This is a genomic window from Acinetobacter zhairuonensis, from assembly GCF_022601715.1.
Taxonomy (GTDB): Bacteria; Pseudomonadota; Gammaproteobacteria; order Pseudomonadales; family Moraxellaceae; genus Acinetobacter.
In genome coordinates, this window is sequence record NZ_JAKVIM010000019.1 from 1 (window position 1) to 57,671 (window position 57,671).

The window sequence follows — 57,671 nt, forward strand, 5'->3', positions numbered from 1 at the left end:
TTTGAAATGCAGGCTCAGGGCGATGCTTTGGGTATTTTAGCCAAACAAAACATTCAGATTGTTTCTACAGAAGACCGTATTGAAATAACCAGTCCGAAAGAGATTGTGATTACCGCAGGTGGTTCGCAACTTAAAATTGATGGTTCGGGTATTTTTCCAACCACCAGTGGCAAGTTTGAAGTGAAGGCGGGGCAGCATGTGTTTACATCAGGGACGAATGCCGATAGCAATACACCACAGTTGCCACAACCGAAATCGCTTAAAGGTACATTAGAGTTATTGAGAAGTTATGGTGGTGATAACTTCTTTAAACAGAATAGCTATAAGGTCATTGATTCACTAGGTAAGCAGCTTACAGGTAAGCTGGATGCAAATGGTTTTGCCCAAGTGACAGGCATTGCCCCAGGTGCAGCTAAAGTTATTTTTGAGAAAGATGAGACCAGTGCATGGGCACTAAGTAGTGACTTTAAACGTGATTATATGTGGGCTGAGCCTGTAGAAAAAGTTGCAGCGTCATTAAGTAGTGCATTAGGACAGAACATGAAACAACAACTGACCAGCAGTTTATTTTCGATGGATAAAAATAATCTTAAAAACATAGGGAAAAATACCTTAAATGATCTAGCTGAGCAGACAGTTGGGCAAATTAAAGATCAAGTCAGTACTACCGCTTTAAGTGCTGTTTCAAAGCAGCTGAACCTTAATATTTCTCCAGATCAAATGAAAAGCTTGGCACAACTCGCCATGAATCCGAGCCAGTCGGTTGACATGATCAAAGCACAAGGTGTGGGTTTTGTAAAAGATCAGGCGGCTACAAAATTGGCGGAGGCCACCCAAATGGATTCGATTCTTCAACAAGGTATCGTTGATCGTTTTCATAGTCAGAACAATGGTTAGAACAGATTTTAATTCACGCGCAGCAATTTAAAAAATAGATGTATTGAAATAAATTAAGGGTTTGAGATTGATGGCTACGGAAAAAACACAACAAGCAACAGATCAAAAAGCGTCAAAGGTTGAACTTGCTGTTTTTAATTTAGATAGCGTAAACACGGTGACTGACCTGCAAGTGATTGCCAAGCAAATCCAGCTTTATTTACAGGTATGTGGGAATACCAGTTTAGAACAATTACAAGGTAGTGCGAATACTGCAACGGTAGCCAATATTTTTGCTTTAACAGGCAGTGTGCTGGATTTAATTTTATACGCGACCGACAGCAAGACAGAGGATGCTGCGGTACAACAGGGTGCATTGCTCGCTGCAAATTTAATAGGTCTATTTGCAGAGCCAAGCAATGAAGCACATGCGCGGATGGCATTACGTCCGATGTTTGGTCTAATGTCGCAATGTTTATATCCTGAAAACGGAAAAATTAAAGACGCTGATATTAAACGTTTGGGGCTGCATCTGAATGCGATGGTCGCAGGTGATTTAGAGAAATTCTTGCAAGAAACACAAGCCAAATTAACGGCTTTATTATCGCAAGCAACAGTTCTAGGAAGTAGCATACTTAAAAGCTTGTCAGTACCTGCTACACCAATAAGCACAAGTATGACTGCAATATCAGCAGGTGCGACAGCAGAGAAAAGAGATCCGACACTAAAATTTAGTAATTGGGCTGCACCACTTATTGATTTAATTGCTCAGCCGAGTCAGGCGGACTTAACATCTAAGCTTCAGCCAAATATTCAAACACGATTACAGCAAAAAGCAACCCAAGCAATTGCCACATTAAGCCAGACTTTACAGCAGCAAGCCAATGCAGGGCAAAAATACAGCTTGGCCTGGTTATTACAACAAACTTTAACTGCGATTCAGGCCAGCGAAAATAAAGGCAATGCTAGCGTGCCCATCAATCAGACTGGAGAATATGAGCGCCATACCAAAGGGGATACCTTAGAGTTTGTGAGCTTACAGGCGGATGCGTTGAATGCACCACCTTGTGAAGGTAGAGGTTCAGAGACGGGTCAGAGTATCAGTTATTCAATTGGTGCAGAGCGGGTTCAGCATGCTGATTTCTATTTACCGAAAATTGGTTTTGTATTTAGTCGTCAATATAACTCACAAATGGGTGAGTTTGATCGAGGCATGATTGGTGCTCGTTGGATGATGCCATTTTCCAATGTAATTCTACCAAAGCAACAAGGTTATATCTTTATTGATGCGAAAGGGCGTAAACATACATTACCGCCTACGATTTTGCAGCAGACATATACTGTTCCTTATGAAGGAATAACGGTTCATCCAATTGAAAATGGTGATTTGCTATTAAATTTTGGTGGTGACTGGAGTTTCCATTTTCATCAATTTAGTCTTGGTCAGCCCTATCATTTAATTCAACAATTCAACAAAAACACCAATGAAAAAATTAGCCTAAGTTACCTTTTGGCAGATGGTGTTGCTTATCTTCAAGCCATTGATTTCCAGTTTGAACAGGTTCAGCATCAACTAAAATTTGCCTTTAATGAGCAAGTTAAGATTATTGCTGTATTTGTGGATGATCAAGTTGAGCCTTGGGCACGTTATCAATATGATGCACAAGGCAACCTGATCACAGCTTTCGATCAAAATGGACATGCACGTCAATACGAATATAATCAGGCGCACCAGTTAACACGCTATACCGATCGTACAGGACGCGGGCAAAACATTCGCTATGAATCAATATTGCCAAATGCCAAAGCCATTGAAGAGTGGGCAGATGACCGCAGTTTCCATACCAAACTGAAGTGGCATCCACGTTTACGCCAAGTTGCGGTTTACGATGCTTATGATGTACCAACCTATTATTATTTCGATCTGGATGGTTTTACCTATCGGACTCGTTTAGCCGATGGCCGAGAGTCTTGGTATTCTCGTGATGGTGAAAAACGCATTACCCGACAAATTGATTTTGAAGGTCGAGAAACTCAACAAGAATATAATGATCAGGGCCAACTGGCGAAAATTGTACAGCCGAATGGTGGGGTGATTCGTTTTGCTTATGATGAACAAGGCAATTTAACCGAGACTAAAGATCCAGAAGGCAATATCTGGAAACGTGAATATGATGCACAAGGCAACGTCAGTAAAGAGATTAATCCTTTAGGTCATGTTACCCAATATAAATACAATAACAATAATCAAGTTGTGGAAGTGATTGATGCCAAAGGAGGTATCAAGAAAATCCAGTATAATGATCAAGGACAAATGCTGTCTTATACCGATTGTTCGGGCAAAAGCAGTATATGGGAATATGATGAAGAAGGTGACTTAAGTGCCCAGCAAGCGGCAAATGAGCAGAAAGTTCAATATCTGTATAGTATGCAAGGCAAAGATAAAGGTCAGCTTCAAGCGATTATTTATCCAGATGGATTAAAAGAGCTATTTGAGCATGATCAAGAAGGACGTTTGCTTAAACACACGGACACCAACGGCTTAACCACTCAATATCAATACAATACTGTCGGCTTACTAGAACAGCGCATTGATGCCAATCAGCACCGTGTGAGCTATCAATGGGATAAACAAGGACGTCTTCAAAAGCTTATGAACCAGAATCAGGCTGAATACTTGTTTGGCTATAACAAGTTGGGTCAGTTAGTTCGTGAACAAGCATTTGATGGTGAAGAAAAGCACTATAGTTATAGTGAAAATGGTCTATTGTTCCAGATTCGCCAACCCAATATTTTGACTGAATTTAGCTATTATGATGATGGGCTGATTGCATCTAAAAAGTATACTAACCTGCATACTCATCAAAGTCAGACAGAGCAATTTGAATATAATTTAAATCAACAACTCAGCTCAGCCAGTAATGCAGAAAGTCAGGTTCAATTATATCGTAATCAGCTTGGGCAATTGGTGCGTGAACACCAGCATTATAAAATGTTGAATCTAACGGCTGTACTACGTTATGAATATGATGAACTGGGTAATCTGGTTAAAACCATTCGCCCAGATGGGCAGCAACAGACGAATCTGAGCTATGGTTCAGGACATATCTACGGAATTGCGTTTAACCAGCAGGATGTTGTTTCTTTCCAACGTGATGATTTGCATCGTGAAACGGTACGCTTCTTGGCAAATGGTTTGGTACAAACTAAGCATTATAATGATGTCGGGTTACTGATTTCTCAACAGATTGGACCTGAGCAAGAAACCTCAGATCGGCTCCGGTATCAAGCGCATAGACATTATCAATATGATAAAAACTATTTGCTCACCCAAGTTGAAGACAGTCGTTTAGGACAGGTTAATTATCAATATGATCCGATTGGACGTTTGATTTCAACGCAGAGTCAGCATAAAAACGAAAGTTTTAAGTTTGATCCAGCGGGGAATCTGGTTGATCCAATGAATCAGACAACACATGCCAAAAATAATTTAATCAAACAGTATCAAGGCAAGCATTATCAATATGATGTACAAGGCAATGTGATTGAAACCACGCAAAATGGTAAAACTTTAAAACTGACGTGGGACAATCATAACCGTTTGATCCAAAGTAACTTGAATGGGCAAGTGACTCAGTATGGTTATGATGTCTTTGGACGTCGTTTATATAAGAAATCATCAAGCCAAGACTTCACCTTATTTGGTTGGGATGGTGATTTGATGATTTGGGAATCAAGTCAAAATACGGACAATCCCCAAAAGAGCTATACCAAACATTATGTCTATGAGCCTGATAGCTTTGTGCCGTTAATGCAGGCAGGTTATCAAGGTTTTATTGAACTAATTGAAACACCTGATTATAGCGAATACCTCAACAAGCCTTATTCTATTTATAAAGATCCAGTCTGGAACACAGATACACGTAAAAACCGCGTGGCTTTAGAGCAAACTGTTTTTTATCATTGTGATCAGGTGGGAACACCGCAAACACTGAGTAATGCTACAGGTGAATGTGTCTGGGAAATCACGCAAGATACATGGGGGACTGCACTCGAGATTCAAGTGGTAAATAAGGACAATCCATTTGAACAGAGCAATCTGAGATTCCAAGGTCAGTATTACGATAATGAAACAGGGTTGCATTATAACCGTTATCGTTATTATGAACCGTATAGTGCAAGGTATGTAAGTAAGGATCCGATAGGACTGGAAGGTGGAATTAATATTTTTGCATATGTTATGAATCCTTTGAAAAATATAGATGTTTTTGGGTTGAGTGAAAAAGAAAATTATAAGAGTAATGAATGGATTACAAAAAGTGAAAGAGAGCTATTAAATAAACCATTTGATTTGGCAGTGAAAAATATGACTTCAGCTGCTAGTGGTGCTGTATTAATAGGGGGGAAAATCAAGAAAACGAGTGATGAAATTTTAAATGGTGCTCAGATAGTGGGTACTAATATAAAAACAGGAGCTAAATATTTATACCCTTATGTAAAAGGTGGAGCTGAAATTCTATATGATGATGCAATATCAATAGGGAAAAGTGCATATAAAAGAGCTAGTTCCACTATATCTTTTACAGTACTATTATGTCAAACAGCGGGAGCCTGCAGAAGGCCTGATTACTTAGTTTGTTCTGGATCTGCTACAACTTTAACGGGCGCAGTTACGATAAACTTATATAATGGTCAGTCATATATAGGAAAAGGGTTGGATTCAGCGCCTTTTGTAGAGAATAAAAAATATACAGGTGTAAATAATAATTCAGTAAGTATAAAAAAACTATCAGACTCACTAGGTGGGAATTGTAGCTTAGGTTATATTTTTAATAAAACTAAAGGTTTATCTGTGGCAGATGCTACAGATTCATTCTTAGATGGTTTGGCTGGTGGAGCAGGTGTGACTCTTCGAAATGTAAGGGTTGGAGTATCTAATCCGGTAAATGAAGATTGGTTTGATATTACGACACCAAAGGCAATTGAAATTGGATTAAATTCACAAACTGTTGGTTGGGATGGTGGTATTTCTATAAACCAGAAATCAGTTAATATTAATAAAGAATATGATAAGGCAAAAGAAAGGTTGGGTAATTAATATGAATATTAAGAATGTTATTATATTATTTGTTTGTTTTTTTTCATTTGCATGTACGCATGTGAATGAAACTGAACAAAAAAGTGAAATGATTAATTTTGAAGATATCATATCTAAGTATTTTGAATCTTATGATCCTATTTTTGAGTCATCTATTAGACGCCCTGGAAATTATGCTGGAACAATTTTAATTGATAAGAAAAAATTATCAAATAAAGGAATGGATGAGATAAAAAATAAAATAAAATCAGATGGGTGGGTTGAAATGGAAAATTCGGAAAACTATACCTTGTATTGTCTTGGTAATTATCAGCTTATTGGGATTTTGTATCCTAATGATTTGATTGAGAGAAACAAGAAAGGTGAGGAAATTACTTATGAGGATATAAACTCTTGGAATATAGGGTTGTACTATAACAAAAATGGTGTGAATAGTTGTGAGAGATAATTTTGCTAGTTTATTTTGCCACCCCAAGAAAACCAGATGATATGAGTGTAGTAAAATAAATTTTTTATTAAATTGGGAGTTGAACTTTTATATCGTATGTAATTTTATTTTTTAATTGGATGTGGTGTTATTTCTTTAAAGGAAGTTTGTGAAGTGTTTATGTGTTTTGTAGGAGGTACAACTCTTTGCTATACGTTTATTAAATTAATTAATACTGGGTAAAAAATAATGAATGGATATGTTAATGAAAGACTAAGAGGTGTAGCCAAAAAAGTTGTTCGTACCAGTTTTTTTCTATAATAATACTTGCATTTTTTACTGTGATTGGTAGTGAGTTTGATCTCAATGTTTTAGTGTTCCTAGGTTTTTTTATTGTGGCTATATATAGTATGTATATATTAAAAATATTAATTTTTGATGAAAATATTTGCCCAAATTGTAATAAAAGTTTTTTTAAAAAAGAAGGTGGTTTATCTAATCTTGGGTTTAGTATTTATACTAAAAATTGTACGAATTGTGGGTGTAAGCTTAAAAAATAATTTTAGCTTATTTTTTAAATTTTACTCAGAGAAAATCGTATTTTGCATTCTTTTTAACTATTTTTTTGTAAATATTCAGGTAGACAGGAGAGTAATACTGTATGAAAAAAATTGTTATAATCCTCTCGTTTTTATTAATCGGATGTGATAGGGAAGTAGAACGAAAACCCTATATAGATAAAGTAAATCAGGACTTTGTAAATGAGGCTAGTGTCCTTTTTGATGGTAAAGCTGGCGATCTAAAAGGTTACTCATCTTATAGCTCGAATACGGTTTCGTATAAAATTAAAGCAGATGAATTTCATATCAATAATTTCTTAAACAAGAAAGATAAACAATTAAAAGAAATGGGGTGGGAATATTATCAAAAATATAATGAAAGTTATATATTTTGTAGGAATAAGAGTCAACTTGAAATTATTGCACCGCGAGTTGTTGTGGGTAATAAAGAATTGGCCGAAGGTTCTGTTGCAATGCAATTAAATGATGATTGGCATGTAATATTTTATAAAGCTAATAATACAACCTCATATATATGTCATAATTATAAATAGAGATGGGTATGTTGACTCTTTTGTTTTTAGGTTATTTAGTAAATGAAAAAAGTATTGAATAAAGCTAGTTTTTTATTTTTTATACTATATCTTTGTTCTTGCACTAGCGTTGAAGAAACTTAACAAGGTAAGTATTTTACACATGTCATTAATCAATACTTTGGGAAATATCAACCAAATGAGAAAATTTGGGTTGATAAGCCAGAAAGTAAATATTCAATTACTAAAATAAAAAAATCAAATCTTTCTTTAAATGATTTTTCTAATATTCGTAAGAAGTTGGAAGTTGGAAGTTTATGGTTGGAAACTTATTTCTGATCAAGATAGTTACTATGAGTATTGTTTGGGTAAGAAAATACATATAGGTATACTTTATCCAATACGACCGCATCATTACAACTCTGAAGGGCGTGAAGTTAAATATACAGATATTAATGACTGGTTAGTAGGGTTGTCTTATGGAGAAAGTGGAGTGAATCAATGTAGAAAAGATGAAATATCCGTAATAAAGTTGGATTAATTTAAAAAGATAATTTGAATAAGTTCTGAGGTGCTGTTTTAGGCGTGTTTTTAGTATTTTCTTGGAGATAATATCAGTATCTATAATACTATAGAAATAAATTTTGGCTGAGATATAGATACTGGTGCTTCGATTAGTATTTCACTTCTACAAGCGCCGATTAAATATTAAGAGAAAGTTTGTGAAATTTATTTTAATGTTATTTTTAACAGTTTGGTTGATGGCTTGTTCACGTGCTGATAAAAAACAGAAAGATCAATATTTTAATGTGGTAATTTATAATTACTTTGGAGAGTACAGCCCAAAAGAGAAAGTTTGGATTGATAAACCTTTTAATAAGTATGCAACAGCAGAGGTAAAAAATCAAAAATGTCATTTGGTGATTTTGAAAGTATACAAAAAAAATTCAAGATGATGTTTGGGTGCTAATATTAAGTCATGATAGTTTTCTTGAATATTGTTGGGATAAAAAATATATATGGGAGTGTTGTATCCAATAAATCTAAAACACTATGGTTATGATGGTGATGAAATAAAATATGAAAACATAAATGAATGGTCAATTGGATTGTCATATAGCGAAGCAGGGGTTAAGCATTGTATTAAAGACGAAATTCCAGTAATTAATTTGGATTAAATGTTTTTAGTATTTTAAAAATATATTTTACTTATTTTCTATATGATGATTGCTTGGATGAGAGAATTTTTTGAAATAAATCTTTTTTTTGGTTTTTGTTTTGTCTATTTTATCTTGTGCAAGCGAACGCGAGAAATTTGAAATGATGAGTTTTGAAGATATCATATCTAAATATTTTGAATATTATGATCCTGCTTTTGAATCATCTATTAGGCACCCTGGAAATAATGCTGGAATAATTTTAATTGATAAGAAAAAACTATCAAAGATAGAAATGAGTAAGATAGAAAATAAGTTAAAATCAGATGGGTGGGTTGAGATGGAGAGTTTTGAAAACTATTCCTTATTATGAGAATGAAACAGGACTGCATTATAACCGTTATCGTTATTATGAGCCGTATAGTGCAAGGTATGTAAGTAAAGATCCTATCGGGTTGTTCGGAGGGATTAATACTAGTAAATATGTTAATAATCCTAACCAGTGGATTGATGCAAAAGGGCTTCAAGTTGGGGCTGGATTTAACACAAAGTCGGGGAATATTGTCTTCACTGATATTGATTCAAAGGAGAAAATAGTCGTTAAAGGTTTTACTGGAGGGCATATTGATTCTAGTTCTGGCGCTATTATTCCTTATGGTAATAACTCAGAAAAACCTATTCCACCTGGTAAATATTATATAACAGAGCACCCAAACCCTAAACCAGGACAAGGTTGGTATGGGTTATTAGCAATTGATGATAAAATTGATGACTCTCATACTGATCAATATGGAAAAGTACGATCTGGCTTTCGCTTACATCCAGGTTCAGTAAGTTGGGGATGTGTAACAATAAATAGTACTACAGAACAAGGTGAAGCTGATTGGAATAAAGTAGATAATATTCTTAGAAAAACAAAATTAGGAACAGTTGAATATGTGGATAAATGGTATTATCGAAATAAAAAAATGAAGTTATATGGCATATTAGAGGTGAGATGATTAATTTTTATTTTTTTATTTTTTTATTTTTTTATTTTCTTATTTTTGATTGTTTGGGTGGTGGTTTATGGTTAAGTCTTTGAATATATTTTTTTTGGTTGCAATAGTTGTGTTATTTATTTATTTAAAAAAAGTAGCTTGGAACGGGTGGTGAGTGATGAGGAATATCATTACATTAATGAGCCTGAATCTATAGAAAGTAGAAGAAAATATCAAGAAAATTTAAATAATATTATAATTAATAAAGAACGTTATATGGATTTTAACTATCAAGTTAAAGATTTGGATAGTTTCGAAAAACTAAATGATTATTTGGAGAAGCTAAAAAATGAGGAGTCAAAAATAAACTTAAATAATATTAGTGATGTGGCAGATCATAGCCTTAAATATAAGATTCTTTTGGAAGTAAGTAAAGAAAAGTATGGTTCAATGGAAATAGATAATCCATATAGATATTGTACTATGATGGTTTCTCTCGCTAGTGAGCTTTGGGCGTTGGAGTATACAAAAAGAATAGTTTCAGAAAATTATTATAATTATTCTAAAAAATATTTTTTAAATTCCTATTTTGAGGCTAAAAAAAATGTGTTAATGCGATTGTTGAAAATAAGTAGTTTTTTGAAGTTGTTTTTAAATAGAGTTAAATGGCAGGTCATATTATAAATGACAATACAGCTAGACCATTAGCTTAACAAATAGACGATTTCTTAGTGGGGCTGGCTGTAAGTGGATCAACTTGTAAAATAATTAAAGCTGGAATTACAATTCCATCAAATGAAGCAACTTTAACCTCAAGTGGTACTTTTGCTATTGAAGGATGTGTTGGGGCAGGTTCTAATGGAATTGATTTCTCCTATGGTGAAAAGTCTGATAATTTCAGTCTGTTTGATTTTTTTAATCAAACTCGGAAATGATTTTGTTTAATGGAGGAATATTATGAATAAGGTAATTATCTTATTAACTATTATTTTTATGCAAGCTTGCGCAGGAATAAATAAAGATAAAGATGGTAGTAATGAAGTTGATGTAAAAAAGGAAGTTGAACGAATTTTTAAAAACTATAATTACAATTTAAAGGAAGGGATGAAAAGAGACTTTGTTAGTTATTATAATGTTTTTGTTTCAAAGCAAGATTTATCGTTAGGTGAATTTGAGAAAGTTAAGGGGGAAATAGAGAAGAAATGGAAGTTGGTTTATACATCAGAAGATCAATATGTATTTTGTTATGATAAATATAATCAAATGACTATTCTATATCCAAGAAAATTATATTATTACGATAAGTTTGGGCAAAAGCTTTATATTAAATCAAGTAGTCTTGATAAGTGGGGGGTAAGTTTGAAATATATTAAAGAAGGTACTGCATATTGTAAAAATGAAAAATTCAATTAATTTATAGATTTTAGTTGTTTATGTATCTATTTTTAGTTTATTTTTGTGATTAAAAAAAATGGTGAGTTTGTTAAAAATAAATTATTTTTTAATTTTTACTATGTGTCTTTATTCTTGTACGAGTATTTATCTCAAATATAATCTCAGAAGTTTTATTGAAGCAATTCTCTATAGAATTAGAACTGGCTGTCCTTGGAGAGATTTACCTGAATCCTTTGGTAAATCCAATACGATCTTTAAGCGGTTCGCCCGATGGTCTAAAGATAATAAGCTATTAAAAATATTTAAGTTATTGTCAAAACATGCTGATCTAGAGTGGGTATTTATTGATGCTAGCCATATCAGAGCACATCAACATGCTACAGGACTCAAGGATCAAGCTATTTCAAGAAGCATCGGTGGAAACAGTACTAAAATCCATTTAGCCGTAGATTCAAATGGGAACCCAATTCAATTTCTTATTCATGATGGCACAACTCATGATGTGAAAGTTGCTCCTGCATTGGTTGATAAAATAGACTTAACAGATACCGATATTCTTAGCGCTGATAAGGGATATGACTCGAAAGCTTTGAGAGAGCAGATAGAAAGAACATCCACAAAAGCAAATATTCCAAATAAATCCAACACACTTTCGAACAATCATTATATGGATTGGCACTTATATAAAATCAGGCACTTAGTTGAGAATACATTTGCAAGAATCAAGCAATTTAGAGGAATTGCAACACGCTATGACAAGCTAAAGCAGAACTACGAAAATTCAGTTGCTTTAGCTTGTATATTTATTTGGTTACCATTATGAAATGTCAACAGACCCTAGTGATGTGGAATTCGTACTGTTAAAGCGGTCCACAAAGCCCCGATCAACTGCAATGCTCCGATAACCAAAAAGCCAATACCGAAGCTCCCTGTTAACGCACTAAACTTACCAATCAAAACTGGGGCAAAAAAGCCGCCTAGATTGCCTACCGATGCAATGACTCCAATGCCTACCGCTGCCGCTACTGGGGTGAGCATTCGAGTAGGGATGGTCCAGCTTAATGGTGCTCCAGCTAAGATCCCGATGTGGGCAATACTAAAGCCAATCAGTAAGCCAACTACGCTATGTAACTGACTCACAATGACTAGATACCCAATAGCAATTAATGTAAAGCAAGCTGTTAAATGCCAGCGACGCTCTTGCGTTTTATCCGAATGACGGCAGATCAAGAGCATGGCAATCACACCAAGTAAATTGGGTACAGCGACCAATAAGCCAATTTTGGCATTTGACTCTATTCCTGCTTGACTGAATAGGGTTGGCATCCAAAACGATATACCATAGCCACCACAGACAATTAAGAAATAGATCCAAGCACTGCTCCACGTCCAGAAGTTTAACAAGGCGGCTTTGATTGAGGCTTTAGGCCGATCTTGATGACCTAAACTGTCTGTAAGAACCTGTTTCTCTCGTGGACTCAGCCAATTCGCCTGTTCAGGTCTATCGGTCAGTAAAAAATAAATGCCCGCTGCAATGATAAAACAGGGTAATCCTGTGGTAATCATTAACCATTGCCAACCCGCTAGACCTGCATAACCATCCAGATATTCAATGATGGCTCCACAAACAGGACCTCCAATCACCCCAGAAACAGCCAGTCCAGCCATAAATAGCGCCATAATTCGCCCACGATGAGAGGCGGGGAACCAGTAAGTCATAAAGAGTACGACGCCTGGAAAAAAGCCAGCTTCAGCAAAGCCAATAAAAAATCGAATTATGTAAAATTCGATTGGCGTGGTGACCAAGGCTAAACTTAATGTTGCACCGCCCCAAGCAACCATGATCATGGGAACCCAACGCCGTGCGCCAATGCGTTCAAGAATCATGTTACTTGGAACTTCAAAGAAGAAGTAACCAATGAAAAACATGCCAGCACCAATGCCATATGCAACATCATTTAGCCCAAGCGCTTGGCTCATCTGTAGCTTGGCAAAAGAAATATTGACGCGATCGATGAAGTTAATCAAATACGCTAAAAATAGAATAGGGATCAGTCGCCATGCAACTTTACGTACAATTTGATCAATCTCTGCGGATAATATTTCAGAGGTTGGTGATTCATCGATAGACTTCGTGGTAACGATTTCATTCATTTTATAATTCTCTTGAGTATTACTGATAGGAGTTCAATATTCCTAACGCAGTAACTCTTTCCATGTAGATAGACATAGCTTGATGTTTCTCAACTTCAAGCTATGTCAGACACTTACTCTGGTGTCATCATTTGAAATCAGGTTTTATAACTTGGATCTAAGCGATCTAGTTTACGCAGCAATGCTGGCCAAGCTATGTCAGAACCCATACCGCTAGTCGCAGCTTTAAAGACTTGCTCAAGCCCTTGGCGTATTGTTGAGCCAACCTCAATCAATTCACCCCCAGCCTGAGCATCAATCTGAATGCGACAGGTATTTTCGAAGGTATACATTTTTAAAAAAGCATCAGCCACACTACGCCCGACGACAAGTAGACCATGATTACGCAGCATCAGATAATCTGCATTGCCTAAGTTGGCTTGTAAGCGTTGCTTTTCATCTTCACGAATCGCAACTCCCTCATAATCGTGGTAAGCCAATGAATCAAGAACAAAAATGGACTGCTGGCTAATGGGTAGAACGCCGCATTTTTGCGCGCTAACGCCCACACCACTACGGGTATGCGTATGCAAGATACAATGGGCATCTTCGCGGACGGCATGAATCGCACTATGAATTGTGAAACCCGCTGGTGTGACTGGGAAAGGTGAGTCACTTAATTTGTTGCATTCAGCATCGACTCTAACCAAACTGGAAGCGGTAATTTCTTCAAATAACATGCCATAGGGATTCAGTAAGAACTGCTCTGGTTCTCCCAATGCGGTAGGTAAACGCACACTGATATGGGTAAAGACCAAGTCCGTCCAGCCATATAAAGCAGCGAGTCGATAGATTGCAGCGAGCTCTACCCGTAGGTTCCACTCGACTTCACTCACTTTACCTTTCAAAGATTCAATTTGCATGTCTTTCTCCAACCCGTACTTACTCTGTAGACTGCGCTGCCATATGCTCTAACGCAGCTTTATATAAAGAGTTCTTAGGCTTAGAAAAAACGTTGCGCAGCATTGGCTCGAAAAACTCAAGTGGAAGGATTTCACCCTTAGGGTCAAACGCTGGATTATCGTATAAATCTACAAATTCACGCGTACGCTCATAGTGCTCATGCTCTGCGAACATATCGCGCATATTTCGATCCATACCGATAAAATGGAAAAAGTTATTGCCCTGAAAAACGCCATGATTTTGAATCATCCAATGATTCGCTTCACTGACAAAAGGCTTCAGAATTGCAGCAGCGACTTCAGGATGGTTGAAAGAACCCAAAGTATCCCCAATGTCATGCAGTAACGCGCACACCACATATTCTTCATCACGACCATCGCGATAAGCTAAAGTTGCGGTTTGTAAGCAATGGCTGAGTCGATCAATCGGGAAGCCTGCATAATCACCATCTAATAGTCGGAGATGCGCCATAATGCGGTCAGGCAGCTCTTTGCTGAAAGGACGGAATTCGGCACCAATAATATCCCAATCTTCTTGGACACTTTGATCCATACGAGTAAAGCTAGCGTGTTTGTTCATGATTAGTTTCCTTACTAAGTCGTTTTGTTTTTAAACTTGCAGTGCGATAAGAACATATCTCTGTAATAGCCTTATCAGTTCAGCCTGTTGACAACACGCTATCAGGCTCATAAATTCATGTCTAATGCATTATTTACAGGAAACTTATGCATTGAAAGCATCAATCAACTTAAAACAATTGCGCCATTTAGAGTTACTTGCAGAGGAACTGAACTTTTCAAGGGCTGCCGAACGCGCAAATCTGTCGCAAACTGCATTTAGTCGAAGTATCCAAGCACTTGAAACTGAATTTGGTATACGAATATTTGATCGGGATACTCGCTCTGTACGCCCAACGCCAGCGGGTCGATATTTAATTGCCAGAGCCCTTACTTTGCTGGGGCGAGCGCGAGATTTAGCCGATGATATCTATTACTTATCCAATGCTGAACGTGGTGAGTTAAACTTTGGTGTCAGCTTACTTGCGACGGATGGACCACTGCGCCAAGCGTTGATAGAACTAAAACAACAGTGTCCGCAGTTAAAATTACATATCGAAGCGAGTCAAACCCCAAACTTGCAATCCCACCTAGAGCAGGAAAGAATTGAGTTCTTTGTTGCCTTTCCGGGTGATTTGCAAGAGGATGAACGCTTTGAAATTACTTGGCTCCCATCTGAACCTGTTTCGATGTACTGTAGAGCTGACCATCCGTTATTACTGCAAAATACGCCACCGTCACCCACACAAATTCCAGCTTATCCTTGGTCTGCTGTCGCGTTAGATAAATCGCTCTCGCCACGTCTACGTTCAATCTTAGGCATGAAGCCGAATCAGGCGCTGCCGATTGCATTGACGTGCGATAATTTACAATTACTCCATGACCTGACGTTGCATAGTGACAACATCCTTTTGACTTGGAAATCATGGGTAGATAGTAAGAATGAGTTGGTGAATCTTATGCCGCTTCTACAACCTCAGATACCTGAGACAGCAATGAATATTGAGTGTGGAATTGTTCAGCTGGCTGATCGTTCACTGTCGCCACCCGCCCAGCGCTTAGTTGATTTGATTTTGTTGCACGCTGATTCACAGTGAGGTTGATTAGGTGTGTCAGTGATCTACTTTTAGAGAGTTGATTTTGCCGACTTAATTTAAATCTATTTTGAAAACCACATTATGATTGCGAGAGGGGATGAATCAACCAATCGACACTAGGAGATAAAAGTAAACAGCTTTGGAGTTGCTGGAATACGGCTATGCTTTGTTTGAGCTTGGTTGATTTTTGCAGTGTGTTGCACACAAGTTCTGCGTAAGAATCTCAAGCTTAATTTTATGTAGAAGTTAAGTGTTAAATATGTAGTAGAGTGCGTGGGTTGCGAGTAGGGATGGCGGATTAGAATGAAAGATAACTTTTTATAAAGATAACGATAATTATTTAATTAAAACAATGAGTTTAACTTGTAAATAATTGATATTATTATATTTTTTAATGGCTTTCATTCTTCATACATGTTCAAGAAAAAGATATCACTCGTAATTTTCTGGTTGAATTTTAACTGGTCAAAGAAATACTTTACTTGTATATTGATGATATTGATGATATTGAAATTTTAGTTTGATCATTAAACTAAAACATATAAAAGAACATAGATTTGAATTGCTTAACTAGAAAAACCGTTAAAACTGGAGAGGAAAATATGCAGAAGAATATCATCTCACGTTCACTGGCATTAATGGGGGGAGCATTATTAACCGCTGCGGCTTTTGCTAAACCACCCAATATTTTAATTATTTTTCCAGATGATGTCGGCTGGTCAAATGTCAGTGCATATGGTCAAGGTGTCATGGGTTATACCACACCTAATATTGACCGTATTGCAAATGAAGGCATTAAGTTTACTGAACACTATGCTCAACCCAGCTCAACAGCAGGACGTGCAGCACTAATTACAGGTCAGTATCCTATTCGTTCAGGTATGACCACAGTAGGGCGTCCTGGTTCTCCATTAGGTCTTAAAGCGGCATCACCAACATTGGCTGAAGTTTTAAAACCTTTAGGTTATATGAACGGTCAATTTGGTAAAAACCATTTGGGTGACCGTAATGAGAACCTACCAACCGTACATGGTTTTGATGAGTTCTTTGGTAACCTCTACCACCTCAATACAGAAGAAGAGCCTGAACAATACGATTATCCAAAAGATCCAGAATTTAAGAAAAAATTTGGTACTCGTGGTGTCCTGCATTGTTATGCATCTAGCAAATCAGACAGTACAGATGATCCACGTTTTGGGAAAATGGGCAAACAAACCTGTACTGATACTGGGGCTTTAACAACTAAGCGAATGGAAACAGTGGATGATGAATTCATTGCAGCCAGCTTAGATTTTATGAAAAAAAGCAAGGATGCAGACAAGCCATTCTTTGTTTGGTTAAACCCAAGTCGTATGCATATGTATACCCATTTACGTGATGCACATCGTTATCTTGCGGCAGATAAAACCACTGGTGCAGACATGTACGGTAGTGGTGTTCTTGAACACGATATGCAAATTGGTAAATTACTCGATGACATGAAAGCGATGGGTGTACTTGATGACACGATCGTGATTTATTCAACCGATAATGGACCTGAGCATAGTGCGCGTTTACATGGGGGGACTACACCTTTCCGTGGCGAAAAAATGACGACATATGAAGGTGGTGTTCGTGTGCCGATGATGGTTCGTTGGCCTGGACACATTCCTGCTGGACAGACCAGATCAGGCATTCAAGCACATATGGATATCTTCACGACCTTGGCAGCTGCGGCAGGTAATCCAAATGTTGTAGAGGAAATGAAAACCAAGCGTAAACAGTATATTGATGGGGTCAATAACTTAGATTACTGGACTGGAAAATCACCAGAAAGTAAGCGTAATAACTTTTTGTATTACCATGAGTCAACTTTACGTGCGATTCGCCTCAATCAGTGGAAGCTGCATTTTGAAACCAGCGAAAACTATTACGACCAGTATCAGAAACAAAAGTTCCCAGTTTTTTACAATATTCATTTAGATCCGTATGAGTCATTCGACAATAAGACAGATCGTTCTGACATTATTCAAAGTAAACAGTGGCTGAATGAGCCTGTTCAGGAAATCTTGAATGAGCATATTCAGTCCCTACAGAAGTATCCTCCTGTACAAAAAGCTGCGACGCTTGACTTCAGTGAAGTGATTAAGCAAATGCAGAATGGCAATGAATAATTTGTAGTTATTCACTGACAAAAAGGCACTTTAGAGTGCCTTTTTTATTGGTTAATAAGCGTAAACCCTATCTTTAGGCACATTTACTGCGGATTTAATAAAATAAACATAATTGATTGAAGTTTGATCTGGAATTTAAACTTACTTGGGAGTATTTTATATTCAGAACTTAACCTATTTATGGTCTTACTGGTTCTTAAAAGTAAAGATAAGAAAGATTAAAAATTAGGAAAATTGATTATGAAAAAGTTGAATATCTCCATTTTACGTTACTCTATTTTGGGCGTGATTTCAGCCTCGTCTATTTCAGCACTTATATTTACCAATGTCTTTGCTGTTACCACCTCCACAGGATCGCCTCAAGTAGAGTCAAAAACCAGTCAAAACCAAAAAGCAGAAGCTCAAGTCAAACAAAATCCGTATAAAGACGCTTATTTTGGTGAAACCCATGTACATACTGGGGTATCCATGGATGCCTTCATTGGTGGAAACCGATTAACCCCTGAAGATGCGTACCGATTTGCTCGGGGTGAGGCCGTAAATATGAATGGGCAAATGCATAAAATTAAGCGCCCACTGGATTTCTGTGCAGTGACAGATCATTCCGAATTTATGGGCGAAGCCTATAGCCTCATGAATCCAGGTGCGCCAGGATATAATGACCCAATAGCAAAAGCGTTCCGTGAAACCACAGATTTAAATGAGGCATTAGGTTTATATAAAAAATACGTACTTGATCCTTTAAGTGGCGGTGGTAGTCCGCATCCTTCTTTTTTCCAAGGTCCTGAATCCATAAAATCGACCTGGAAAAAGAATTTTGAAGCCACTGAAAAATATTACCAACCAGGTAAATTTACCACTATTCATGGTTATGAATGGACTTCGGCACCTGATGGCGGAAATTTACACCGCAATCTTTTATTCCGAGATACCAATCTTCCAGATATGCCATTCTCATCGAATGAAAGCCCAGATCCAGAAAAATTATGGCAATGGATGGGAACTCAGCGTGCCAAAGGTATGAAAGTCTTTGCAATGCCACATAACTCAAATGAAAGTAAGGGCATGCTATTTACCGAGTCGACTTTAGAAGGTAAACCAATTACCAAAGAATATGTACAAACTCGTGCCAGTATGGAACCTTTAATTGAGATGATGCAAATTAAAGGAAATTCGGAAGTTGTTCCACAGTTCTGGCCAAATGATGAATTTGCTGATTTTGAAAATGCTGCAACACTACAAAAATATAATGGTCGCGTATTCAAGAAAGAGAACTTCGTTCGTTATGGGCTCACCCGTGGACTCAAATATAAACAAGACTTAGGTACTAACCCATTTAAGTATGGATTCGTGGGCGGAACAGATAGTCACAATGGTACGCCGAGTAATGTGGAAGAAGACAATTATGCCTTAGGTAGTCATGGATTAACTGACCGTAAACCAGAAGCACGCGCTAATAATATCTTGGAAGGAGAAATGCGTATTGCTGATATGAGCCCTGGTGCATTAACAGGCGTTTGGGCAACCTCCAATACGCGTGGTGCAATTTGGGATGCGATGTTAGCCAAAGAAACCTTCGCAACCAGTGGTCCACGTATGAAAGTACGTGCATTTGCAGGTCAAGGTTTTGCTAAATCGTATACTTCTTATAACGCTTTAGTTCAAGATGGTTATAAAAAAGGTGTCCCAATGGGAGGGGACTATAAAGGAAAAACTGCCCCTCAAATTTTAGTCTGGGCGGTGAAAGACCCGATTGGACCAAATTTGGACCGGATTCAAATTGTGAAAGGTTGGGTCGAAAATGGTCAGATGAAAGACAAAATATATAACGTTGTCGCATCAGGCAATCGTTTACGTAAAGATGGTTCGGTTGAGCCAATTAATGCGCCAATTAATTTAAAAACAGGACAATTTAACACCCAAAAAGGTAGTGCAGAGTTAATGGGGGTTTGGACTGACCCTGATTTTGATGCAAAACAACAAGCTTACTACTATGTACGTGTATTACAACTACCAACTGCACGCTGGAATTTATATGACGAGTTACGTGCAAATGTAAAATATCCTGACGATGTGAAAAAACAAATTGTAGAACGCGCTTGGGGTTCACCTATTTGGCATGAAGTAAATTAAGAATATATGATTAAACGACTAGTAAAAGAACCATTCATACACTTTTTGATATTGGGCTTTCTGATTTTTGCGGTTTATTTCTGGGTAAACCGCAATCAGATAGAGAATAATCACATCGTGATTGATCAATCTGAATTTGAGCATTTAAAGAACTTATGGTCGATTCAATGGAAAAAAGAGCCAGAGAAAACGGATATTCAGGCATTGCTTGATCGTTATATTCGTCAAGAAGTGTTTTATCGTGAGGCTTTGGCACTGAACTTAGATCACAACGATGAGATTATTAAGAAGCGCTTGTCGCAAAAAATGGAAGCGGTTGCTACTGATTTAAACACTTTGACTCAGCCTCCTACAGATGAACAGTTAAAGAAATATTTGAGTCAACATGCAGCATTATTTATGCAACCTTCGTCTTATGCCTTTAAACAGATTGTATTTCCTGCTGGTGAAGCTGATTCAACACAAAAATTGAATACGTTGTTGGCGCAATTAAAGCAAGGTGGCAGTATTCCTGAAAATGACTTGAATCGTTTAGGAATTCCTTCTGAGTGGTCATTAACTCCAGTGACAGATTTGGATAATGCATTTGGAGGAGGCTTTGCACAGGCTTTAGACAAGTTGCCGTTACATCAATGGGTAGGACCTGTTTCTTCTGGGTTTGGCGAACATCTAGTTTTTATTGAAACTAAAGAAAAGACACAATTGCCTGAATTTGCAGAGATAAAGGATGAGGTAGAAAGAGAATATAAATATCAAACTGAGCTTGAGACTCAAGACCGTGTATATAAAGAGTTATTGGCAAAATATAACGTGAGTATTACTGCCAAGGACATTCCCTCGGATATTTCATTGTTATATACAAAAAAATGATCAAAAATTTTATACGCGTTTTTATTTTAGTTTGGACGGCCTGTTTAACTCAGGTTTGGGCACATGAAATTCGACCTGCTTATTTACAAATTAATCAGTCTGATCCTGAGCATTATCAAGTGCTTTGGAAAGTCCCAAGTCGCGGTGAAACGGTAAGTAATATTCAGCCTGAATTTGATCCAGCTTTCAAATTAGAGCAGAGTAGTCCTGAAACTGTTTTAGAAGGCTTTGTAATTTTTCACTATCAGTTAACTGGTAGTCACCCACTACAAGGCACAGCACTCAAAATTAATAATCTACCGCTCACAACGATTGATGTATTGGTGAATCTTCATTTGCAAGATGGACAAAAATATAGTTTTTTAATTCAACCTAGTACCAATGAAATTCTCATTCCGCAAACTCCGACCAAATGGAATGTAGTTAAAACCTATACCATACTGGGCATTGAGCATATTCTGTTAGGCTTTGATCACTTACTTTTTGTATTGGCACTGATTATTTTGACCAAAGGCGCAATGCGAATTGTAAAAACCATTACAGCATTTACGCTTGCACATAGTATTACTTTAGGCATGGCATCATTGGGCTATGTACATGTACCTGGACCACCTGTTGAAGCTGTGATTGCCTTAAGTATTATGTTTTTGGCATTGGAAATTCTAAGAGGATTGAATGGGCAAGTGACCTTAACCGGTAGTAAACCGTGGTTAGTTGCTTTTACCTTTGGCTTATTACATGGCTTTGGGTTTGCTGGTGCTTTGACAGAAATTGGTTTGCCACAAACAGAGATTCCATTAGCTTTGGCTTTTTTCAATATTGGTGTGGAACTTGGTCAATTGGCTTTTGTCGGGGTAATGTTGTTGCTCATTTATCTCTTAAATTTGAAGAAAGACTGGCCGCTGTGGCTACAGAAAGTTCCACCTTATGCCATTGGGACAATCAGTGCATTTTGGGTGATTGAACGGGTTTCGGGGTTTATGGTTTAAATCATTGCCTCTAAAGCATAAAGATTTATAAATGAAATACAAAAAAACCACAGAAGCAACTTATGTCGCTTCTGTGGTTTTTTAAAGACAGATTAAACAGAACAGCTTTCTTTAGTGCTGATCTGAGTAAAAGTCGGCAAATTTAAATCGTTACGATTGAGGGCAGCTAGGTATTCCTCTTTCAGGTTATCCACAAACTCTGCAACAGTTGGAATTTCATGAATAGTACCAATACCTTGACCGCAGCCCCAAATATCACGCCATGCTTTATTTGTCTTAATACCACCAGAGCCGAAATTCATGGCATCTGCATGAGATTGTTCTAAGCCTTCTGGGTCTAGGCCAGCAGCAGTAATTGAACCACGTAGATAATTACCATGTACGCCAGTGAATAGGTTGGAATAAACAATATCGTCTGCAGTGCTATTTACGATCATCTGTTTATAGTCATCAACAGCACCACATTCTTGAGTCGCAATAAAACCGGAACCGATATAGCCAAAATCAGCCCCTAAAGCTCTAGCAGCTAATAAGGCTTGACCTGTCGTGATGGATCCTGACAATGCCAATGGGCCTTTAAACCATTCACGCGTTTCTTGAATTAAGGCAAATGGAGATTGAGTTCCTGCATGTCCGCCTGCACCAGCAGCAACGGCAATTAGACCATCCGCACCTTTTTCAATGGCTTTACGCGCAAATTTCTGATTGATAATGTCGTGAAAAACCACACCACCATAACTATGAATGGCATCATTCACTTCTGTTTTGGCACCTAAAGACGTAATAATGATCGGCACTTTATATTTCACACATAGTGCGAGGTCATGTTCCAGACGATCATTTGATTTATGCACAATCAGATTTACTGCAAAAGGCGCAGCGGGGTGCTCAGGGTGTTCAATATCCCACTGTGTTAAAGCTTCCGTAATTTCTTTAAGCCAGTCTTCTAATAAGCTCGCAGGTCGAGCATTTAAAGATGGGAAAGAACCAACAACGCCAGCTTGGCATTGAGCAATTACCGATTTGGGGTTTGAGATAATGAATAAAGGTGCCGCAATGACTGGAATAGTTAATTGATTTTTTAATCTTTGCATAAGGCGGCTGACGTTTGGATTCATCATTTAAATTGTCCCTTTTAAAAATTATGCAGTGAGTGAGATCGTGCTGGCTGAGGTATCTAAAGATAAAATATTGATACGGCTAGCTACAGTAAAGCGTCCTAATACCTCATTCACGAGATGAACTTTGGATGAATTGGAAAGCTGTACTTCTATAATTAAGCCTTTTGTACCTTCATCAACAGAAGTTAACTGTATCAGACTAGATCCAGCAGCTTCTTGAATCAGCGGTGTAAGTACATAGAGTGCGGCATTGGCGCGTAACGCTGGTTTATAAATTTTACCAACGCCCGTGAGTGGTAACTCTTCAATAATATGGATCATGCTAGGCCAAGCGGGGCGTTCTGAAATCCCTTGTTGAGCAAAGCTTAAAAGTTCATCTGCATTGATCTGTTGATTTGCTTTCAGCGTGACATAACACACAGGGCGTTCGCCTGCATAAGCATCGGGTTGACCCACAGCTGCCGCAGCAGCAACAGCGGGATGTGAAGCAAGTACATCTTCAATCATGACAGGGTCAATATTATGACCACCACGAATAATTAGATCTTTAGAGCGCCCAGAGAGGTGGAGTCGACCTTCAGCATCGAGTCGACCTAAATCCCCACTATTTAATTGACCTTGATGGAATGTATCTGCACCTTGCGCCGTATTGAGATAACCTGAGCTCACAGTTGGACCTGAAACCACTAAAATTCCAGTTTCATTCACCGAGCACTCACCTCCAATTTTACCACCCTCTAAACGCTTATGAATGGAGAGTCGCGTATATGGCAAACGCAATCCAACACAGTTCATGGTCGCTTCTACACCTGCAGGGTCAATTGCAGTAGCACCACCAGATTCGGTCATGCCTAAGATTTCATGAACTGATAGTCCTGTTTTCGTTTTAAATTGTTCAGCGACAGCTTTTGGAGTGGCAGCTGAACCAGTAATCGCTAAACGCACAGTTGACAAATCAGCATTAACAGGTTGAGTGAGGATTGCAGCGAGTGCTGTCGGTACGGCACCTAATACAGTGACTTTATAGTGCTTAACAATACACCAAAACTGTTGAACCATTTGTGGGTTTCTAAATCCACTTGGCGACAAAATTAAAACTTCAGCACCTGATAAAAAGAAGGCTAGGCTACTGACAATGGCGCCGCCAACGTGAAACATGGGCATGCCATTGGTTAAAATATCGGTTGTGCGAATATCTAATAAAGCTGCTGTACCCAGTGCTGCTGCAAGTTGATTGGTGTGCGTATGTGAAACCAGTTTGGGTGCAGAAGTTGTACCGCCTGTATGGAAGTAGGCAACGACACGCTCTGAATCTTCTTGCTGTTCGAAGCTAAGGCTGTGTTGAGGTTGAATTGCAGTGGCTTGATGAAAATCAATGGCATCCGAATTCGGAGGTGCCACAATCGCAACAATTTTTAAGTGTGGACAACGCACTCGAATGGCCTCTACTTTTTCCCATATTTGAGGTGCGATGGCTGGACCAGGAACAACCAGTAGTTTTGCTTTGGAGTTTTCGATCAAATCTGCGAGATGTTCAGCATTTAATAGTGGATTTAAAGGAACTGCATAACCAGATGTTTCAGCCGCCCAAAGCGTAATTTGTGTTTCGAGCAAGGAGGGTAAAATATAAGCAACACCAGCACCTTGACCTACAATATCCACAAATAAATTTGCGGTTTGATTAATTTTATTCAGTAATTCTATATAGGTTAATTGAGCAGGTTGTTCATGTTCGTCGCCTGTCATAATCATCGTCAATGCAACTTTGTTGTCATATTTTGCTGCAGCTTCGACAAACAGTTGATAGACAGTTTTAGGGATACGCTCCTGAAGGGGCTTTTCACTTTCGAAGTGTTCGATTGCAGCTAAAGATGTTAAGCCACCATGCCAATCATGTTGAATATGTTCCATATATTTTCCATTGAATGCAGTTATTGTTTTTTCAACCAAGGTTTACTGTAGAGCACTTCAATATAAAAAACTTGTACTGAACAGCTACCTTTTTTTGATGAATATTTTATGAAATGCGACTACGTATTAATACTCGAGTTGATGTTCTAGGATTTAAAACCACCATCAGTAATTTTTAGAAGAACTCTAAAGATATATCTCTGAGAATAAAGCAAATATCTCATTGATTCCTTTATTGATATTGCTGATTTAAATGTAGTGCAATCGAGAAGGAGAGGCTGAAGAGCCTCTCTTTTATGCGGCTACAGTCAGTTCAGCATGTGCAGGACAGTGCTTCTTTAGGAAATCAATTTGTAGGGCAATATTTTGCTCAAAAAGTTCGCCATCACATAATTCAAAGTGATTACTGTTGAGCATATAGTATTCAGCATTTGGCATTTTATTCGCTGCAGAACGAATGGATTGTTCCGGAATAATGCTGTCGCGTTGACCCGAAATCACCACTACAGGCATTGATAGCTTATGTGCAAAAAGAGTTGGGTTGTAGTAGGCGATTTCTAAAAAGATACGTGCACGAGTTTTATTTTCCCATTTGGCATTCTCTGGCAATTGCGATAAATAACCATCCCATGCGTCTGCTGTGGTCATTGCGGCAATATCATTTTCACGACCAATAATTGGGCGATAAACTGGTTTATTGAGCAAACCTCCTAATAAATCCATAAAGCCAGCAGCACTCAGTTTTGCCAATTTAGACAGAGGTACACCTTTTAAGCTCGACAGACCATCTACATGGGGTGCTTGTAAGATAACGGCTTTAACTTGTCCATCACGCGCAGCAGTTTGAATCGCATGCCCACCAGAGAAGGAATAACCCCATAGAATAATCTGTTGTGTATCCACAGAATCTAGCGTTCTTACAAAGTTGAGCGCAGCTTTCCAATCTTCTAAATGGCGTTTTGGACTGACCCAGTGCCGAGGATGTCCCTCACTGTCACCAAAGCCACGATAATCGAAAGAAAATACGGCATAACCTTGTGCGACAAAGCGCTCAGCAAACTTTGGTAAGCCTGCATCTTTAATCATACCAAAGCCTTGCGCCATAATAATGACGGGTGGTTTACGGTTTTGTTTGGGGAGTTTTAAAGTCCCTGCGCAACGTGTACCTTGGCTAATAAATTGCAGTTGTGAAGTATTCATCTTAAATTCCTTTTTGCATTTTTAGCTCATATGACTGTTGCCATATGAGCTAATTATCCAGAGCAATTCCTATGCTGCTTTTACTTTACCTTTTGCTTTAGCTTGCTGTGCTTGAGCAGTCCAAACTAAGCTTGAACTTTCCACTGGTAGGGCATACATTTTTAAGTCTGAATAATAAATATGGCTCACACACCACTCTACTGACTTCCCTTGAAGTGGCATTTGCTTGCCACCACGCTGTACATAACCTGCACGCAATCCATCCACAATACTATGTCCCGTATTTTCACCAGCAGGAGCCACAGGTGTCACAGCAGCCATTTGACGAATATCTAACTCGTTAATGAGCTTACAAATATAGTCGTTGGCTAAATCGATTTTTAACGTCCATGGTGCGTTGGTATAACCGAACAAGGTCGCAAAGTTTGGAACATCTTCTAGTAACACGCCTTTATAGGTCATTTTTTGATTTGGGTGAATGCGTTCTTGATCAACCGAAATTTCGATCCCACCCATCATTTGCAACTCTAGGCCTGTCGCACTGACAATAATATCTGCTTCAAGTGTTTTGCCAGATTTCAGTAAAATCCCATTTTCAGTAAAGCGTTCGATATGGTCAGTGACAATAGATGCTTGACCATTACGAACGACTTTAAACAAGTCATTGTCTGGAACCGAACATAAACGCTCTTCCCAAGGCATATACTCAGGGGTGAAGTGCGACATATCACATTGACCAGCCAATTCTTTCTTGGTGCGAGAAAGCAAGAACGAACGCATGTGTTGCGGATATTTGTGCGATAGTATGAAAATACCGAGTTGTTTCAATACATTACGCTTACGGAAAGCTTTGTAAACCAATTCTTCAGAGAATACTTTGCGGGCTGCATTAAATAATTTATCTGTATTATTGACATTAATCATATAGCCTGGCGAGCGCTGCAACATGGTGATATGCGCAGTGTCTTCAGCCATGGCTGGAATTAATGTTACAGCAGTTGCACCACTACCAATTACCACAACACGTTTATTCTTGTAATCTAAGTTTTCTGGCCAGTGCTGAGGATGTACAAATTGACCTTTGAAGTTCTCTAAACCTTCAAACTTAGGTTGATAACCATGATCATGGTTATAGTAACCTGTTGCAGAGACAAGGAAATTACAGGTAAATACTTGAGCTTCGCCAGTCGTTTCATTGATTGCTGAAACTGTCCATTTGTTCGTTTCAGTTGAAAAATTCGCCGAGACAATTTTAATGCCATAACGAATATTTTTCTCAACACCATACTTCTGAGCAGTTTCTCTTAAATATGCTTTGATTTTCTCACCAGAGGCAAGGACAGTACCTGTTTTCCATGGATTATATTCATATCCAAAGCTAATGACATCCGAGTCAGAGCGAATACCTGGGTAGCGGAATAAATCCCAAGTCCCACCTAAGTCTTGTCGACGATCTAAAATTGTGTACGTTTTATTTGGATTTTTCTGCTCAAGCTGGCATCCCATGCCAATTCCAGAGATCCCTGCTCCGATGATTACTACATCATATTCCATTTGCATTTTTGCGGCTCCATGTCGCAGTTTTGTTATTCGATATTAATACTAGCAACTGATTAAATTTTAACTTGACTTGAGGAGACATTTATTTAACTCTAGAAGACATGACAATCATGGTACATGCAAGTGGAATTCGTGGTTACCTTGAGGTTATGCAAGACCTTAATTTCGATCCTCAACACATACTTGCGCAATACAACATAACGACAGACCAAATTAAACAAGATGATGCTTGGCTTGACCAAAAAAGCGTTATAAACCTCTATGAGTGTACAGCGGACCTGGCTCAATGCCCTGATTTGGGGTTGCGTATCTCAAAACATCAAGATATTAGTATCTTGGGGATTTTAGGCCTCATTATGCAAAGCGCCTCGTCCATGCGTGGTGTGATTGACTATACCTCTGACTTTTTATTTTTACATGGGCCTGGTTTAGCCATATCCCTGAATGAACAAAGCCAACTGTTCGAGGAGACTGCAGAAGTTATCTTTGAAATTAGAATTAATGGCTATGTACCACAACGGCAAACCATTGATAATTGCTTAGGTACAACACACCGAATTCTAAAATGGTTGGCGGCAGAAAATTATGAACTTAAAGCGGTCTCACTCCCGCATATGCCTTTAGTTTCAACCACGGAATATCAACGTTTTTTTGGCGCACCAATTTTAATTAATCAAGATCGTGCTGCCTTACATCTGAGTAGAAAAACTTTAGAGAGTCAACCTCATAGTACCAATCCAGCCTTAAGAGAAATTGCTGAAGATTATATTCATCGCTATTTCCGTAACCCTTCAGAGCAGGTCAGTGCTAGCGTCCGTAAGGCACTCCGTCTTCATTTATCTACACCACGCGCAAATAAAATACATGTAGCTACGATGCTCGCATTACATCCTCGGACATTACAGCGGAAACTCGCACAAGAAGGCACTTCATTTGATGCGATTAAAGATGGTATTCGTAAAGAGTTGGCATTGCAGTATCTGTGGCAAACCGAAATTTCAATGAGTCAACTCACCGATATTCTAGGTTTCTCTGAACAATCCGCTTTTAGTCGTGCCTGCAAACGTTGGTTTGGTTTTTCTCCAAAAGAGGTACGTGACTCTTCAGACCGAGATATCTTAAATAAGACTTTCAAAGAAGAATAAAAAGTAAGATCTTAAATACCTGAAATATGAATGAATTCTGGTTGTTTGAGGGTGGATGGTGAAAATCCAAATAGGTTTTGGAAAGTTCGGCTCATTTGGGCTTGATCATAGAAACCCACTTGATGGGCGACGGTAGAAAGTTTTTCTCCAGATTGTAATGCAAGAATAGCACGACGGTATCTACGCCATAGGATATAGGAGCGGATAGGCATTCCAATTTCAGCACTAAATAAATGAGATAGTCGATCTTTTGAAAGATGTAGCGTCTGCGCTAATGATGATAATTCAGGTGGCGTAGGGTGGTCGAGTAAAGGCAATAACCGATCTATTCTTTCATCTCTTTGGCGAAATTGAGCATGTTTGGGAAGTAGAGGGCTCATAATGTGCTGAGTAGTTTCTTCAATCTTTTTATTGTTTTCATCTTTTAAATGCCGCCGTAATTCTATTGAAAACTCCTTCAATTGATCTATTTTTAGTGGGCATAATCCGTGGTTATAAGTCAGCTGAGAAAGAGAGTGATAAGCTGCGTGACCAGGCTCAATATTGAGGCTGAAAATATTACTGTCTACTGTTTTAAGTTGACGTTCCACATCTGGCGCAACAAGTGCCGCTTTGCCTTCAAATAATAATTTCCCAGAAGCCGATGAAAAACTAAAGGTTCGATCCGTAGTTGACCAAATGAGTACATAAGTAGGTCTGCGTGTAGGACCAGAAATCACTGTCTCAGCATCTATTAAAAGCATATGGTCAGAAAGATGAACATGCATAGGACTGTTGGTGGTTAAAGTATCCATACTTTGGGGTAATTCCGTTTTACATATTTTGTGATTATTTAATACTAAATTCATTCTATAGGATTAATCAAAGTTCGGCTTGTATCAAACTGCTATTTGTAAGGGCTACGAGAATTTTGATGCATAGATGAGACATTATACTGATCAGGTCGCAATATTGATGGTTTGGAGCTGGATTCATTGCCTATAGCAAAAAGGGTTTGGCAGCTTACACTCCAACATGAAAGATGTAGCGAAAGTATCAAGCAGGATTGCAGAACAGAAATCTTTATATTAAGTTGTTGGCCATATGGAAAATGGCTATTCCTAGAGAGATTGGATTCACATGTTGGAGTGTGAATACGCTAATCGGTTGCAAATTTCAGGAAAGCAGTTGACAGGAAGTTGACAATAATACATGTGAGTAATTTGAAGTATGCTTATTTTACATTCCAAACTGAGTCCACCTATTGTTGATCATCAAAGTGCAATGGATAGGCATCAGTTAATGGATTCTATAGCACGTCACAGTACTAAGAGTATGTTGTTTATTCATGCCGCAGCTGGCTATGGAAAAACAACCTTAATGAGTCAAATTGCACTTGAGCAAAAACAGCACAATATATCTACACATTGGCTTACACTGGATGAAGATGACAATGATCCACCTCGTTTATACCAATATCTTTGGTACGTTCTGTATGAAGAACTCCCTCAAGTCAATTTTGTAGAGGGTAAAATCACGAAACAAGATGTTTATGTGCTTACTGAAAAATTAAATCAGAGTGAACAAAAAAGAACCTTGTTTATTGATGATCTGGAACTTTTGACAAATTTGAATAGTCTTCATTTGGTCTGGTGGTTGTATTTGAATTTACCACAGCATTGTAAGTTGGTAGTCGCATCACGAATACGTCCTGAATGTAGTTTGACGAAAGAATTATTAGATGGTCGAATGCATATCATTACTGAAGAGCAATTAAGTTTAAAACCTAGAGATGTTGATGAGTTAATCAATTTTTTTCACAGTAAAAATAATGATCTTGAGATCATAAATCGTGAAACAGCCCAACAATTGATTGCTAAAACAGAAGGGTGGATGACAGGTATTCAACTTGCAAAAATATATGTGCAAGATAATACGAACTTTGAAAATTTTATTCGGACTATTGCAGGCACGCATAATCAAATTGCTGATTACTTAAATGAGCAAGTTTTTTTACAGCAAACGGAAGAGATTCAGCACTTTTTAATGCAGATTAGCATCCTAAAAAAATTTAATTTAACCTTAATTCAAGAGTTGACGGGGAGTAATTCAGCTCAGAAAAACTTAGCTTTGATGAATCAAAAGGGATTGTTTATTCAAGCAATGGATGAACAAAGAGTTTGGTATCGAATGCATTCCTTATTCAGTGATTTTTTATCTTCGCGCTTTCAGTTGATGTATCCTGAAAAATATACACAACTGCATATTAAAGCAGCTCAATGGTATAAAAATAACCGAGATGTTATGCAGGCGATTTATCACGCCCAACACGTTGGTGATACGGCATTAATGGCGAGGTTGCTTGATGATTGTAGCCGAGAACTTGTACTTGAAGGTCGCTTATACACACTGTTGGAATGGGTAAAGCACTTACCTGAATCTATATTGGTACAGTATCCAAGCTTACTGTATGACGTCATTTGGTCTTTGTTACTGACTCATCAAATTGCGTTGGCAAATCATTATTTACAATTGTGGTATAGCATTGATCAACATGAAACACTTTCAAAACATAAGGATCAGCTGGGGTTAGCTCCTTTTATTGCTATCTTGGAAGATAAACTTTCTATTGCCTATGAATTAGCTTTAAATAATTTACAGAATTTGCCAGTGACATCGTACTTTACGCGAGGTCCTCTTATGGGGATTAGTGTCTTGTACCACATTTGTTGTAGTGAAATGACAGCGGCGAGAAGGTTAATCGTTGATACACGGATTATCAATGTTCAGGGTCGTAACTTGTATGGGCTCATTTTAATTGATTGTATTGATGCACTTTGTGATTATTTAGTCGGTGATTTGGACTTGGCTGAACAGAAATTCAGTCAAATTGGTCAGTGTGAAGAGTATAGAGCATTAGGATTGGATGATGATAATCAAGCTGCAATAGCTGCAATAGCTGCAATCTCAAGTAGTTTTAAAGCTGATCTTTATTATGAAATGAACAAATTAGCACTCGCTGAAGAGGCCTTAACTGAATTCAATGGCGGAATTCAATTGGTTATGCCAGATATGGTGATAGTCGGGTATATTTTAAAACTAAGGTTAGCGCAATTGAAAAAAGACCAAGTTGTTGCTCAACGCTGTATCAATGAGATTCAACTTAAAAGTAGTTTATGGTCTTTGCCTCGATTGGCTGAAACAATACAATGCTATCAGCAACCCGAATCCAAAGAATTACCGTTTTCAAAAGAACATCCTAACTTCGACACTCATCCCGTACCTCATTTATTCAATTTTACGAATTTGTTAAGGGGGGATGATCTTATTAGCTATCGCCTGCAAATTCTGAATGGAAATGCTGAGACGGCAGTTTTATATTTATTGCAGCAACAGCAAAGCTTTAAACAATATCCATTACGTCAAGCCAGATTAAAATTATTACTGACTATGGCATACCATCAACAGAAAAAGTTAGCACTTGCTTTTGCTCAGTTAGAGCAAGCGTTGTTATTGATTATGCCAACGCGTGCTTTGCGGTTGATTCTGGATGAGCATCCAATAATTTGGGGGTTAATGACTCAGCTGTATAAAGAGTTACAAGCACGTAAACAGAACAAAAATATTACTTTATTGAAATATATTCAGTACTTATTTGAGGTTCAGCAACCAAATTTGAATGATGAAGTACATCCAACAACGAATGAATCGAAGAGCCTTGCTCACTTAGATCAATTCTCAAAAAGAGAATTGCAAATTTTATCTCAAGTTGGAGAAGGTCTAACAGATGCTGAAATTGCAGAGAAGATTTTTTTGTCTGTAAATACTATTAAATGGCATTTACGCAATATTTATAGCAAATTAACGGTTCGTTCTCGGTTGGAAGCTGTGGCGGCTGCTAAAAATAAAGGGCTTATTGTATAAGCCCTTTATTTAAATTTGATGAGTTAGTTACTTGAATAACCACCATCAATATTAACCATTGTACCACTGATAAAGCTTGCTGCTTTTGAAGATAAGTAGACCACTAAGTCCGCAACTTCTTGCGGTTTGCCTAAACGTAGCATTGGTGTACGCTCAGCAATACGATTTTGAATGTCTGGCATATCTTTTAGTGGGTGGAGTAATGGGGTGTCAATCCAGCCTGGTACAATCGCATTGACCCGAATTTTATCTTTTGCAAAATAAAGTGCATGTGATTTCGTTAATTGATCAATTGCACCTTTTGATGCTGAATAGGCTGGTACCATTGGTGAACCAAAAATCGCATACATTGAAGATACATTGACAATCGAAGCATTATCTGACTTCGTCATAAGCTTCGCAGCACATTCACTAATGTAGAAAACAGAATTTAAATTCACATCCATAACACGCTTGAACGAATCAAATTCATGTTCATCTAAAGCTCCCATACCAGCACCATTAAAGAGTGAATCAATGTGGTCTAGCGTTGAGAAGAATTGATCAACAGCTTTTTTGTCGGTGACGTCAATTTCAACAGGATGAATGTCTAATCCTTCTGGATAAACAGCTTGATGTGCTTGTAAGCCGAGTGCCCATACTTTTGCGCCCTTTTCAGCAAAAGCAATCGCAACTGCATGACCAATACCAGATGTACCACCAGTCACAACTGCAACTTTGTTTTGGAACATATTTTTGTTGAAAGTTTCCATTTTTATAATCCTAGAAATATTGTTTTTCAATCTATCCCGATTGACAAAAATATAATTAGGCTCATGAGAGCGTGAAATCAAGAATGGAAATTTAAATTGTAATTACCATTCGTTAGAGTGGCGCTTTCAATTTTAAAGGTTTGCTAGGCTATTTTTTTCAGTTGTAATTGAGATTTCTAATCATATTTATGGTGATTGAAATTTGTACAATTAAATGGATTTAACGCACGTCTAATCATTGGAAATATTTCAATGTATTCAGGAAAAAATATGATTTATAAAGCTTTTAAATTATTGAAATATCCTCAAGGTACTATTTCACAAGATATTTTTGACTTAGTATCTTTACCGCGACCTACGCTTAAAGAAGGTGAGTTTTTAGTTAAGCAAACATATATGTCACTTGACCCAGCGATGCGTACTTGGCTGCAACAACGTGAAGACAGCTATCTACCTCCTGTACAAATTGGTGAAGTCATGCGCTCCTACGGTGTAGGAATGGTTGTTGAATCACTTAACCCAAAATTTCCAGTGGACTCGCAAGTTGTGGGCATTACTGGTTGGGCTGAGTATGTACTTGGTCATGAAGAAATGAATGTAGTAGATGCTTCATTATCTCCTGAAGCTATTTTATCTATTTTTTATTTTACGGGTCTTACAGCTTATGCGGGTTTGATGAAAATAGGTCAACCAAAGCAAGGTGAAACTTTGGTTGTGACTGGCGCAGCGGGCTCGGTTGGTTCATTGGTGGGTCAGTTGGCTAAAGCTCAAGGCATGCGTGTAGTTGGTATTGCAGGTTCTGATGCGAAATGTAAATGGTTAGTAGATGAGTTAGGTTTTGATGCAGCGATCAATTATAAGTCGCAAAATTTAGCAGAACAGTTAAAAGCAGCAGCGCCGAATGGGGTTGATATTTTTTATGAAAACACGGGTGGTCCAATCCAAGAGATTGTTTACAATCAGATGAATCGATACGGTCGCGTAGTCGTGTGTGGAGTGCTATCAGATTATGATAATGATGTTCCAACAAAAGGACCAAGTTGGGTTGATATCAATCTAAAAAGTTTACGCGTACAAGGTTTTATCGTGACAGATTATGCTCAGTACTCGGAAGAAGCAATGTCAACTCTTGGGCGCTATGTTGCTGAAGGGAAAATTAAATTTAAGTCACACTTGATTGAAGGATTTGATCGTTTACCTGAAGGTTTGATGATGCTTTTTAAAGGTGAAAATACGGGTAAATTCATCGTTAAGTTCTAATTGTATGATGGATTTAAGCTACTCCTCTGCACAAATTGCTAGGAGTAGCTTATCTTTACTGTAGACCTCAACGGTCTTGTAATTAGACTATTCAATTATCTTGCTTTTTCCATCTAAATTCATGGATAAGTGTTTATTTAAAAGAGCATATATTTTAGTGTCGCTAGTGCATTTTTTAAAAATACTTTATATAAAACAATAAGGTGAGAACGCACTGCTGAAATGTATGTGAATCAATATTGGCTATGATGTTCTGCAAGCTCATGTATATGAAACATTTAAGTGTTAATAATTTATAAATCAGAAAAATTTAATCTCCGAATTGGTCAAAATGATGTTGCACAGATAAAATCAAATCAGAAGGAAGTAACTCTTCTAGCATCCAGCATTGGCGAAATCGCATCAAAGAATAAGAAAACTGCAGTTTGAAAAAGACCTTAAATTTCCTTTGCCCACTGGCTTACAACTCAAAAAACTTAGAGACATCATTCTTTTGGGCTGCTATCCAGCAGTAAAATATTAAACAACCATAAATAAGATGCATTTCAGTGAAATTGATCTTTAATCCGGTCTTCAATTTTTGACGTACTCAATATAGAGCAAGGGATTATTTAAAGTTGAAATCTGATATCGCACTTATCACATGAGTTTCAGCTAGCAGGTTTATTGAATTAGATCTTAGCTATAAGGAGATCTCCTTATATATGGAATAACTAAAAGATGAATCACCGAGTCTTAAGTATAGAAAATAGAGAAACATTCTAATTTTGTTTAGAAAATATCAAGATTTGATAATTGAGAGTATAAATTGGTCTGAATTTTGCATAACTGTTAATAATGGTGCGTTTTGATAAAGCGATTTATTTTTTGAATCAATTTGGATCAAAAGCAGTGCTAAATAAAAGAGAAGCATGGAGAAAAAATGAAAATTTATACTCAACGATTAGAAGCAGTTACAGAAAATTGTGACTTTGATGTCATTGAGCTGAATTTTGATACACGTCAAAAGAGCCGTTTTCGTGCAACTTTAAAAAATGGGGTCGATATTGGTGCAGATTTGCCGCGTACAGGCATTTTGCGTAGTGGATCATATATTTCGACCGAGAGTGGAAATATTCTCAAAGTTGAAGCGAAACCAGAAAAACTGATGAAAGTTTCTGCTCAACTTGAGTTTGATTTATTAAAAGCTGCATATCATCTCGGGAATCGTCATGTTCCCTTAATGTTGACACCTACAGCTTTATATTTCGAGCCAGATCACGTTCTTGCTGAAATGGTGATTGGGCTGGGATTAAAAGTTGAAGAGGTAGATCATCCTTTTGAGCCTGAAAGTGGGGCATATGCACAACATCAACATGATCATCGCTTAAGCCCAATTAAGTCATTACATCATGTCCATCACTAATCCATCACAACTGTTAAGCCTATTGACGTTGTCATCAACTGCGTTACCGATAGGGGCATATTGCTATTCGCAAGGCGTGGAAAGTGCAATCGATCGAGGGCTGATTCATGATGAAGCCTCCAGTATTGCTTATTTTGAAGAAGTGCTGGAAATGCTCTTGGTGCGCTTTGAATTGCCTGTGCTGAAACGTTTAATGCAATACAGTGATGACGAAGAAAACTTCACCTACTGGGCAAATTTTTACCGTGCCAGTCGGGAAAGTAAAGAGTTACTGGCGGAATCGAAACAGTTGGCATTTTCTTTAAATGCCTGGATTAGAGATGTATTAAAGCAACCGGTTAAAGTCAAAAAACAGCTGGGCTTTGTTCCAGTGTATGGAAGTCTATGTGGAAGCTTAGGGCTCAATGAAACTGAGGTGCTGACGGCCTATACCTTTACCGTTTTAGAAAATCAGGTACTGGCAGCGGTGAAAACCGTTCCGCTGGGGCAAATGAGCGGTCAGCGTATTTTGTGGCATTTACATGCACTCATTCCAGCAGCAATAGATCGTGCACTGGAGTTGCAAGATACTGAAATCAGTAGTGCTTTACCGCAATATGCCATGCTGAGTATGCACCACGAGACTCAATATTCAAGACTATTCAGATCATAATTTTAAGAGGAAAAAAACATGTCACAACGTAGCCCATTACGTGTGGGAATTGGCGGACCAGTCGGGTCGGGTAAAACAGCGCTGACTTTGAATTTATGTCAGGCGTTGCGTGAAAAATATAATATGGCAGTCGTTACCAATGACATTTATACCAAAGAAGATTCAAACTTTTTAACCCGTAATGAAGCCATGTCTCCAGACCGTATTGTTGGCGTAGAAACAGGCGGTTGCCCGCATACTGCCATTCGTGAAGACGCTTCTATTAATCTCGCGGCAATTGATGATTTATGTGAAAAATTTGATGGGCTTGAGCTGATTATTATTGAAAGTGGTGGTGATAATTTGGCGGCAACGTTTAGTCCAGAGCTTTCAGACTTAACCCTCTATGTGATTGACGTTGCTGGGGGAGAAAAGATTCCACGTAAAGGTGGTCCAGGTATTACCAAGTCAGATTTGCTCATTATCAATAAAACCGACTTGGCACCGATGGTCGGTGCGAATTTAAGCGTGATGGACCAAGATGCTAAGCGTATGCGTGGTGAGAAGCCATTTTTGTTTAGCAATATGAAAACCAAAGAAGGTCTGGAACTCATTATTTCGTTTATTGAAAAACAAGGTCTATTCAAAGCTTAATTCGGGGAATCACAATGACTTATTTAAAAAGAACTTTCGCCACTTTAGTTGCAGCTTTTCCAATGTGGGCAATGGCACATCCCGGACATGAACAACAGAACAGTTTCTTGGCGGGCTTTATTCATCCCTTTACTGGAATTGACCACCTCACCATGGCAATCGCATTTGGTGTGCTGCTGTGGTCAGCGGCTAATCGTTGGAAAGTAGGTGGATTGTTAGGTTTAGTCGTTGCCATGATTGCTGGTTTTAGCCTAGGGCAGTTGCATATCGTTTCCGCAAATCTTGCAGAATACGGCATTGTTTTTTCCTTATCTGTTCTCGCGATTGCATTGTGGAGCAAAGCGAATCGACTATTTGCAGTGGCGAGCATGGTTTTAGCCAGTTTTCATGGCATGGCGCATGGTGCTGAATTGAGTCATTCAGGTCATGTGATCGGTCTGGTTTTAGGCATGGTTGTTGCTATGTCATGCATCTACGCAGGTGGATTGGGTTTAGGTGCTTTGGTACAAAAATATGTGCCGCACGGTAAAAAAATTGTCGGTGGAATTGCCGCAGTTGTTGCACTGATTGGTTTGGCTTAATGATTTTCTGGTCGTTTTGATGGACGAATTTCAGCACACCAGTTTATTGGTATTCATCACGCAGAGGAAGCATGCAGGATTTAACAGTCAGTCGAACGCATGATGCTCAATTATGGTTTGCCAAGTTGGAACTCGGTTTTCAGGCTCAAAAAGAGCCTGAATGTACGGTGTTACATCACCGCAAACATTATGGTCCTGTGCGAGTACAAAAAATGCTTTGGCCTGAAAAAACAGGGGTTTGCCATGCCATTATTGTGCATCCACCTGCGGGTATTGCGGGTGGGGATCACCTGACTTTTGATCTGTCTGTCGACGCGCAGGCACATGCTTTAGTCACTACCCCAGGTGCAGGAAAATGGTACAAAACCAATGCTAAAAAGGCCTATCAGCATATCAATATCAGTTTGAATGGTAATGCTATTTTTGAATGGCTACCCCAAGAAACCATGTTGTTTAATGGAGCGAATGCCCATTCAGAAACCATCATTCATTTGGATGAGGCAGCCAGTTTTATTGGTTGGGACATGTTGGTCATTGGTCGTCAAGCACGTGATGAGCAATTTACTGATGGTGCATATATCAACCAATTTAAACTGTTTCGTAATCAGACATTATTGGTTGCAGATACCTTAAGTTTTAAGGGCAATGACCGTTGGTTAAGCTCATGCTTAGGAATGAATGGTCAATCTGTTATGGGAAGTTTCTGGGCAGTTCCACCTTCGCAATATCGTGCCAGTCTTGATTTAGAACAGCATCTGGATTTAGTCCGTGAACTGATGATGCGTATGGATGTACCCGTCACCTTAACGGTATTAGATGATGTGATTTGTGCCCGTTTCTTAGGGAGCGATGTTCGGCAATGTCATGATGCCTTTGCCGCCATCAGAGCAAAACTCAGACGTTATTGGTACGGTTTGGATGAAGAATTTCCACGTATTTGGAGAACATAAGCTCATTTTCTCCAGTCATTAAAAGACAGAATGGCAAAACGTAATTCTGGTCATGCACAGCTCATGAGTGAAGTATCTCCACGTTTAGATAGGTAAAAGATATGGAATTAAATCCAACAGAAAAAGACAAACTTTTAATTTTTACCGCGGGCTTGGTCGCAGAGCGCCGTAAAGCACGTGGTTTAAAACTGAATTATCCTGAAGCCATAGCTTATATTTCCGCAGCCTTGCTTGAAGGCGCACGCGATGGCATGAGTGTAAGCGAGCTGATGCATTATGGAACCACATTATTGAGCCGTAATGATGTGATGGATGGCATCGCAGAAATGATTGTTGAAGTTCAGGTTGAAGCAACCTTTCCAGATGGCTCAAAACTGGTGACCGTACATCAACCAATTATGTAAATAACAATAAGGAATAAAGATGATTCCAGGTGAAGTAATTACGCCAGATCGCGATATTGATTTAAATGTTGGACGAGAAACCTTAAAAATAACGGTTGCGAATGCAGGCGATCGACCGATTCAAATTGGTTCACATTTTCATTTTTTTGAAGCTAACGATGCTTTGAAATTTGAGCGCGAGCGTACAAAAGGTTACCGCTTAAATATTGCAGCAGGCACCGCAGTACGTTTTGAGCCTGGTCAAAGCCGAGAGGTTGAATTGGTGGCTTTGGTTGGAAAACGTGAAGTGTATGGCTTTGCGGGTCGGGTGATGGGGAAACTTGACTAAGTTGGAATATGAAAATCTTTTAAGAATTTAGAGTAAACCATTATGAAAATGTCACGACGTGCATATGCGGAAATGTTCGGACCAACCGTAGGGGATCGTGTTCGCTTGGCGGATACAGAACTCTTTATTGAAGTCGAACAAGATCTGACGACTTACGGTGAAGAAGTAAAATTCGGTGGTGGTAAAGTTATCCGAGATGGTATGGGGCAATCCCAATTATTGGCAGATGATGTTGCGGATACCGTCATTACCAATGCTTTAATTGTGGATTGGTGGGGGATTGTCAAAGCCGATGTTGGTCTGAAAAATGGTCGTATCTGGAAAATTGGTAAGGCAGGAAATCCTGATATACAACCCAATATTACGATTCCGCTGGGAGCTGCCACGGAAGTGATTGCGGGGGAAGGTCAAATTCTAACTGCAGGTGGCATCGACACACATATTCACTGGATTTGCCCGCAACAAGTGGAAACTGCACTCATGTCAGGCACAACCACCATGATTGGTGGGGGAACAGGTCCAGCGGCGGGAACATCCGCAACAACAGTTACACCGGGACCATGGCATATTGCGACCATGTTGCAAGCCATAGATGATTTACCGATGAATATTGGGCTATTGGGCAAAGGTAATTTAAGTTTGCCTGATCCTGTCCGTGAGCAGATTGAAGCGGGAGTCGTGGGCTTAAAACTGCATGAAGATTGGGGTTCCACACCTGCTGCCATCGATAACTGTTTAACGGTTGCAGATGAATACGATGTTCAGGTTGCCATTCATACCGATACTTTAAATGAAAGTGGATTCTTGGAAGAAACACTTGCGGCGTTTAAGCAGCGCACCATTCACACGTACCATACCGAAGGCGCGGGTGGTGGACATGCGCCCGATATTTTAAAAGCTATTGGTCAAGCCAATGTGTTGCCATCTTCGACCAATCCAACCCGTCCTTATACTGTCAACACCATTGATGAGCATTTGGACATGCTCATGGTATGCCATCATTTAGATCCAGCAATTTCAGAAGATGTTGCATTTGCCGAAAGTCGAATTCGTCGTGAAACCATTGCAGCGGAAGATATTTTGCAAGATTTGGGCGCCATTTCCATGATGTCGTCCGATTCACAGGCAATGGGACGTGTGGGTGAAGTGATTATTCGTACATGGCAAACTGCCCATAAAATGAAAGTGCAACGTGGACCTCTGGAAGGTGATACGCCACATACCGATAATCAGCGGGTTAAACGTTATATTGCGAAATATACAATTAACCCTGCCATTACCCACGGTTTGAGTCATGAAGTCGGCTCGGTCGAAGAAGGCAAGCTGGCAGACTTGGTGCTGTGGAAACCTGCATTTTTTGGGGTTAAACCTGCCATGATTATTAAAGGCGGGATGATTGCGGCAGCACCAATGGGTGATATTAATGCTTCTATTCCAACGCCACAGCCTGTGCATTACCGTCCCATGTTTGGGGCAAATGCCCGCGGTGTGCATAACACCTGTATCACTTTCTTGTCTCAGGCAGGGATTGATAATGGTGTAGCGGAAAAATTAGGTCTGAAGAAAATCATTTCTGCATGTAAAAACACGCGCAATATTTCTAAAGCCGATATGAAGCACAACACCTATACGCCCGTGATGGAAGTTGATCCAGAAATTTACGAAGTTCGGGCAGATGGTGTACATTTAACCTGTGAGCCAGCAGAAGTATTGCCAATGGCACAGCGTTATTTCTTGTTTTAAAAATATTAGATTGTATTGATGGTTTAAAAAAGCCCACCTGAATTGGTGGGCTTTTTATCATGCCTCCTTAACTCAGGTTAAGGAGGCATTGAAAGTGAGTAGGGGGTAAACTTAGAAATGCACCACTGAGCGAATGGATTTGCCTTCATGCATCAAATCAAAAGCTTCATTAATTTTGTCTAAGCCCATGGTGTGCGTTACGAAAGGTTCTAATTGAATATCACCTTTCATGGCATCTTCGACCATGCCTGGAAGTTGAGAACGTCCTTTTACGCCACCAAAAGCAGTTCCCATCCATTTACGACCCGTCACCAATTGGAATGGGCGGGTTGAGATTTCTTGACCTGCACCCGCAACACCAATGATCACAGATTGTCCCCAACCACGGTGTGCACATTCTAAAGCAGAACGCATAACATTTACGTTGCCAATACATTCAAAAGAATGGTCGACACCCCAACCTGTCATTTCTACAATCACTTGTTGAATCGGCTTGTCATAATCTTTTGGATTTAAGAAATCTGTTGCACCAAACTCTTCAGCCAATTTGAATTTGTCTGGATTCATATCAACCACGATAATACGACTTGCTTTTGCCTGACGCGCACCTTGTACAACCGCAAGACCAATACCACCTAAACCAAATACAGCAACAGTATCGCCTTCCTGTACTTTAGCGGTGTTGTGTACTGCACCAATACCAGTTGTTACACCACAACCGAGTAAACATACATGTTCAGGGTTTGCATCTGGATTAATCTTGGCTAAAGAAACCTCGGCAACCACGGTATATTCACTAAAGGTTGAACAGCCCATATAGTGGTAAATCGGTTCACCGTTGTATGAGAAACGTGTGGTGCCATCTGGCATTACACCTTTACCTTGCGTTGCACGAACCGCGACACAAAGATTGGTTTTACCAGATTTACAGAATAAACATTCGCCACATTCTGCGGTATAGAGAGGAATCACGTGATCACCAGGTTGAACACTGGTTACACCTTCACCTACTTCAACCACAATGCCAGCACCTTCATGACCTAAAACGGCTGGGAAAACACCTTCAGGGTCATCACCTGATAAAGTAAAGGCATCTGTATGGCAAACCCCTGTATGGGTAATTTTAACTAGTACTTCACCCTTTTGTGGTGGAGCGACGTCAATTTCAACAATCTGGAGGGGTTGTCCTGCTGCGAAGGCTACCGCTGCACGTGATTTCATATGATTTTTCCTTATCGAACTATTTTAAATATGATTTGAGAATTTTGGCTATATCCACAAATTCATCTTTTCTTTCTTGTTCAGTTGAATCGCCTGTGACAAGAGTATCTTTTAAATGAACTTCTAACATTTCGTTCATTAAGCCATTGATTGCGCCACGCACAGAACAGATTTGTTGAAGTATGGCGCCGCAATCTGCATTTTCTTCCAATGCATTTTCAATGGCTTGGGTCTGACCTTTAATTCGTCTAACACGTAAAAGGATTCTTTTTTTATCTTCAATTTGATTGGGCATGGGCGCAGTCTTATATGTTTTATAGCATAGTACCCTATAGTATACTAGAGAGCAATAAACCTTAAGTTTTTGCCTGATCAGAAGATGAATTTCTTTATGGATCGCTTTTGCATCTGTTCAGTGGATGAACGAAAAAAACTATGAGTACTGTGAGGCTAGAGGTGGGGTAAATACCGATTGTTTTTTTAATTCTTGAAGAGTATTAAATAAAAATAGAAAAAAGATTCATTGAAACATATTTATCAAAAAGACGCTGAGATGTTTGGTTGGTTAAATTAAAACTATTATTTTCAATGGTTTAAATTTCTATACTGGCAATAGTGAGCAAAGCTAAATTCTCCAATTTTGATGGATCTATTCACATTATAAAAAGTACATTTGGAGTTGATTTTAGATGAAAAATGCCTAATTGGGGGCTTTTATTTATGAGGAGAAATCGCATTTTAATCACAATATTTTTAAATTTTGGAGCCATATTTCAGATAATTTCAGCTTTGTCTGCATATCCTTATTCTAATGGACACCAAATCTCACAAACAAAAGAACAGAGAGTCGTATCTCACTTGGACACTTTAAATGGGTTCTAACATTTTAATTTCGTATAATGGCCATTATGTTAATTTTAGGAATTCTTAATTGAAGTGAAATATATAGCTCAAATCATAGAATGTAATGAGGATCTCGAATTTATTCTAAAAATTAAGGTTCGTAATGAAATTCTAGAAGTATTTAGTTCTTCAATACCCTCATGTATTGATCTCAAAAAAAATTACCTTATAGCTTTAAAAGCTACTATTCTTGATGATTACATTGTTGAAAAAGTACATTGTCCCCATCAAATTAAGCAAATAGATAATAGTCTAAGATATGAAATTATTGGACATTTAAAAGAAGGAAAGCTAGACAGTAATGGCTTAATTTTTGAAGATGATATTTTAAATAGAGATTTTTTTTACTTAGATAACACTACAGTAAAATGGACTGTAGACAGAATTAATGCCACTTTTGATGACAGCAATTGAGTTCATTTAACATAATGGCCATTATGCGAAATGCGGACGTTGAAGTCTGCATTTTTTATTTTTTAAACTAGATTTTTTCGATATTGAATAAAGCCAGTATTTATCGCTACTTGATCATATAAAATTCTTGCTTGATAGTTTGTTTCTTGAGTTAACCAATAGACTCGAGAACAATTTTTCTTATGAGCTTCAGCATATACCGCTTCTATCAAACTTTTACCACAGCCTTTAGCACGATTATCTGTTTGTACAAATAGATCTTGAAGGTAGCAATAATTACCTTTTGTCCAGGTGCTACGATGAAAAATATAGTGCACTAGACCAATTAGTTTCTTATCTACTTCTAGTACAAAACACCCCATTTCTTCACTTTCATCAATTAGACGATCAAAAGTTAATTTAGAAAGTTCTGATGTTAAACTCACTTTATAGAAGTCCTGATATCCCTTCCAAAGATTTAACCAATTCTCATAATCTTGTTTTAAAAGTTTTCTTACTTGCATGACCCTCACTCTTTAAATTTCCTAAAATTAACATAATGCACCTTATACGAAATGCTCTTTTTATTCTAATTTAAATCAATTGTTTATCGTATTGCATTAAGCCCAATCCACCCTGATTGGGCTTTTTTATGGATTTATCACGTTCCACGATTGCTTATTAAACAATGTTCCACGGCTTTGTTTAGTCTCATTTAACCCTAAAACAGAAAAAATGTCCAGATGAAATAAGAATAGATGTCTAAGTAGTTATTAATTTTGCACTTTGTCATTGGTCGAATTTTTAGGCTCCCTTTATCTCAAGATATCTTCAGACTATTGATAAATTTTTTAGTGCTTAGAACAGGAACATGAAGTTGAATTGAATGTGATGAAACTTTGAAAAATGATGACCATCACATATTTTTAGATGCAAATTTAAGTCAGAGTAGAGCTTTTTAATTTGGTTTGGTTCATTAAAAGGAGGTAAAACCATGTCTTAAAAAAGTGCATGCAAAATAAATATAGAAAATTTAATTAAAAAAATGCATGTTGAAAAAGTGAATTTAATTTCATGAAAAATTTTATATTACTGTTTTTTAAGTAATAAATAATTAAAAATATAATTTTGTTCTGTTTTGTACCTATGCTTGCACTAAAATAAAACCATTAAAATATGTTTGACATTTCAAACAAATTGACGCATTTTTGTTGCATAAGAAAGACACATCTAAGAGATAAAAGGTGTAGTAGTGAAAAATATTGTGTATGAAAAAATGGCTCTGGGGAACGGAGCTCTCAGAGTGATGCTGAAGGATACAATCAACATAAAAGGATATAAAACTGTAGGTGGTAGCGCAGCGTTGGTGGATTCGCAACCTGCAACAGAACATGCCGATATTGTGAATTATATTTTGAGTCATGATTGTCAAATTACGGGTAAAACCAATTTGCATGAACTGGCTTTCGGTACGACAGGTATTAATCACTTTACAGGCACAGCAACTAATCCTAAATATCCAGAGTTGATTCCAGGTGGTTCTTCTAGTGGTTCAGCTGCAGCCGTTGCTGCCAATCTGGTGGATTTTTCTGTTGGTACGGATACAGGTGGTTCAATCCGTATGCCAGCGGCATGTTGTGGAATTTATGGATTAAAACCCACCTTTGGTCGTGTGAGTCGCAAAGGTGTACTTCCAGAAAGTACGAGCCTTGATTGTGTTGGACCGTTTGCTGCAAGCCTTGGTGCATTAACGCAAGCCATGGCAATTATTGACCCGACTTTTCATTATGATCTTGCGCAGAAAGATCAGATTCAATCATTACGACTTGCTGTGCTGGATGTCGAAGCAAAACCAGAAATTTGGGCGGCTGTAAACGGATTTTTAGCGCAAGCAGGTTTTTCTAACCCGACTCAAGTGCATTTATCGTATTTTTCTGATGCCTACCGTGCGGGTATGCAGGTGATTAATTATGAAACTTGGCAGGCATTTGGTCATCTGATTGCCTCTGGGAAGGTTGGGCAGGATGTTGCCAGTCGATTGCTCAATGCGGCTAAAACTACGCTTAATGAAGTCGAATTAGCCAATCAGGTGCGTCAAAGTTTTACGCAAGAAATTGACCAGTTACTGAATGAGAATGATGTTTTGGTGCTGCCAACATTGCCGCAAATCCCGCCTAAAGTTGTGGATGCTGAAGATACTACGGCATTTCTAAATATGACTGCGCTCATTCGCCCATTTAATTTATCAGGGCATCCGGCAATTACTATTCCACTTGAAACTCAAGATGGTCAACCTGCAGGCATTCAGTTGGTTGCCAAACATGGTGCTGATGAAAAACTGTGTGCGATTGCCGCTTATTTAATGGATTTAGTGCAATCGAAACAACAAGGAGAAAAATAATGAATGGTCTATCTGCGATTAGCTTAAGCAATCAAGTGAATGATGAAGTCGAATTGGAAACTTTATGTCAGGAAATTCGGGAACGAGCATTGACGGGTGAGTTTGATGATCAGGCTTATGTCTCTCTCGATATTATTGAAAAGTTAAAAAAACTTGGAGTTTATCGTGCATTGGTACCAGCTCGCTTTGGTGGTGAGGAGTGTTCACCGCGAGAGTTTTGTGAACTGATTGAAAAACTTTCTATGGCGGATGGGTCTGTGGGGTGGGTGGCAAGCTTTGGTATGAGTCCAGCATATTTAGCAGGTTTACCAGAGTCTACGCTGGCACAGATTTATCGAGATAGTCCTGATGTGGTGTTTGCTGGCGGTATTTTTCCACCACAACCTGCAGAAATTACCCCTGAGGGTTTGCGTGTAAAAGGTCGCTGGAAGTTCTCTAGTGGTTGCATGGGTGCAGACATTATTGGTGTTGGTATTACTCCACGCCAAGGCAATGAAGCCAAAGGTTTACCACGTATGGCAGTGATCCCAGCCGATCAAGTTCAAATTGATATGACATGGGACACGGTTGGCTTAAAAGGTACAGGTAGTCATGATCTTTTGGTGAATGATGTGCTTGTTCGCGAAGAATGGACATTCGTTCGCGGTGAGCCGTCGAAATTAACAGAGCCATTTTTTAAATACCCGTCGCTTTCTTTTGCCACGCAAGTCTTGACGGTGGTTGGGATTGGTGTTGCAGCAGCAGCCTTAGACGAATTTAAAAAACTTGCTCCAGGCAAAGCATCCATTACAGGTGGATCTGAAATTGCAAACCGACCTGTAACGCAATATGAGTTTGCTCAAGCAGAAGCAGAATTTCTATCCGCGAAAAACTGGTTCTACCAAACCATGGATGCAGTGTGGGATGAGATTCAAAAGGGTCAACAACCGAGCGTCGAACAAATCAGTCATGTACGTCTGGCGTGCACGCATGCAGCGCGTGTTTCTGCTCGAGTCGCAAGAAAAATGCAGATGTTGGCAGGAATGACGGCAATTTATACCAACAACGTATTCAGCCGTTTTGTGAATGACGCCAATGTGGTGACACAGCATGCCTTTATGGGTGATGCAACTTTATTAAATGCGGGTTCTGTGAGCTTTGGATTGCCGCCAACGCCAGGCTACTTATAAACAAATTTTATTATTTTTATAGATTACAAAGAGGTGATTTTAAATGGAAGCTAAAAAATCTTTACGTGTCCTGTTCTGCATGGGTATAAACCAGAATTTTTTTGATGCAACCCCTGAAGAAGCAAAAGCAGTTTGGGCAGCATTTGGTGAGATGTGGAATGGTATTCATGACCTGCCAGGCGTACATGTTTTTGGCAATCTAGATGATGACCAAAGTATGGTTGGACCAAGTTCAGGTTGGCCGTGGACGACGTATCTTTTAGCTGACGTACCCAACATTGAAACCGTGCATGCAGCGTGCAATTTATTGCGTACAACAGTGGTTGGTGAAGGTCCATTTAAATTATGGAAATACTGCAAGATTGAAGCGCGTGTTGGGCGTGAATTGATTATTCAGCGCTAAGTCGAAACGGGGCAGCACTTATGGAGCAAATACTTTTTCGATTACAGCAGCTTGAAGCAGTGAATGCGGTACGTAATGTGCTGAATCGTTATATGGAAATCTGTGATGTACTGGATGCCAACACAGATATAAATGAATTGATGTCGTTGTTTGATGAGCAGGCAATTTGGGAAGGTGTAGGCAAGCGTTACCAAGCCTCATTTGGGCGTTATGAAGGACGAGCAGCCATTCAAGCGATGTTTGAAAGCTATACCCAAAAAGATTCGCACTTTTTGATGAATGCACATTTTGTCAATTCTGAGCAGATCGAGGTCAACGCAGACCACGCAAACGGACGTTGGTTGATGCTACAGACTTCAAGCTTTCAGGATGGTCGTGCACATCTGAATGCGGCCAAGCTTTCTATCGAATTTAAACAGCAAGCGGATGGTCAATGGGCAATAAAGCATTTTCAAACGGAAAATATTTTTAGCCGTCCAGTCTCTCATTGGGAGAGTGAAGCCATTCTGCCTGTGCCAGAAACAAACAACGAAGCAAAATAAATTTTAGAGTAAATAACTATGAACAGCTTAATTCCAATGACCCAAGTAGACGTGGATTACCACAGTCTTGTACAACATGATCGTGCACATACCTCGCTATACAAAGATGAACGCATTTTTGCTGAAGAAATGGAAAAGATTTTTTATAGCAACTGGGTTTGGGTGGCACATGCCAGTGAAATTCCAGAAGCTGGTAGCTATAAAACCATCAATATTGGCAAGCAACCTGTGGTTGTTGTACGTGATCGCAAGAAAAAAGTGCATGTGCTTCTGAATCGTTGCCGTCATCGTGCTGCGACTGTGTGTGAACATAAAAAAGGTAAAACCAACAGTTTTGTTTGTCCATACCATGGCTGGAGTTATGCCTTAGATGGCACATTACGTGGCGTACCTTCACCTGAAAGCTATGGTGAATGTCTGGATAAATCAGAATTGCCTTTAGTGAGTCTGCGTGTTGAAGAATATAACGGCATGATTTTCGCCTCATTCAATCATGATGTAGAACCTTTAGAACAGTTCCTCGGACCTGCGAAAAAGTGGATTGACTTGTTCATGAAACAAGGTGCGGGTTATCCAGTAAAAGTCTTGGGTGAGCATCGCTTTACCTTCCCAGGTAACTGGAAAATCCAACTGGAAAATACTACTGATGCCTACCATTTCCCCTTGGTGCATAAGTCGTTCTTAAGCTCTGTGGATGAGAAAACCGAAGAATTATTCAACTTTGAAAATCAGCCAGGTTATGTCGAAGACTTGGGCAATGGTCACAGCGTGATGGTGATGATTCCTGAGCTGGTCGATCTTGATGAAGAATTGATGGAACGTCCAATTCAAGAGCGCTTTGAAGATTTAGCTCAGGCTTTACGTGATGAAGGACATGAAGAACTTGAAGTGCGTCGTATTGTGCGTGCTGTTGGAGGTTCAGGCTTTAACTTAAATCTATTCCCGAACATCGCGTGCTCAATGGCATTCTTCCGTGTGATGCAGCCGATTTCAGTGGATAAAACAGAAATTCACCACTCTGTGATTACCATGGATGGTGGTCCGCAAATAGCCAACCAATACCGTTTACGTTTACATGAACATTTCCAAGGTCCGTTTGGCTTTGGTACACCAGACGATGCTGAAGCATGGGAGCGTGTGCAAAAAGGCGCTGCGGCAGGTGAAGACCTTTGGATCATGTTGAACCGTGGCTTGCCAGGTGAAGTAAAAACTGAGGATGGTTTGAAAAGTGATGTGAGTGCTGAAACAGGGATGCGTGCAGCCTATCAGCAATGGAAAAAGTTGATGACGGCTTAAGGGGAACAACATGAAAATTGATTTGAATTTATTAAATGAAGTGACTGCTTTTATTTGGGCAGAAGCCGATATGTTGGATCACTCTGAGCATGACGCTTGGTTAAATCTGTGGAATGAAAAAGGGGTGTATATCATTCCAATTGATCCAAGCTTGACCGATTACGAAAACAATTTGAACTATGCCTATGACGATCATCACATGCGCAAAATGCGCGTAGCACGTTTGGAAAATGGTGAAGCCATTTCAACTTCACCTAAGGCAAATACCGTTCGCAGTATTTCACGTGTCCGCATTCTAAAAGATGAAGAAGGTGAAATTGTTTTACGTTGCGCACAAAACTTACGTGAATTCCGTAAAGAGAACCTGAAACACTATACCGCGGACGTGACCTATCACTTAAACCGTGATGCGGATGCTGGTTTTAAAATTAATCGTAAAATCATTAACTTGATTAACTCTACCGATACCTTGTCGGGTATCAGTTACATTCTTTAGGAGCATCGTTATGCAACAGGTTGTTTTAGTGACAGGTGCTGCTTCAGGATTGGGGAATGTCATTGCTGAATATTTTGCCAGTCAAGGTCATCAGGTGATTTTATCTGCCAGTACGTTGGAAAAAGCCGAGAAAGCCAAAGCGCAGAGCCAATATCCCGAGCAGATGTTTCCAGTGAAATTGGATATTTCAGTTGAAGCGGATTTTCATGCAGTAGTGCAATGGATTGAGCAAAAATTTTCCAAACTGGATGTATTGATTAATAACGCCACTGTCACTAAGGCAACCCCTGTGTTGCAGATCACGGCTGCGGACTTTGACTGGATTACCCAAGTCAATCAGCGCGGTACTTTCCAGTCTTGTCAGATTATTGGTCAGTATATGGCGCAAAAAGGCTACGGACGTATTATCAATATGGCGTCATTGGCAGGACAAAATGGTGGTACTGCCACGGGTGCGCATTATGCAGCGAGCAAAGGTGCCATCGTGACCTTAACCAAAATATTTGCCAAAGAATTTGCGGCAAAAGGCGTGACTGTGAATGCCGTTGCTCCGGGTCCAATGGAATCACCAATTGTGCATAGCGTAGTGCCTGACGAAAAAATGGAACAATTTATCCAGAATATTCCAGTTAAAGCTTTAGGCAGTATGTCATTTATTGCTGAAACTTGCGGATTGCTGGCGAGTCCAACAGCGGGATTCGTGACAGGCGCAACATGGGATATTAATGGTGGTTTATTCATGCGCTAAGCCATGCGCTTAGCGGGTGAGAAGGAGAATAAAACAATGACTACACTTTATGATGTTGTCGTAAAAAACCGCCATGTACAAGGTGGAAATATTGCAGTCATGGAATTTGAGTCGGCAAACGCAACTGTGTTGCCGCAAGTCGAGCCCGGTGCACACATTGATGTACATTTACCAAATGGCATGGTGCGCCAATACTCACTTTGCCAAAACCCAAATCAAGTCGGTAAGTTTCGACTCGGGATTTTAAGAGATGCAGAATCACGCGGTGGTTCGATCTCAGCCTTTGATGACATTCAAGATGGAATGCAAATTCAGGTCAGTGCACCGAAAAACTTATTTCCATTGTATCCAGCGAAACATACGGTGCTGATAGGTGGCGGTATAGGCATTACACCACTGCTTACCATGGCTTATCAGTTGTTGCAGAACGGGGAATCTTTTGAGCTGCATTACTGCGGTAAAAGTGCAGCCAGTAGTGCCTTTGTTGATGAACTTAAACATGGTGAGTTAGCAGCGTTCACGCATTTCCATTTTAAAGATGAAGGGGCGAATCACCGCGCATTTTTTCAAGAAAGTTTCACCAAGGTTGAACCTGCGACCCATGTTTATACCTGTGGACCCAATGGTTTCATGGACTGGGTGATTAATCTTGCGAAGGCACACCATTTACCCGATACGCAGATTCATAAAGAATATTTTCAGGTCGAAACTGATTTAACAGGCGATAGTTTTGAAGTTGTTGCGCAGCGTAGTGGCAAGATCATTATGGTCAATTCAGATGAGACCATTCTTACTGCGTTGGCGCGTGAAGGCATAAAAATTGAAATGTCATGCGAACAAGGGGTGTGTGGCACCTGTATGTGCGATGTGATTGAGGGTGAGCCTGATCATCGCGATGTGTATTTCACGGATGAAGAGAAAGCTGATAACGAGCAGATATTGGTTTGTTGTTCGCGTTCAAAATCACCGCGTTTAGTGTTGGATATATAAAGTCTTTCATGATTTGAGACATATTTGATAGCTAAATGCTATAGGAGAGAGTGATGAACTCATTACAAAAAATAAATGATGTAAAAATTGACCCATTACAATTTCGACGTGCCTTAGGGAATTTTGCAACAGGTGTGACCATTGTTACTGCGCAAAATGAGCAAGGTGAAAAAGTAGGGGTAACAGCAAACAGTTTTAATTCAGTATCGCTGGATCCGCCATTAATTTTGTGGAGTATTGATAAAAAATCTTCCAGTTTTCCTGTGTTTGAACAGGCAACGCATTTTGCGGTGAATATTTTGTCGGGCTCACAAATTGATTTATCCAATAAGTTCTCGCGTCGCAATATTGATAAGTTTGAAGGAACGAGTTATCAGGAAGGAGAAGGTGCAAGTTTATTGCTAGAAAATTGTTCGGCAATATTTGAATGCGAACGTCATCAAGTTATTGAAGGGGGTGATCACTGGATAATTATTGGTAAGGTGGTCAATTTCCATGATGAGGGGCGTAGTCCATTGCTCTATCATCAGGGAGCATACTCAAGTGTTATTCCGCATCCAAGTTTGACTTTGAAGCAAAATCTTGATCAATCTGAACTAGATTCAATTCATCATGGGCATTTATATAGTAATGCCTGCTACTTGATGAGTCGTGCATTTAAGAGCTATCAAGCAGATTATTTGCCTAAGCAACTTGCTTCGGGTTTTCGTACCAGCGAGGCGCGTTTGTTATTGGTCTTGGCCAGTGGTACTGCTTCCTCAAAAGAAGATTTACCGCGAGATATTGCCATGCCGATGCAGGAAGTGGAACGTGCTGCTGCAATGTTGGCATCACAGAAACTACTCAATGATCGGGGTGAATTCTTCGAATTAACTGAAAAGGGTCGTGAAACTGCACATTATTTATTTGAAATTGCAGACAGTCATCAAAATGAGGTATTTGACCAATATTCGGAACAAGAAAAAGAAGTCTTTATTAAAATTTTGAGAGATTTGGCTGGTATTTAATTCACTGTACCTCAATTGGTATTTTAAAATAAATAAATTTATTTTCCATGCATCATTTTTAAGTGGATAAAATGATGCATAGAATTAATCTATTATTATTTTATATCTTTATAAATGGATTTTTTAGGAGTGGACATAATATTATTCAACATAGGAATAAAGAAGTCTAAAGGAAGAGTTTCCATGTCTTTATTGAAAGCGGGTGAGTCATATTTAAAACAAAATTCAGTTGTATATTCATAATAAGGATGATCTTTATATTTTTCGCATTGGTATCGATCTAAACCAATGTGATGGAAAAAATAATATCCTTGGAAAATACCATGGTGTTTTAACATCCAGTAATTTCTTTCACTAATAAATGGCTCTAAAAGTGTGGCTGCGAAATCAGCATGATTGTAACAAGCCAGTGTATCTCCAATATCATGCAGTAGTGCGCAGACAATATATTCTTCATCGCGACCATCTTGATAAGCAAGAGTAGCTGTTTGTAAACAGTGGGTTAGGCGGTCGACCGGAAATCCTCCATGATCATTTTCAAGAAGTAGAAGATGGTCAATCACTCTTTGCACGTGTCCTTTTTTAAAGTCATTAAAATGCTGAGCGATAATTTCAAAGTCAGTTTTTTCACTATGAATAATATTGGTGAAATTGGCTTTTGTTGCTTTGTTCATGGCTTTCCTTAAATGATTGATGATTTATTTTTAATAAGCAAATATTATTCCATGTTTAGGGTTGTTTATTTTGGTGCACTTTAAAAAATAATAATCTTGCATTTGAAACAACATATTTCTAAAAAAATTAAAATGTTTGACATTTCAATATAAATATAGGATTTTTATAGAGCTGAAATTGGATTGAAATGTAAACGGCTAGGTTTGTGCACCATTAGGGTGTATCGGTTGTTTTATAAGGGATTGTGTGGAAGTTTTGAGTGATTTTGGTGCAGTCTTAAACTTTGACAATTCAATTAAATAAATGGATATTTTAGTTAAGTCGTGATGATTTAATCTTTGCTATTGGAAAGGGATGGTTATGGTATTTAAAGTTAGACCTAAGGTTTCATTGAATAAAGTAAGCTTATTATGCATGCTTGGTTTAGTTGGAGTGGGAAATGCATATGCAGACTTTATTGATGATTATAAAGGATCAATTTATCTAAGAAATTTTTATGTAGAGCGAGATTTTGAAAATCCAGCATCACCAGATATTGGGAGCTGGTCGCAAGCTGCAACATTGCGCTTAGAGTCGGGTTATACCGATACAGCGCTCAAAGTGGGGGTGGATGTATTGGGGCAGTATGCAGTGCGTTTAAATGATACGCATGCAGATCTACCAGACAGTATCTTGCCTTATGATTATTCCAAAGGTGAACAGGAGCGTTCATATGGAAAGGCTGGGGCAACTTTAAAACTCAAATATAATAACTCGGAATTTAAAGTCGGTACGCTTGAGCCGAAATTGCCAGTTATATTTTTTGATGATTCTCGCCAGTTGACCACGATTTTTTCTGGAGCATTATTTCAGTCCAAAGACATTAAAGATTTAGTGTTTACTACGGGTTTTATTAATCGTATTAATGCACGTAATGATGATGACTATGAAAAATTGAGCTTGTTTACAGGAAGTCCAGTAAACAAATTTGAAAGTGATGGTTTAGGCTTTGTTGGTTTGGACTATAACTTTACACCTTCGGTTTCTGGGTCTTATTGGTACGGTCAGTTGCTAGATATTTATCAACAACATTATGCCAATTTAGCGTATACCACTAAGGTGGGTGACACCAAGGTGCGTTTAGATGGACGTTATTTTAATAACTCTGAATCAGGTGACGCTTTATATGGTGATATTGATAACCAATCCTATGGCTTTATGACCACCATTAATACAGGGAATCATACCCTTGCGACTGGTGTGCGTAAGAATGATGGTAAGAGCACGTTCCCAACAATTTCTGGTTATGTGCCACAGCCTTTTCTTCATGCATGGTCATTAATGGGTTTTGTAAAGCCTGAAGAACTGACGTGGCATGTATTGTATAGCTACGACTTTAAGGGTTGGGGAGTGCCTGGCTTGTCTACGACATTGCGTTACTTGCATGGTAGTGACATCTATCGCGCAGGTTTAAGCGATAATACTGAAATTGAACGTAGTGCTGCACTGAAATATGTAGTACCTGAAGGGGTGTTGAAAAACTTTGGTTTAGAGTTGGTTCACTATGATATCGACACAAAATATGGAGCTGGATATGCAAAGGGGAACTCATTTGATGAAGATCGCGTAATTGCGAGTTATACCTATAAATTCTAAGTATTGTTGTAAATAAACTCAGATGTATGTGTATTGTTTGATGCACATACATTTTTAATTTCAATGAAGTGTAATTTTTTAAGTAAGCATCTAAATAATAAGAATTTATAAAATCAATCTTTTGCTTTTTTCTATATCTGATGGTTATTTCATATCTTAAACCAAGTGCTTTTGATGATGGGTGTTGATCATGATTCCGTGCTGAGAGAGCGCTACTACTCAATGGTCGTCCCATATCCAACAGGTATGTGGAAATTTTGATACCAGTTTTAATAGTCACAAAAGTTTGTTTATAGGGGAAATTCATGCCTATCGGTTGGATCAAACTAGAATTACAAGCATTCTTAACCGAAACCAAATTCGTGATGATGCGCTATTCAATTTGGATGTTGAAGTGCGTTAGATCTTTGATTGCTCGCTCTCTATTTCAGTTATCTATTTTTAAAGCTGCTCTATTTTAGAGTGGCTTTCTTTATTGGTGGGTTTAATTTGCTCAATGCTTTTGCTGGTCGATGTGATTTGTCATTCAAAGTTCTGCCCAAAACATATGTCGATGTATGAGGGGATAGGAGTTGAAAAGACATCGATTGGGATGCTGAAAGAGAATTGTAAATATTTTTTCAGAGGCATACAGCTCCTATTTTGATCATAGTTTTGCTGCGGGTTGGCTATATGTTTCTTATATCTCGATTTTTTCTTTCTATGTTTTTTATGCAGTCTAAATGTCCAATATATTGGGTGTTCAGATTGGGGGCTTTTTATTGAAAAGTGAATTAATATGGTGCAAAAAATGTTAGAAAATTCTAATTTATTTTTGGTGTTTTTTTGATTATGTGTTAGTTTAAATTAATGATAAATAAAATTAATAACTTAAGTTTGTTGTATCTATGTGGCATGAAAGCTGCTTAGTTAAAGGGAGTAATATCTTAGATATTTCAATAAAAATATATCTAAGGTGAAATCGATAAGGAGAAAGGTTTAAATGAAATTCACTCAACTTGTTGTTTTAAGTTCAATCATCGCTGCAGGCATTTCTACAGCCTATGCAGATATCAAAGTTGGTGTAGTGACTTCATCGAGTGGTCCAGTCGCAATGGTTGGGATTCCACAGAAAAATACTATTGCGCTATTACCTAAAACGCTTGGTGGTGAGAAGGTCCAATATATTTCGATTGATGATGCGAGTGATCCTACTGCTTCAGTAAAGGCAATCAATAAATTGATTAAAGAGAACAATGTGGATGCGATTATTGGTCCTTCAGGTTCTCCAAATGCCATGGCAGTGATTGGAACAATTGCTAAAGCTGGCGTACCTTTACTTGCACCTGTAGGGACATCTGCCGCTGTATTGCCAATGAATGCTCAAAAGAAATGGGTGTTTAAAACTACACAGAATGATGACGTGATTGCAGCAGCACTTGTTGAAGATATGGTAAAGCGCAAAATCAAAACATTAGGATTTATAGGCACAGCAGATCCATATGGTGATAACTGGGGCAAGGTGATTGCATCATTGGCAGCGAAAAATGGCATTAAAGTCGTTGCCAAAGAAAGTTTCCAAAGACAAGACACTTCTTTGACGGGTCAAGCATTGAAGTTAATTGCCACCAAACCACAAGCAATTTTAGTGGCTGCACCTGGCAGTTCAGCGGTACCGCCACAAACTGCATTATATGACCGTGGTTATCGTGGTCAGATGTATCAAACTCATGGTGCGGCTTTAGATCAATTCCTGAAAATGGGTGGCAATAAAGTTAACAACACCATTCTTGCAGCAAGTTTGATGTTGGTAATTAATGAAATTCCAAACAACAATGTTTCAAAACCAATCGCCTTAAAATACATGAATAGCTACAAAAAAATGTACGGGGAATATCCTGCGACATTTGGTGCCAATGTCTACGATGCAGGTTTACTCTTAGAAAAAGCAGTACCTGTAGCATTGAAGAAGGCGAAGCCGGGAACTGCACAATTCCGTCAAGAATTACGTACAGCTCTGGAGCAAACCAAAGAGTTAGCAGGGACACAGGGTGTGTATAACATGACCCTGTCAGATCATAGTGGTTTTGATAAACGTGGTCGGGTCATGATTACAGTTAAAAATGGTCAATGGACGTTGCTGAAATAATTTAAGTAGCACCTTTCTTCACTTATTCATCTAGATTTTTTAGGGATTAATTCGGTCTCTTCGGGGTCGTTTTGTCTCTAAAAATGACTAAGGGTAAGGCATATGGATTTTAATATTGCTTTAATACTAGGACAGGATGGAATTACCAGTGGTGCTATTTACGCGCTGCTGGCACTTTGCATTATCTTAGTTTTC

Annotated in this window: 50 protein-coding genes and 3 pseudogenes (1 of these 53 running past the window's edge); 40 read left to right on the plus strand and 13 right to left on the minus strand. The window is 38.7% G+C overall.

All coding sequences use genetic code 11. From position 1 onward, the window contains the following. The 11 genes and pseudogenes from MKI85_RS13855 to MKI85_RS13905 all read left to right on the plus strand — a co-directional run. Positions 1–897, plus strand: an 897-nt coding sequence (locus MKI85_RS13855) for a DUF2345 domain-containing protein (protein WP_241628443.1), incomplete at its 5' end; no start/stop codon positions are given. A 70-nt stretch (positions 898–967) separates the two neighbouring features. Further along, positions 968–5,974 carry an RHS repeat-associated core domain-containing protein gene (locus MKI85_RS13860; RefSeq protein ID WP_241628444.1) on the plus strand — a complete coding sequence of 1,669 codons (5,007 nt, stop codon included), beginning with the start codon at positions 968–970 and terminating at the stop codon, positions 5,972–5,974. 1 nt (position 5,975) lies between these two features. Continuing rightward, a complete protein-coding gene (locus tag MKI85_RS13865; RefSeq protein WP_241628446.1) occupies positions 5,976–6,422 on the plus strand; it encodes a hypothetical protein in 447 nt (148 codons plus the stop codon). Positions 6,423–7,062: 640 nt separating this feature from the next. Then, entirely contained in the window at positions 7,063–7,515 is a 453-nt protein-coding gene (locus tag MKI85_RS13870; protein ID WP_241628448.1) for a hypothetical protein, read from the plus strand. A 701-nt stretch (positions 7,516–8,216) separates the two neighbouring features. Then, positions 8,217–8,672, plus strand: a pseudogene (locus MKI85_RS13880) (hypothetical protein). Positions 8,673–8,772: 100 nt separating this feature from the next. Continuing rightward, positions 8,773–9,024: a hypothetical protein gene (locus MKI85_RS13885; protein ID WP_241628450.1), complete on the plus strand. Its 252-nt coding sequence runs from the start codon at positions 8,773–8,775 to the stop codon at positions 9,022–9,024. Then, a pseudogene (locus MKI85_RS16980) lies at positions 9,017–9,175 on the plus strand (RHS repeat-associated core domain-containing protein); the annotation flags it as partial. The gene MKI85_RS13885 and the pseudogene MKI85_RS16980, both read left to right, overlap by 8 nt. A 51-nt stretch (positions 9,176–9,226) precedes the next feature. Beyond that, positions 9,227–9,652: a tlde1 domain-containing protein gene (locus MKI85_RS13890; protein WP_413351776.1), complete on the plus strand. Its 426-nt coding sequence runs from the start codon at positions 9,227–9,229 to the stop codon at positions 9,650–9,652. A gap of 150 nt (positions 9,653–9,802) precedes the next feature. Continuing rightward, positions 9,803–10,315 (plus strand): hypothetical protein, encoded by a 513-nt coding sequence (locus MKI85_RS13895; protein ID WP_241628453.1) that lies wholly within the window; start codon positions 9,803–9,805, stop codon positions 10,313–10,315. 273 nt (positions 10,316–10,588) lie between these two features. Further along, on the plus strand, positions 10,589–11,044 hold the full coding sequence (locus tag MKI85_RS13900) for a hypothetical protein (RefSeq protein ID WP_241628455.1): 456 nt from the start codon (positions 10,589–10,591) through the stop codon (positions 11,042–11,044). A gap of 121 nt (positions 11,045–11,165) precedes the next feature. Beyond that, a pseudogene (locus MKI85_RS13905) lies at positions 11,166–11,849 on the plus strand (IS5 family transposase); the annotation flags it as partial. Between the two features lie 14 nt (positions 11,850–11,863). On the opposite strand, the gene MKI85_RS13910 reads toward MKI85_RS13905, so the two are convergent. The 3 genes from MKI85_RS13910 to MKI85_RS13920 all read right to left on the minus strand — a co-directional run bounded on the left by MKI85_RS13910 (position 11,864) and on the right by MKI85_RS13920 (position 14,701). Continuing rightward, positions 11,864–13,180 (minus strand): MFS transporter, encoded by a 1,317-nt coding sequence (locus MKI85_RS13910; protein ID WP_241628457.1) that lies wholly within the window; start codon positions 13,178–13,180, stop codon positions 11,864–11,866. Between the two features lie 137 nt (positions 13,181–13,317). Continuing rightward, entirely contained in the window at positions 13,318–14,082 is a 765-nt protein-coding gene (locus MKI85_RS13915; protein WP_241628459.1) for a class II aldolase/adducin family protein, read from the minus strand. Positions 14,083–14,101: 19 nt separating this feature from the next. Further along, positions 14,102–14,701 (minus strand): HD domain-containing protein, encoded by a 600-nt coding sequence (locus MKI85_RS13920; protein WP_241628462.1) that lies wholly within the window; start codon positions 14,699–14,701, stop codon positions 14,102–14,104. A gap of 124 nt (positions 14,702–14,825) precedes the next feature. Here MKI85_RS13920 and MKI85_RS13925 point away from each other — a divergent pair, with 124 nt between their 5' ends. The 5 genes from MKI85_RS13925 (at position 14,826) to MKI85_RS13945 (ending at position 21,921) form a co-directional block, all read left to right on the plus strand. Continuing rightward, positions 14,826–15,776, plus strand: a complete 951-nt coding sequence (locus MKI85_RS13925; RefSeq protein WP_241628464.1) for a LysR family transcriptional regulator — start codon at positions 14,826–14,828, stop codon at positions 15,774–15,776. Between the two features lie 602 nt (positions 15,777–16,378). Next, positions 16,379–17,929 carry an arylsulfatase gene (locus tag MKI85_RS13930; protein WP_241628466.1) on the plus strand — a complete coding sequence of 517 codons (1,551 nt, stop codon included), beginning with the start codon at positions 16,379–16,381 and terminating at the stop codon, positions 17,927–17,929. Between the two features lie 240 nt (positions 17,930–18,169). Then, the gene (locus MKI85_RS13935; RefSeq protein ID WP_241628469.1) at positions 18,170–20,062 is read left to right on the plus strand and encodes a DUF3604 domain-containing protein; all 1,893 of its coding nucleotides are present in this window, start codon (positions 18,170–18,172) and stop codon (positions 20,060–20,062) included. A gap of 117 nt (positions 20,063–20,179) precedes the next feature. Next, positions 20,180–20,932, plus strand: a complete 753-nt coding sequence (locus MKI85_RS13940) for a peptidyl-prolyl cis-trans isomerase (RefSeq protein WP_241628471.1) — start codon at positions 20,180–20,182, stop codon at positions 20,930–20,932. Continuing rightward, positions 20,929–21,921 (plus strand): HupE/UreJ family protein, encoded by a 993-nt coding sequence (locus MKI85_RS13945; RefSeq protein WP_241628473.1) that lies wholly within the window; start codon positions 20,929–20,931, stop codon positions 21,919–21,921. Before MKI85_RS13940 ends, MKI85_RS13945 begins: the two co-directional genes overlap by 4 nt. Positions 21,922–22,013: 92 nt before the next feature. Here the strand turns inward: MKI85_RS13945 and MKI85_RS13950 are convergent, their stop codons facing one another. From MKI85_RS13950 to MKI85_RS13965, 4 genes are all read right to left on the minus strand, one after another. Then, positions 22,014–23,042, minus strand: a complete 1,029-nt coding sequence (locus MKI85_RS13950) for an NAD(P)H-dependent flavin oxidoreductase (RefSeq protein WP_241628475.1) — start codon at positions 23,040–23,042, stop codon at positions 22,014–22,016. 21 nt (positions 23,043–23,063) lie between these two features. Further along, a complete protein-coding gene (locus tag MKI85_RS13955; RefSeq protein ID WP_241628477.1) occupies positions 23,064–24,953 on the minus strand; it encodes an AMP-binding protein in 1,890 nt (629 codons plus the stop codon). 294 nt (positions 24,954–25,247) lie between these two features. Continuing rightward, complete coding sequence (locus tag MKI85_RS13960; protein WP_241628479.1) at positions 25,248–26,153, minus strand: alpha/beta hydrolase; 906 nt, start codon at positions 26,151–26,153, stop codon at positions 25,248–25,250. 69 nt (positions 26,154–26,222) lie between these two features. Continuing rightward, the gene (locus tag MKI85_RS13965; protein ID WP_241628481.1) at positions 26,223–27,713 is read right to left on the minus strand and encodes a flavin-containing monooxygenase; all 1,491 of its coding nucleotides are present in this window, start codon (positions 27,711–27,713) and stop codon (positions 26,223–26,225) included. A 110-nt stretch (positions 27,714–27,823) separates the two neighbouring features. Between MKI85_RS13965 and MKI85_RS13970 the strand changes: the two genes are divergently transcribed. Further along, positions 27,824–28,858, plus strand: a complete 1,035-nt coding sequence (locus tag MKI85_RS13970; protein ID WP_241628483.1) for an AraC family transcriptional regulator — start codon at positions 27,824–27,826, stop codon at positions 28,856–28,858. An 11-nt stretch (positions 28,859–28,869) separates the two neighbouring features. Here MKI85_RS13970 and MKI85_RS13975 read toward each other — a convergent pair whose 3' ends face one another. After that, positions 28,870–29,652, minus strand: coding sequence for a helix-turn-helix transcriptional regulator (locus MKI85_RS13975; protein ID WP_241628484.1), 783 nt, complete (start codon positions 29,650–29,652; stop codon positions 28,870–28,872). 565 nt (positions 29,653–30,217) lie between these two features. On the opposite strand from MKI85_RS13975, the gene MKI85_RS13980 reads away from it, so the two are divergent. After that, positions 30,218–32,761, plus strand: coding sequence for a LuxR C-terminal-related transcriptional regulator (locus tag MKI85_RS13980; protein WP_241628486.1), 2,544 nt, complete (start codon positions 30,218–30,220; stop codon positions 32,759–32,761). Between the two features lie 23 nt (positions 32,762–32,784). Here MKI85_RS13980 and MKI85_RS13985 read toward each other — a convergent pair whose 3' ends face one another. Next, positions 32,785–33,513, minus strand: a complete 729-nt coding sequence (locus MKI85_RS13985) for an SDR family NAD(P)-dependent oxidoreductase (RefSeq protein ID WP_241628488.1) — start codon at positions 33,511–33,513, stop codon at positions 32,785–32,787. Positions 33,514–33,783: 270 nt separating this feature from the next. Between MKI85_RS13985 and MKI85_RS13990 the strand changes: the two genes are divergently transcribed. From MKI85_RS13990 to ureC, 9 genes are all read left to right on the plus strand, one after another. Beyond that, on the plus strand, positions 33,784–34,773 hold the full coding sequence (locus tag MKI85_RS13990; RefSeq protein ID WP_241628491.1) for an NADP-dependent oxidoreductase: 990 nt from the start codon (positions 33,784–33,786) through the stop codon (positions 34,771–34,773). Between the two features lie 922 nt (positions 34,774–35,695). Continuing rightward, on the plus strand, positions 35,696–36,178 hold the full coding sequence (ureE, locus tag MKI85_RS13995; RefSeq protein ID WP_241628493.1) for an urease accessory protein UreE: 483 nt from the start codon (positions 35,696–35,698) through the stop codon (positions 36,176–36,178). Further along, the gene (locus MKI85_RS14000; protein WP_241628495.1) at positions 36,165–36,830 is read left to right on the plus strand and encodes an urease accessory protein UreF; all 666 of its coding nucleotides are present in this window, start codon (positions 36,165–36,167) and stop codon (positions 36,828–36,830) included. The genes ureE and MKI85_RS14000 overlap by 14 nt, the downstream gene beginning before the upstream one ends. Before the next feature lie 18 nt (positions 36,831–36,848). Then, a complete protein-coding gene (gene ureG / locus MKI85_RS14005; RefSeq protein WP_241628496.1) occupies positions 36,849–37,463 on the plus strand; it encodes an urease accessory protein UreG in 615 nt (204 codons plus the stop codon). 14 nt (positions 37,464–37,477) lie between these two features. After that, complete coding sequence (locus tag MKI85_RS14010; protein ID WP_241628497.1) at positions 37,478–38,044, plus strand: HupE/UreJ family protein; 567 nt, start codon at positions 37,478–37,480, stop codon at positions 38,042–38,044. Positions 38,045–38,115: 71 nt separating this feature from the next. Next, entirely contained in the window at positions 38,116–38,994 is an 879-nt protein-coding gene (locus MKI85_RS14015; protein WP_241628498.1) for an urease accessory protein UreD, read from the plus strand. 101 nt (positions 38,995–39,095) lie between these two features. After that, on the plus strand, positions 39,096–39,398 hold the full coding sequence (ureA, locus tag MKI85_RS14020) for an urease subunit gamma (RefSeq protein ID WP_000422459.1): 303 nt from the start codon (positions 39,096–39,098) through the stop codon (positions 39,396–39,398). 19 nt (positions 39,399–39,417) lie between these two features. Continuing rightward, positions 39,418–39,726, plus strand: coding sequence for an urease subunit beta (locus MKI85_RS14025; RefSeq protein WP_241628499.1), 309 nt, complete (start codon positions 39,418–39,420; stop codon positions 39,724–39,726). Positions 39,727–39,768: 42 nt separating this feature from the next. Further along, positions 39,769–41,469, plus strand: a complete 1,701-nt coding sequence (gene ureC / locus MKI85_RS14030; protein WP_241628500.1) for an urease subunit alpha — start codon at positions 39,769–39,771, stop codon at positions 41,467–41,469. A 111-nt stretch (positions 41,470–41,580) separates the two neighbouring features. Here ureC and MKI85_RS14035 read toward each other — a convergent pair whose 3' ends face one another. Both MKI85_RS14035 and MKI85_RS14040 read right to left on the minus strand, forming a co-directional pair. Further along, the gene (locus MKI85_RS14035; RefSeq protein WP_241628501.1) at positions 41,581–42,690 is read right to left on the minus strand and encodes an S-(hydroxymethyl)glutathione dehydrogenase/class III alcohol dehydrogenase; all 1,110 of its coding nucleotides are present in this window, start codon (positions 42,688–42,690) and stop codon (positions 41,581–41,583) included. 19 nt (positions 42,691–42,709) lie between these two features. Next, on the minus strand, positions 42,710–42,985 hold the full coding sequence (locus tag MKI85_RS14040; RefSeq protein WP_142768511.1) for a metal/formaldehyde-sensitive transcriptional repressor: 276 nt from the start codon (positions 42,983–42,985) through the stop codon (positions 42,710–42,712). 641 nt (positions 42,986–43,626) lie between these two features. Here MKI85_RS14040 and MKI85_RS14045 point away from each other — a divergent pair. Beyond that, positions 43,627–44,007, plus strand: coding sequence for a hypothetical protein (locus tag MKI85_RS14045; RefSeq protein WP_241628502.1), 381 nt, complete (start codon positions 43,627–43,629; stop codon positions 44,005–44,007). 62 nt (positions 44,008–44,069) lie between these two features. On the opposite strand, the gene MKI85_RS14050 is transcribed toward MKI85_RS14045, so the two are convergent. Continuing rightward, positions 44,070–44,510 carry a GNAT family N-acetyltransferase gene (locus MKI85_RS14050; protein WP_241628504.1) on the minus strand — a complete coding sequence of 147 codons (441 nt, stop codon included), beginning with the start codon at positions 44,508–44,510 and terminating at the stop codon, positions 44,070–44,072. 782 nt (positions 44,511–45,292) lie between these two features. On the opposite strand from MKI85_RS14050, the gene MKI85_RS14055 reads away from it, so the two are divergent. Genes MKI85_RS14055 through MKI85_RS14095 form a run of 9 tightly spaced genes read left to right on the plus strand, consistent with a single transcriptional unit; the run spans position 45,293 to position 53,038 of the window. Then, the gene (locus tag MKI85_RS14055) at positions 45,293–46,387 is read left to right on the plus strand and encodes an amidase (RefSeq protein WP_241628506.1); all 1,095 of its coding nucleotides are present in this window, start codon (positions 45,293–45,295) and stop codon (positions 46,385–46,387) included. Beyond that, positions 46,387–47,556 carry an acyl-CoA dehydrogenase family protein gene (locus MKI85_RS14060; RefSeq protein WP_241628508.1) on the plus strand — a complete coding sequence of 390 codons (1,170 nt, stop codon included), beginning with the start codon at positions 46,387–46,389 and terminating at the stop codon, positions 47,554–47,556. The genes MKI85_RS14055 and MKI85_RS14060 overlap by 1 nt, the downstream gene beginning before the upstream one ends. 43 nt (positions 47,557–47,599) lie before the next feature. Further along, positions 47,600–47,959, plus strand: a complete 360-nt coding sequence (locus MKI85_RS14065; RefSeq protein WP_142768513.1) for an IacB protein — start codon at positions 47,600–47,602, stop codon at positions 47,957–47,959. A 20-nt stretch (positions 47,960–47,979) separates the two neighbouring features. Beyond that, positions 47,980–48,501, plus strand: a complete 522-nt coding sequence (locus MKI85_RS14070) for a nuclear transport factor 2 family protein (protein WP_241628510.1) — start codon at positions 47,980–47,982, stop codon at positions 48,499–48,501. 18 nt (positions 48,502–48,519) lie between these two features. Beyond that, complete coding sequence (locus MKI85_RS14075; protein ID WP_241628512.1) at positions 48,520–49,797, plus strand: aromatic ring-hydroxylating oxygenase subunit alpha; 1,278 nt, start codon at positions 48,520–48,522, stop codon at positions 49,795–49,797. A 10-nt stretch (positions 49,798–49,807) separates the two neighbouring features. Beyond that, complete coding sequence (locus tag MKI85_RS14080; protein WP_241628514.1) at positions 49,808–50,293, plus strand: aromatic-ring-hydroxylating dioxygenase subunit beta; 486 nt, start codon at positions 49,808–49,810, stop codon at positions 50,291–50,293. A 10-nt stretch (positions 50,294–50,303) separates the two neighbouring features. Beyond that, positions 50,304–51,041 (plus strand): SDR family NAD(P)-dependent oxidoreductase, encoded by a 738-nt coding sequence (locus tag MKI85_RS14085; RefSeq protein WP_241628517.1) that lies wholly within the window; start codon positions 50,304–50,306, stop codon positions 51,039–51,041. A 36-nt stretch (positions 51,042–51,077) separates the two neighbouring features. After that, a complete protein-coding gene (locus MKI85_RS14090; RefSeq protein ID WP_241628518.1) occupies positions 51,078–52,031 on the plus strand; it encodes a PDR/VanB family oxidoreductase in 954 nt (317 codons plus the stop codon). Positions 52,032–52,081: 50 nt separating this feature from the next. After that, positions 52,082–53,038, plus strand: a complete 957-nt coding sequence (locus tag MKI85_RS14095; RefSeq protein WP_241628520.1) for a p-hydroxyphenylacetate 3-hydroxylase reductase component — start codon at positions 52,082–52,084, stop codon at positions 53,036–53,038. 95 nt (positions 53,039–53,133) lie between these two features. Here the strand turns inward: MKI85_RS14095 and MKI85_RS14100 are convergent, their stop codons facing one another. Next, positions 53,134–53,712 (minus strand): HD domain-containing protein, encoded by a 579-nt coding sequence (locus MKI85_RS14100; RefSeq protein WP_241628522.1) that lies wholly within the window; start codon positions 53,710–53,712, stop codon positions 53,134–53,136. 415 nt (positions 53,713–54,127) lie between these two features. Between MKI85_RS14100 and MKI85_RS14105 the strand changes: the two genes are divergently transcribed. From MKI85_RS14105 to MKI85_RS14115, 3 genes are all read left to right on the plus strand, one after another. Further along, a complete protein-coding gene (locus tag MKI85_RS14105) occupies positions 54,128–55,348 on the plus strand; it encodes an OprD family outer membrane porin (RefSeq protein WP_241628524.1) in 1,221 nt (406 codons plus the stop codon). Between the two features lie 982 nt (positions 55,349–56,330). Beyond that, entirely contained in the window at positions 56,331–57,476 is a 1,146-nt protein-coding gene (locus MKI85_RS14110) for an ABC transporter substrate-binding protein (RefSeq protein WP_241628526.1), read from the plus strand. A gap of 102 nt (positions 57,477–57,578) precedes the next feature. Continuing rightward, positions 57,579–57,671 carry the 5' portion of a branched-chain amino acid ABC transporter permease gene (locus MKI85_RS14115; protein ID WP_241628528.1) on the plus strand. It continues 945 nt past the right edge of the window, so only the first 93 of its 1,038 coding nucleotides appear in the window; the start codon lies at positions 57,579–57,581; its stop codon lies beyond the right edge, outside the window.

Excerpts from the sequence above, each read along its gene's own strand:
- ureG (WP_241628496.1), top strand. The coding sequence starts at position 36,849 with ATGTCACAACGTAGCCCATTACGTGTGGGAATTGGCGGACCAGTCGGG.
- MKI85_RS14100 (WP_241628522.1), bottom strand. The coding sequence starts at position 53,712 with ATGAACAAAGCAACAAAAGCCAATTTCACCAATATTATTCATAGTGAA.
- MKI85_RS13865 (WP_241628446.1), top strand. The coding sequence starts at position 5,976 with ATGAATATTAAGAATGTTATTATATTATTTGTTTGTTTTTTTTCATTT.
- MKI85_RS14035 (WP_241628501.1), bottom strand. The coding sequence starts at position 42,690 with ATGAAATCACGTGCAGCGGTAGCCTTCGCAGCAGGACAACCCCTCCAG.
- MKI85_RS14040 (WP_142768511.1), bottom strand. The coding sequence starts at position 42,985 with ATGCCCAATCAAATTGAAGATAAAAAAAGAATCCTTTTACGTGTTAGA.
- MKI85_RS13975 (WP_241628484.1), bottom strand. The coding sequence starts at position 29,652 with ATGGATACTTTAACCACCAACAGTCCTATGCATGTTCATCTTTCTGAC.
- MKI85_RS13915 (WP_241628459.1), bottom strand. The coding sequence starts at position 14,082 with ATGCAAATTGAATCTTTGAAAGGTAAAGTGAGTGAAGTCGAGTGGAAC.
- MKI85_RS14110 (WP_241628526.1), top strand. The coding sequence starts at position 56,331 with ATGAAATTCACTCAACTTGTTGTTTTAAGTTCAATCATCGCTGCAGGC.
- MKI85_RS14025 (WP_241628499.1), top strand. The coding sequence starts at position 39,418 with ATGATTCCAGGTGAAGTAATTACGCCAGATCGCGATATTGATTTAAAT.
- MKI85_RS13930 (WP_241628466.1), top strand. The coding sequence starts at position 16,379 with ATGCAGAAGAATATCATCTCACGTTCACTGGCATTAATGGGGGGAGCA.
- MKI85_RS13980 (WP_241628486.1), top strand. The coding sequence starts at position 30,218 with ATGAGTCAAATTGCACTTGAGCAAAAACAGCACAATATATCTACACAT.
- MKI85_RS14000 (WP_241628495.1), top strand. The coding sequence starts at position 36,165 with ATGTCCATCACTAATCCATCACAACTGTTAAGCCTATTGACGTTGTCA.
- MKI85_RS13870 (WP_241628448.1), top strand. The coding sequence starts at position 7,063 with ATGAAAAAAATTGTTATAATCCTCTCGTTTTTATTAATCGGATGTGAT.
- MKI85_RS14055 (WP_241628506.1), top strand. The coding sequence starts at position 45,293 with ATGCTGAAGGATACAATCAACATAAAAGGATATAAAACTGTAGGTGGT.
- MKI85_RS14085 (WP_241628517.1), top strand. The coding sequence starts at position 50,304 with ATGCAACAGGTTGTTTTAGTGACAGGTGCTGCTTCAGGATTGGGGAAT.
- MKI85_RS13990 (WP_241628491.1), top strand. The coding sequence starts at position 33,784 with ATGATTTATAAAGCTTTTAAATTATTGAAATATCCTCAAGGTACTATT.
- MKI85_RS13965 (WP_241628481.1), bottom strand. The coding sequence starts at position 27,713 with ATGCAAATGGAATATGATGTAGTAATCATCGGAGCAGGGATCTCTGGA.
- MKI85_RS14070 (WP_241628510.1), top strand. The coding sequence starts at position 47,980 with ATGGAGCAAATACTTTTTCGATTACAGCAGCTTGAAGCAGTGAATGCG.
- MKI85_RS13960 (WP_241628479.1), bottom strand. The coding sequence starts at position 26,153 with ATGAATACTTCACAACTGCAATTTATTAGCCAAGGTACACGTTGCGCA.
- MKI85_RS14050 (WP_241628504.1), bottom strand. The coding sequence starts at position 44,510 with ATGCAAGTAAGAAAACTTTTAAAACAAGATTATGAGAATTGGTTAAAT.
- MKI85_RS13860 (WP_241628444.1), top strand. The coding sequence starts at position 968 with ATGGCTACGGAAAAAACACAACAAGCAACAGATCAAAAAGCGTCAAAG.
- MKI85_RS14065 (WP_142768513.1), top strand. The coding sequence starts at position 47,600 with ATGGAAGCTAAAAAATCTTTACGTGTCCTGTTCTGCATGGGTATAAAC.
- MKI85_RS14060 (WP_241628508.1), top strand. The coding sequence starts at position 46,387 with ATGAATGGTCTATCTGCGATTAGCTTAAGCAATCAAGTGAATGATGAA.
- MKI85_RS14010 (WP_241628497.1), top strand. The coding sequence starts at position 37,478 with ATGACTTATTTAAAAAGAACTTTCGCCACTTTAGTTGCAGCTTTTCCA.
- MKI85_RS14080 (WP_241628514.1), top strand. The coding sequence starts at position 49,808 with ATGAAAATTGATTTGAATTTATTAAATGAAGTGACTGCTTTTATTTGG.
- MKI85_RS13950 (WP_241628475.1), bottom strand. The coding sequence starts at position 23,042 with ATGATGAATCCAAACGTCAGCCGCCTTATGCAAAGATTAAAAAATCAA.
- ureE (WP_241628493.1), top strand. The coding sequence starts at position 35,696 with ATGAAAATTTATACTCAACGATTAGAAGCAGTTACAGAAAATTGTGAC.
- MKI85_RS13970 (WP_241628483.1), top strand. The coding sequence starts at position 27,824 with ATGGTACATGCAAGTGGAATTCGTGGTTACCTTGAGGTTATGCAAGAC.
- MKI85_RS14090 (WP_241628518.1), top strand. The coding sequence starts at position 51,078 with ATGACTACACTTTATGATGTTGTCGTAAAAAACCGCCATGTACAAGGT.
- MKI85_RS14075 (WP_241628512.1), top strand. The coding sequence starts at position 48,520 with ATGAACAGCTTAATTCCAATGACCCAAGTAGACGTGGATTACCACAGT.
- MKI85_RS14015 (WP_241628498.1), top strand. The coding sequence starts at position 38,116 with ATGCAGGATTTAACAGTCAGTCGAACGCATGATGCTCAATTATGGTTT.
- MKI85_RS13955 (WP_241628477.1), bottom strand. The coding sequence starts at position 24,953 with ATGGAACATATTCAACATGATTGGCATGGTGGCTTAACATCTTTAGCT.
- MKI85_RS14105 (WP_241628524.1), top strand. The coding sequence starts at position 54,128 with ATGCTTGGTTTAGTTGGAGTGGGAAATGCATATGCAGACTTTATTGAT.
- ureA (WP_000422459.1), top strand. The coding sequence starts at position 39,096 with ATGGAATTAAATCCAACAGAAAAAGACAAACTTTTAATTTTTACCGCG.
- ureC (WP_241628500.1), top strand. The coding sequence starts at position 39,769 with ATGAAAATGTCACGACGTGCATATGCGGAAATGTTCGGACCAACCGTA.
- MKI85_RS13920 (WP_241628462.1), bottom strand. The coding sequence starts at position 14,701 with ATGAACAAACACGCTAGCTTTACTCGTATGGATCAAAGTGTCCAAGAA.
- MKI85_RS13910 (WP_241628457.1), bottom strand. The coding sequence starts at position 13,180 with ATGAATGAAATCGTTACCACGAAGTCTATCGATGAATCACCAACCTCT.
- MKI85_RS13925 (WP_241628464.1), top strand. The coding sequence starts at position 14,826 with ATGCATTATTTACAGGAAACTTATGCATTGAAAGCATCAATCAACTTA.
- MKI85_RS13945 (WP_241628473.1), top strand. The coding sequence starts at position 20,929 with ATGATCAAAAATTTTATACGCGTTTTTATTTTAGTTTGGACGGCCTGT.
- MKI85_RS13985 (WP_241628488.1), bottom strand. The coding sequence starts at position 33,513 with ATGGAAACTTTCAACAAAAATATGTTCCAAAACAAAGTTGCAGTTGTG.
- MKI85_RS13900 (WP_241628455.1), top strand. The coding sequence starts at position 10,589 with ATGAATAAGGTAATTATCTTATTAACTATTATTTTTATGCAAGCTTGC.
- MKI85_RS13935 (WP_241628469.1), top strand. The coding sequence starts at position 18,170 with ATGAAAAAGTTGAATATCTCCATTTTACGTTACTCTATTTTGGGCGTG.